This window comes from Candidatus Electronema sp. JC (assembly GCF_048287365.2).
In the GTDB taxonomy this organism is placed as follows: Bacteria; Desulfobacterota; Desulfobulbia; order Desulfobulbales; family Desulfobulbaceae; genus Electronema.
The window spans coordinates 1-55,897 of record NZ_JBLWEM020000052.1 but is presented as its reverse complement, the minus strand read 5'-3'; the positions used below and the strand labels follow the sequence as shown (position 1 = coordinate 55,897).

The following is a 55,897-nucleotide window of genomic DNA, read 5'->3' as shown; positions in this document are numbered from 1 at the left end:
GCGAGAGCCGCAGATAGGAGATGCTGCGGCTGAAGAGGTCGGCGGGCGCGGCAGCGCGTTGTTGTGCGGACATGGCTGGATCGTTCATGATTCATTTTTGCGGCGTGACACGCATGTCTGCCGGGTCGGAGCAAACAGCCCGCCTGGCCGGAAGATCATCAGCAGCACCAAGGCCGCGCCGAAGGCCAGCATCCGGTAGTCGGCCAAGGCGCGCAGGTATTCGGGCAGAAGGATCAGCGTCAGCGCGGCGATGATCACGCCGGGAATGGAACCCATGCCGCCCAGCACGACGATGCAGAGGATGATTGCCGACTCCATGAAGGTGAACGAGGCCGGGTTGACAAAGGTAGTCTTGGCCGCGAAGAGCACCCCGGCCATGCCCGCCCAGAAGGCACCAGAGGCGAAGGCGGCCAGCTTGATCCGCGTCTTGTCAATGCCCATTGCCCGGCAGGCGATTTCGTCCTCGCGCAGGGCGGCCCAGGCGCGGCCTATGCGCGAATGCCGCAGGCGGCTGGCGGCGAAGACAGTGAAGATAACCATGCCGAGCATCAGATAATACAAATAGATGACCGACTGCTGCAAGGACAGCTCCATGCCGAAAAAACCGGGCCGGGGGATGCCGGAAATGCCGCTGGGGCCTTGGGAGAACTCTGTCCAGTTTTCCAGCACAAGGCGGATGATCTCGCCGAAGCCGAGGGTGACAATGGCTAAATAATCGCCGCGCAGGCGCAGCACCGGAAAGCCGAGCAGGATGCCGAAGAGCGCGGCCAGAATTCCGCCAATCGGCAGGGCTGTCCAGAAGCCGATGCCGAAATGGAGGTTGAGCAGGGCGTAGGAGTAGGCCCCGACCGCGTAGAAAGCCACGTAGCCGAGATCCAGCAGTCCGGCCATGCCGACCACGATATTCAGGCCCAAGCCCAGCATCACGTAGAGCAGGGCCGTAATCATAATACTGACCTGATAAGAGGAGACCGAATGCGGAAAAAGGCCGAGCGCCAGCAGGAGCAGGGCCAGCGCGGGCAGGCGGACTGCCATCTTGTTCAAGAGCAGCAGCCAGTCTTTGGCAGGAGCGGCGGCCTGCGGCTTTTTTCGCGTCTTGAAGGCGGCGGCAGCCTGCACAAGCAGCGAGCCGGCAAAGGCGGCCAGCGCAACATAGAGCAAATTCTGCCAGCGCCAGACAACCGTGCGCTCGTAGGGATTGACCTTGATCACCAGCAGCGGAAAGGTGAGGAAGGCGAACCAGAGGGCGGTGCGGGCGGCCTGTTTCAGAGCGGACATGGCAGTGCCTGCCTTCACGCGGCGCAGCAGGCCAGCACCAGCTTCCGCAGCCCGCTGATGAACTGCGGATCGTCGTTCAGGCCGGGCGTGGATTCGAGCCGCATTCCCAGCCCCTGCGCCATGTCTTTGTAGAGCATGTCGATCTCGTACAGCGTCTCGATGTGATCAGAGACAAAGGCAATGGGCACCATCAGGATGTTTTTGCAGCCCTCGGCGGCAAGCTGGCGCAGCATGTCCGGCGTGGACGGCTCCAGCCACTGCACCGGGCCGCTGCGGCTTTGGAAGCAGAGCCTGCCCTGCTGGCCGGTGCGCCGCTCCACAGCGGCGATGGTCTGGCGGATTTCCTCGACATACGGGTCGCCCTCGTCAATGAACTTTTGCGGCAGGCTGTGCGCGCTGTACACCACCTGCGCGGCCCCGCCGAATTTGGCCAGCCCTGCTTGGATGCGGGCGGCCAGGCAGGCGATGTAATCCGGTTCGTCCGGCCAGGAGCGGATTTCCCTGATCGGCAGATTCAGGCCGAGCTTCTGATTTTGTTCGCGCAGATCGGCAAAGGAGGAGCCGCTGGTGGCCCGGCAGTAATGGGGATAGAGCGGCAGAGCGATCAGCTCCGTTACCCCGGCGGCGGACATTTCCATCAGCGAAGCGGCGGCGAAGGGATGCCAGTAGCGCATCGCAGGCCGGACGATGAACGCGCCGTCCGCAGCTAAAGCCTGCTCCAAGGCCGCCGCCTGGCGGGCTGTGATGGCCGAAATGGGCGAGCCGCCGCCGATTTTCTGATAATTCGCCTTGCTTTTCGGCGCGCGCCTCCAGGCGATCAGGGCGGCCAGCGGCTCTTGCAGCCAGCTCGGTCCAAGGCGGATGATCTGCCGGTCGGAAAAAAGATTGCGGAGGAAGGGAAAGACATCCTCCTGTTTTTCCGGTCCGCCCATGTTCAGCAGCAGCACTCCGATTTTTCTGCCCATTTTTTCTCCTTTGTTGTCATGCGCAGCGGTCTGGAAAAAGCGTACACGGATTCCGCGCCTCACGTCAAGGAAATGTCGTGTTTTAAGGCTTGTCTATTCGCGGCTGAATGTCTATAATAACTGTATGGTAAGACTGAATTTCACCTCAATGGCCGCGCTTGTCCGCGCAGATGCCGCGCAATTCTTTCCTGTTCCGTCCTTTCCGCAGATTCCGCGTTCCTCTGCCAAGAGATCAGGAGGGCATCGTCATGAACACGACACACTGAGGCAGCAGTCCTGCTGCACAACAAGGCAGCGGCATGGGGTCGCTGACGCTGAGAACTTGGAGGAAATATGGATCTGAAAGTTGAGACCAGAAATCTTGACATGCGCGCTGGCTGGCAGGAGAAAATCGAGGAAGAACGCGAGAAGCTGATCCGGCACTACGCCAATCTTGTTCTTCACCTGCGGGTCAGCATTGAAGCCACGCCCGGCTACAAAGAAGGCGGCTGCGAGGTCAGCCTCGTCGCATCGGTGCCTAATGACACTGTGGTGGTCAAGCGCTGGGGCGAGAAGGTGCATCCCCTGCTGGTGGAGACCTTCGATGTCCTTGGTCAGCAGCTCAAAGATATAGTCAGGAGGAAGCACGATCACAAGCACGAGGCCAGCGTCAAGGTGCTGGGCGGCGCGCCCGGCGACACGCGGGGCACGGTGCAGCGGGTCTTTGACGAGTACGGCTTCATCATGACGCTCGACAATCAGGAGGTTTTTTTCCACGCCAACGCCCTCAAGGAACTGAGCATGAACGACCTTGAGGAAGGCGCGGCAGTTTGTCTGGCTCTTGAGGAAGGCGAAAAGGGCCTCCAGGCGGCCTGGGTGAAGGCGGCCTGAGCCAATGTAGGGGCGGTTCGCGAACCGCCCCTACAGAACATAGCCCCTGCCAAACGGCAGGGGCTTTTTTTTATTGTCAGGCGGGCGGAAACTTGGTTTGATGCTGTTGTGTCAATGCCCTTCGGCTCCGCTCAGGGCACTGTCAAGCGCCCTGAGCGGAGCCGAAGGGTGACTGTGACCGCTTTCCTCCAGTCCTGCCGCAGAGAGCACAATGAACCTGTTGCATATCACATATCCTAAAGTGGATGCCGCCTGTCTTGAGCAGGCATACCGTGACGGAGCAGAGGCTTCCGCGCCCTTGCAGGCAGAGGAGAAAGCCCGGCTCTTCGCTGAGATCACCGCTCTGCTGCGCGAGAAGAACGCGGTGCTGATCGCCCATTACTACACGCCTGACGCTGTGCAGGAGCTGGCGGAAAGCACTGGCGGCTGCGTGGCCGACTCGCTGGAGATGGCCCGTTTTGGCCGCGACCACGCCGCGCAGACCTTGGCAGTCGCCGGAGTCCGTTTCATGGGCGAGACCGCAAAAATCCTCAGTCCGGCCAAGCGGGTGCTGATGCCCTCCTTGCAGGCGGAATGCTCGCTGGATCTGAACTGCCCGGCAGAGCTGTTCCGCGAGGCACGGCAGCAGCACCCGGAGCGCACGGCGGTGGTCTACGCCAACACCAGCGCGGCGGTAAAAGCCGAGGCCGACTGGGTAGTCACATCGAGCAACGCGCTCAAGATTGTCGCCCACCTGAAGCAGGAGGGGCAGAAAATTCTCTGGGCCTCAGACCGCTTCCTCGGCAGCTATATTCAGCGCGAGACCGGCGCGGACATGCTGCTCTGGCCCGGTTCCTGCATCGTTCACGAGCAGTTCAAAGCCGACGGGCTGCGGCGTCTGAAAGAGCGGCATCCAGAGGCCGAAGTGCTGGTGCATCCTGAATCGCCGCCCGATGTCATCAGTCTGGCTGATTATGTTGGCTCGACCAGCAACCTTCTCAACGCGGCCAAGCGGAGCAAGGCCCCGGCCTTCATCGTCGCCACCGAGCCGGGCATATTCTATAAAATGCGGCAGGCTATGCCGGACAAGCTCTTCTTGGAAGCCCCGAAAGCCGGAGAAGGCGCAAGCTGCGAGTCATGCAGCCGCTGCCCGTGGATGGCGATAAACGGCCTGCGCAATCTGCTCGCCGTCCTGCAAGACGGGCGCAATGAGGTGCAGGTGGAGGAAAGCGTCCGCCTCCGGGCGGCTGAATCCCTCAGCCGCATGATGGGCTTTTCCTTCGCGCCGCCTGCCCAAGCATCCTTCTGCTGATCACTCTTTTACAGGAGCAGCTTCATGCCCACCAAAACCTTCGCTGTCATCCTCTGCGGCTGCGGCCACCGCGACGGCTCGGAAATCCACGAGGCCACGCTGACCCTCTGGGCTGTGCACAAAAACGGAGCTGAATACCAGTGCTTTGCCCCGAATGTGACGCAGCATCACGTGCTGAACCATCTCACTGGCGAAGAGATGCCGGAGCAGCGCAATGTGCTGATTGAAGCGGCCCGCATCGCTCGCGGCAGGATCAAGGACTTGGCCCAGTTCAACGCCGCTGATTTTGACGGCTTGGTCATTCCCGGCGGAGTCGGCGCGGCCAAAAATCTCTGCACCTACGCCTTTGACGGCCCGGACTGCGTCGTCAACCCGGACACAGCGCGGGCGGTCAAAGCCATGCACGCGGCAGGCAAGCCCATCGGCGCGCTCTGCATCGCTCCGGTCATCCTTGCCAAAGTGCTGGGCGGCGTGACCGTCACTGCTGGGCAGGACGCGGAGACTGCCGCAAACATCGCCAAAATGGGCGGTGTTCATGCGCCGACTTTGCATGGCGAAATCACGGTTGACCGCGCCAATAAAATTGTGAGCACGCCCTGCTACATGCTTGATTCGCGGGTTGACCAGATCGGCGAGGGCGCGGACAAACTGATTCAAGCCATGCTGGCGCTGATCTGATCATGGGCAAAAAAATCATCAAACTGCTGACTTGGCTCTTCTATCTGCGCTGGCTGCTGCCGGTCGCGAACGCCAATGCCTGGCAGGGCGAGGCAGTCAAGGTGCTCGACGGCGACACCGTGCAGGTGCGGAAAGGGCGGGAGATCGTCAAGGTGCGGCTTTACGGCGTGGACTGCCCGGAATCACGCCAGAGCTTCGGCAGGCAGGCGGCGGAGTTCACCGAAAAGCAGGTGCTGGGCAAAAAGGTGAAGGTGGAGCGGGTGGACACAGACCGCTATGGCCGCGTTGTCGGTCTGATCAGCGCGGGCGGCAAGCTGCTCAACCGCGAGCTGGTGCGGGCTGGCTACGCGTGGACGTATGAAGCCTATTGCAGGAAGCAGCCGCTTTGCATTGAGCTGCGCGAGCTGGAGGAGCGGGCGCGGAAGCGGAAGGCCGGTCTCTGGCAGGAAAAACGTCCGCTGCCGCCGTGGGAATGGCGGAAGAGGAGCAGCCGATGAAGCCAGCGAGTTTGTCCGACATTTTTACCTGCGCCCGCTGCGGCTATTGCTGTCAGGGGGAAACCACTGTCTCGCTCGATCAGGACGACCAGGCGCGGATGATGACCAAGCTCGGTCTGAGCCGTGAGGAGATGGAGGCGAAATACTGGCGCGTGACCAAGGGCGTGGTGCAGATGCGGATTGTTGAGCATCACTGCATCTTCTACAGCCCGGAGCAGGGCTGCGCCGTGCATGAAGGCCGCCCGTGGCGTTGCGGTCAGTGGCCGTTGCATCCCAGCATTCTCACGGATGAGAACAACTTCCGCACCATCCGCGAGTCCTGCCCCGGCATGAACCAGCACTTGAGCTGGGAGGAGTTCTGCGCCGTCTTCCGCCAGCTGCTGGAGCAGGACAGGCGGCTGCTCTGCTGATGAAATTCCTCATCCCCTTTCTCGGCAAAACCAAGGAAAGCTATCTGGAGCAGGGCATTCGCGATTACGCCGGACGGCTGGGCCGCTATCTGCCAGTGCACATCAAGGTGCTGAAGGAGCCGGGCAGAAATGAGCCGGACGCAGTTCTGATGGTCCGCGAGGCGGATCTGCTGCTGGCGCTGGCGGCAGGCGCGTCTCTGGTCGTCGCCCTTGATCCGGCGGGCCGCGAGCAGACTTCAGAAGAAATGGCCGCCACCCTCGCCGCTTGGGAAGACCGGGGCCTGCACACCATCTGCTTTCTCATCGGCGGCCATCTCGGCCTTGATGAGCGGGTGCGGCGGCAGGCCGGGCAGCTTTGGTCGCTCTCCCGCCTCACTTTCACTCACGAGATGAGCCGCTTCATCCTGCTGGAACAGCTCTACCGCGCCTGCTCAATCAAGGCCGGGCGTAAATACCACAAATAAAAAAGCCGAGTCCAGTCAAGGACTCGGCCTGCCACGCCCGGACGTTCCGGCTTCAAAAACCGTCCGCCTCCTCGGCGCAGTCGCCCTTGGTTGTCACAGTCACACCGACCTCGCTGATCACCACATGATCGGCCACTGCGCAGCCTCTGCCCGCCGCTTCGGACGGCTCTGACGCGGTGCAGGCCATTGACTCGCCCACATTCAAAGCGTCCTGCTGGCAGCTGACCGCAGCAAAGCGGTCGTCGGTCACGCGGACATTGGTCAGCCGGACATTGCCGGTGTTGATGATTTTGTAGGTCCAGCCTGCCTGTCCGGCATCATCTGTCTTGCGGATGGCGATGCCCGGCTCTGACGCAGTTTTTTTGCCCCCAAGCTGCGGTCGCGGTCCTGCGCCGCAGGTCAGAATTTCCTCCGCCGAACCCAGTCCGGCGGCCAGCAGCAGAATGCAGCCCAGCAGCAGAGGCGCGGCAGCCCGCAATGTTGTTCGCATGTTCATGGTCGTTCTCCTTTGTTCTCCAGCAGGCGGCCTGACTGCCGCCGGAACCCTGATGCCCCGGCCTTCCGCCACGCCTGCCGAACTCTCTTTTTCATGATACGCGCTGCCGCCTTTTTTGTCAACCAGGAGAGTTTAATTTTTTTTACTTGTTCAAAAAACTGTTTAATCTGTCAGCTGGCAATCCAGCTCCCGGCGCGGAAGCGGCTGGCCGGGCAATCCCTGTTTGACTTCTGATTTCAGCCATTATACAGTGAAAATATGCGGGTCTCAAACTGCCCTCCAGGCTTCCCTGTCCTCCGCCGCAGAGTATGACTGAACAGAAAATTTCGCCCCCTGATCTCAAACAGCTCCGCTGCTGGTCCCTGACCGCCTTTGTCTTCTGGACGCTGCTGGTGAACGGCTCGCTCTGCCTCTTTGCCAGAGGCGAATGGAACAATTTGAAATTCATCGGCAAAGAGATCGGCTTGACCGCGATTCGCAAGGACTACATCTATCAGGTCTGGAATTCCGGCCACGGCGGGATTCAGACCGCCGACAGCAGAGCTGAGCTGATCAATCCGGCCCGCATGACCCGCGAGGTCTATCAGCTGGAGGAAAAGCGGTATGGCATCCGGGGCAACATCACCAGCCTCCGCCCGCTGCATCCGGAAAACAGCCCGGACAGCTGGGAGGAGGCCGCCCTCCGCCGTTTCGAGGCGGGCGAGGCGGATGCGGCGGAGCTGATCCGCAAAGACGGCGGCGCCATGATGCGGGTCATGCTGCCGACAGTGATGGATCAGTCCTGTCTCAAATGCCATGTGGAGAGCGGCTACAAGCTGGGCAGCATCCGGGGGGGCATCAGCGTCACTCTGCCGATGGACGAGCTGGTCGCCCTGTTCCGGCGGCAGTTCAAAACCGGCCTGTTCTATCATCTGCTCATCTATTTGATCGGCGTGAGCGGCATGGCGGTTTTTTACCTGCAAAGCAGCAGGCAGCTGTTCCGGCGGACAGAAATGGAGGCTCGGCTCTCGGCGCAGGAGCAGCACCTGCGCGGCATTGTCGACAACATCTCCAACGGCATCGCGGTTTATGAGACAGCGGACGGCAAGGATTTTGTCATCCGCCGGATCAATCCCGCCGGAATGCGCATCGCCCGGCTGAATGGCGGCGGCGATGCGGCAGGCCGCCGCCCGGAAGAGGTCTTTCCCGGCTTCGCCCAGTCCGGCCTGCTGGAGGTCTTCCGGCGGGTGGCGCAAAGCGGCGTGCCCGAGCATCTCTCTGTGCCGTCCTGCATCCAGCGGAAAAAAAACAGCTGGAATGATGAGACTGGCCTGCCCTGTCTGGAGCACTACATCTACAAGCTGCCCACCGGCGAGATCGTCGCGGTTTATGAGGATGTGACCTCGCGGCGGCAGGCCCGCGAGCTGCTGATCCGCAAGACCGAGGAATGGGAAAGCACCTTTGACGCGATCCCGGACATCATCACCTTGCAGGACAAGGATATGCGGATCATCCGCGCCAACCAGGCGGCCTTCGAGTTTTTCCGCCTGCCGCCGGAGGAGCTGGTCGGCAGAACCTGCCACAGCCTCTTCCGGGGCTGTGATCAGCCCTGTCAAGGCTGTCCGGGCCAGCGCGCCATGCAGGATTTTAAAAAGCACTGCGTCAGCATGGAGCACAAGGCGGTCAGCAGGCATTTTCATGTCTGCGCCGCGCCGGTGCTGAATCCGGACGGCGAATTTCTCTACTTCGTCTATATCGCCCACGACACCACGGACAAGAGGAAGCTGGAGGAGGAGCTGCTCCAAGCGCAGAAAATGGAGGCCATCGGCACCTTGGCCGGCGGCATCGCCCATGACTTCAACAACATCCTCGCCGCCATCCTTGGCTACACCGAGCTGGCGCGGATGGAGCTGCCGGAGGGCAGCGGCGCGCGCGGCGACTTGGATCAGGTCATCATCGCGGGCAACCGGGCCACTGAGCTGGTCAAGCAGATTCTCACTTTCAGCCGCAAGAGCGAGCACCGCAAGAAGCCGCTGCGGATCTACATCGTGGTCAAAGAGGCGCTGAAGATGCTGCGCTCCTCCCTGCCTTCCTCAATCGTCATGCAGACGGAGATTGACGAGCGCAGCGGCTTGGTGCTGGCGGATCCGACCAGCATTCATCAAATTGTCTTCAACCTCTGCACCAACGCCGCGCAGGCCATCGGTGAACGGCAGGGCCGGATTGAGATCATTCTCCGCGAAACCAGCCTGAGCGCCGAGCAGCGCGAAGACCGGCCTTGGCTCCAGCCGGGCCGCTTCCTCGTCCTCACGGTCCGCGACAACGGCAGCGGCATGGACGAAAAGACCAAGGCCCGCATCTTTGATCCCTATTTCACCACCAAGGAGCCGGGTGCGGGCACCGGTCTGGGGCTGGCTGTGACGCACGGGGTGGTCGAGGACTGCCAAGGCTTCATTGAGGTCGAAAGCGCGCTTGGGCAAGGCTCGGCCTTCCATGTCTATCTGCCGGTGCTGCCGGAGGAGGAGAAGGAGCAGACCGAAGCTGAGGCTGAAATTTCCCTGCCCGGCGGCGCAGAGCGCATTCTTCTGGTGGATGACGAGCCGTCCATCGTCCATATCAGCGACGCGATCCTGTCCACATTGGGCTACCACGTGACAGCGGAAATGGACAGCGTAGCCGCGCTGGAGCGTTTCAAATCCGATCCCGCCGCCTTTGACCTGCTGCTCACGGACCAGACCATGCCCGGCTTGACCGGCAGCGAGCTGGCCAAAGCCGCCTTGCAGATGCGGCCTGATCTGCCGGTGATCCTCTGCACCGGCTACACCGCCGCCCTGTCGGAAAGAGACGCGCTGGCCCTCGGCATCCGCCGCTACGCGATCAAGCCGCTGAACACGGCCAAGCTGGCCGCTTTGGTCCGGGAGGCTCTGGACGAGGCGAAACGCGGCTAATCCTGCGGCGGCGGAGCGGCAGGCAGGTCAATATGCACTGCCGTGCCGCTGCCCGGCTGGGATTCAGCCTCAATGCAGCCTTCATGCTGGCTGACAATGGAGGCGGCGATGGTCAGGCCGAGGCCCATGCCCTTGACCCGGCCTCTGGTCTTGCAGGAAAAATACGGGTCAAAGATGTTGGGCAGGTCTTCCCGGCGGATGCCCCGGCCATGATCGCGGACAGTGATGCGGACATATTCTCCTTCCCGCCGTCCGGCGGCCTGATGAGCGAGCAGGCAGACATTTTCCGCGCAGACCGTGATTGTGCCGCCGACCGGCGCCATCGCCTCGACCGCGTTGCGGAACAGCTCGCGCAGCACCTGGCCCATCTGGCCGGGATCAGCCAGCACCGGCTTCAGATCCTCAGGCAGCCGCAGCTCAGGCTCATTGCCGCCCTCCTCAAAAAAGGCCCGGCAGGCGGACTGGATCAGCAGGGCAGGGGAGACCGGCTGCCGCGCGGGCGGCGCGAAACTCGAGAAGAGCAGAAATTTGTGGGCCAGCTCCTTGGCCTCGCCTGCGGCCTCCGCCGCGTCGCGGAGAAAGCCGAGAACGCGATGGTCGTGATTGAGCTTCATCATCGCCAGCTCGACGCTGCCGGTGATGGCCATCAGCAGGTTGTTGAAGTCATGCGCGATGCCGCCCGCCATCATCGAGACTGTCTCCATCTTCCGGCTGCGGATCAGCTCCTCCTCCATCTTCTTCCGGCGGGTGATGTCGATGCAGTATTCAATCACCCGCGTCACCTGCCCCTGCCGGTCCGTCACCGGACAAAGATGAATTTCTGAAGTGTGCGCCGCTCCTGAGGAATCAGGGCAGACATGCTCGACCATCACCGGCCTCGCCTGCTCGCGCACTTGCTCCAAGGGGCATTCCAGCCCCTGCTCGGCGCAGGGGCGGCTGAAGCCGTGCATGTACTGGTAGCAGGTTTTCAGATGATCCCGGCCCGCAGCCTGGCTGCCTGCGGCGCGGTTGGCGGCAAGAATGCGGCGGGTGGTCACATCTATCACCGCGAAGGGATGCGGCAGGGAGTTGATCACTGTGCTGAGAAAGCGGTTCTGCTGGAGGATTTCCGCGCTGCGCAGCTCGATCTGCTTTTCCAAGCTGTCGCGGTGGAGGCGGATTTTCTCCTCAGCCCGCCGCCGCTCCTTGATCTCCCGTGTCAGCAGCTCGTTGGTGTGGCGCAGCTCGGAGGTCTGCTCGCGCACATGCTCCTCCAGCATGTTCCGCTGCATGACCAAGGCGGACATGGCCTGCTTGTGCTCGACAGTCAGATGCCATTTTTCGATCAGGGCGTTGGCAGACTGCCGGATCTCAATGGCCTCGAAGGGTTTTTTCAGAATCAGCAGCTTGTCGGCGGAGAGCATGGCCGAGCTGATCTCCTGCCAAGAGTGGTCGGAATAGGCGGTGATGACCACAAACTGAAGCAGCAGATCCTCCTGCTGGAGCCGTTTGATGGTCTTGAGGCCGTCCATGCCCGGCTGAAGGCGCATGTCCACATAGGCGAGGGCGTAGGGTCTGCGCGTCAGCCGCGCCTGCCGGACCATGCTCACCGCGTCCTCGCCCCGCATGGCCGAGTCAATCTCCACCTCCGGCTCCTCCTCCTGCTCCGGCAGCTGCTGGCCGATGATGTCGGCGAAGAGCGCGTCCAGCTCGCCCGACTCCCGGCGGCGGAGCAGTATTTTCTTGATGTCGCTGTGAATATCCGGATTGTCGTCCACGATCAGGATGCGGTCGATGCCGCCGCTTCGTCTCATGCTCTCCTCCTGCCCGCCTTCATCGGCAGCTCCAGCCGGAACACCGATCCTTTGCCTTCACCCGGACTGGCCGCTGTGAGGCCGCCGCCCATTTCCGCCGCCAGATTGGCCGCATTGTGCAGGCCGAAGCCATGTCCGCCCCGTTTCGCCGAAAAGCCAAAGGCGAAAATATGCTCCATGATCTCGCTGCTGATGCCTCTGCCGTTGTCTTCGATTTCGAAAACCGCCCTGTCCTGTTCCGCTCCGGCGGCCCGCAGCCGCAGACTGATTTTCCGTTCCGGCTGATCGAAGCCGTCAAAAGCGTCAGCGGCGTTGCTGAGCAGATTGCCCGCGATCTGCAAAATTTTCCGCTGCTCGCCCTGCATCATCGGCAGCCGCTCGTAGTTCCGCTCCACCTTGATCCGCCGCGCCGCAATTTTTTCCGCAAAAATTTCAAGACTTTCCTCAATCACCGAGGCCAGATCGAACTGCTCGATCAGCACCCGCCCGCCTGCCGCGTCCTGCTGGGTGCGGATGATGTCGGCGGCCCGGCGCACGTGCCGGAGCAGATGCCCGATCTCCTCCAGCAGCCGCCAGCGCTCTTTGCTCAGCTGCTCGGCCAGGCTGGCGAAGTAGAGCGGCAGCTTGCGGCCGCGCGGGTCGCGGCTGAAAAAATGGCTGAGGTCGTGCTGGTGCTCCTCGATCAGCTCAACAATGGCGGGCAAAGTGGCGCTGCTGCTTTTCTGCACCATCTCGCCGAGCCGCTCCGCCGAGACTGAAACGCTGTTCAACGTGTTGCCGACATTGTGCAGCACCTCGGTGGCCACCTCGGCCTTGCCCGCCAGCCGCGAGGTGTCGAGCAGGCTTTTCATGGCGTGCGAATGCCCGATGGCCAGCGCGCAGACACCTGAGAGATGCAGGGCGGTGTTCAGATAGGAGCCGATGTGCTGCGGAAAGGCCACCTGCTGCACCAGCGCCACAGCCAAGGTTCTCTCGCCCGCCCCGATGCGGAGGAAAAAGCCGTCGCCGCTGTCTAACAGCTGATGCTGGCGGCTGGTGTCGGCAAAAAAGCGTTCCGCCGCCTGCTGTTCGGCAGGCTCCAGCTCGGCCAGGAGGTCCGGTGCCAGTCCGCGTTTGCCTGCCGGCAGACAGCGGAGCCGCTGCGGCGCGAAAAGCATGTTGAACAGCTCGCTGATGCCGGCCAGAGCCTCCGGCTCCGAGCTGGCCCTGACCAGCATGCCCAGCATGTCGAGAATCATCGAGGTCTGGGCGGACTGCTGCCGGGCCTGCTCCCGCTGCCGCTCCAGCTCCTGCTCCCGGTGCTCCGCCGCAATTTTGGCCAGAAGCAGGCCGTGGTGCTCCAGCCCCAGCGGCAGGCTTTCGGCTGGCAGCTTGAGGAACTCCGCCAGCTCGGCCAGCTGCGCGCCCGCCTGCTTGCTCACGCCGCTGTCAAGCAGCACCAGCCGGGTGACATTCTGCCCGAACCAAGCCGCCGCCGCTTCAGCCGGGCTGCTGCCGCCGACAGGCAGCAGCTCGCGCCACCGGGCCAGCCAGCCCGGCAGCAGCAGGCCGGCTCCGCTCTGCCGGAGATGACGGACAAAGGTCGGGCTGCACAGGAGATGCGCGCACTGCTCGGTCCGCCGGATTCTGCCGCCGGAAATTTTCAAATCCTGCGGCAGGCAGCGGCAGCCGATGATCTCCGCTCCTGCCGCGCCGTTTTCCCGCACCAGCGCGGCCAGCTCCTCGCGGCTGACCGGTCTGGCCGCGCAGCAGGCGGCGAAGCTCCGCACCGCGACACCGGCCAGCCCCTGCAGCTGGAGCGCCGCCTGCGTCTCCGGCAGCAGCTGATCGCAGACAAAAAAACAGAGGGACAGCGGTCTCACGAATAACGGCCCCATTTCCGCACGGCGGCGGCCACGGCGGCCAGCGTCTCCTCCTGCACCTGCCAAGGAATTTCGCCGTGGTTGTCAGCAAGAATGAAACCGCCTCCGGGAGCGGCGGCAGCCACCGCTTTTTTCACTTCCGCCTCGGCCTGCTCCTCTGTCCAGCGGCGCATGGCGATGCCGTTGAGATTGCCCGCCACTGTGATTCTGCCTTTGCAGGCCGCCTTGACCGCCGCCATGTCCTCCAGCACGCTGATGCCGACAGCGGCGGCTCCGGCGGCGGCCAGCTCTTCGATCACCGGCAGGCAGCGGCCTGAGGCAAGATGAATCACCGCCGGGCCGCTGAAGCGGCTCAAGCAATGGCGGGCGGGCGGCAGGCCGCAGCGGCGGTACATGTCCGGCGGAATGATGTCCGGCGAGGCGAGCGGATCAAAATAGCAGACCGCTGTCGCTCCTGCCCGGAACTGCGCGTTGGCCCAGGCGACGCAGAAGGTCTGATTGACGGCCATCAGGCGGCTGAACAGTTCCGGCTGGCGGTACAGCAGCTCAATGTAGGCGGGAAAGCCCATCTGCATCACCGGCAGGGAGAAAGGGGCGATGGCCACGCCGATGACCGGCGCCTCGCCGCAGGCCCGCTCCTTCAGTCCGGCGATCACCTCCAGCATCCGGCGCAGGCAGGGGGTCTCCTCCGGCAGCGGCGGCTCCAGACGGAGTATGTCTTCCGGCCTGCTGATCACCGGACAGCCGCTGTTCGGGGGGCCGTCGTCGTACCAGATCACCTCGCCGCCAAAGGCTTCCGCCTCCGCCGCGCCGTAGAGCAGGCCGTAAAGGCAGTCATGGCCGTATTTCGCCCTCATGCGCAGCTGCCCTTCAACCACCTGCTCCGCCTTGGAAAAATACTCGCGGATGCTTAGGCCCAGCTCTCTGGCCCCGTGCATGGTCAGCAGGAGGAAAAACGGCACCCGGTCCGGCTCTCGGCAGCTGAGGGAGGTCAGCACCCGCTCCATCGAAGTCATGGCCGCGCTCATCGGGACAGCTCCTTGACGCAGCGGGCCACGGCCCGCACCGCCTCGGCGGCATTGCCGCCGGTCGCGTCCGCGCCCACTTCCCGCCACAGCTCCTGATCAAAGCGGAAGGGCGCGCCGCCGACAATAATTTTCACCGGAGAACCGGCGGCGGAAAGCCGCTCCCGGAGGATTTTCACCTGCAAGGCGGAGCGGAGCATGAGGGTGGAGACCAGCAGGATGCCGAACTGCTCGCGCAGGGTCCGCTCGGCCAGCTCTCCGGCTGTCAGCCGCCCGCAGTCGCAGACCTCGTAGCCGCTGGCCCGCAGGGCGGCGCAGACGATCATCTTGCCCAAGGCATGGTAGTCGTCCAGCAGGGCGATGGCGATTTTCGGGCGGCTGATCCGCTCCGGGCTGGAGGGCGGCAGCAGCTGGTCCACCAGCTCCTCGCAGATCCGGCTGCTCATATACACTTCGGCCAGAGCAGCCTCGCCCCGCTCCCAGCGGCGGCCAATCTCCTCCAAGGCAGGCACGACCAGACCTTCCACCGCCCTCAGGGGCCTGTCCTGCGCCTCCTTTCTCAGCAGCCGCTCCGCCCCGAGACGGTCAAGGGCGAGCAGCCTGCCGACAAAAATACTGCTTCGTTCCGCTGCGGTCATGGCAAAATTCCTGAAGAAAAGATACAATGCACTGCCCTGTCTCTGCACGGGCCTATTTTACCGCCTGAAGAGGGTCTGGTCAATTGATCGGTGAATTTACTTCTTTTTTCCTGCGGCTGAGAAATGCTGATAAAAATCAGGAGCCGAAGGCCGGAGCAATGACGGCGCGGCGCTGATCTTTCCCGCCGCAGGACAAAGCAAGAGGGAACGCATGAGCCTGAACAGCACCTTCCGCACCGCCGAATGCGGCATCCGGCGCGCCGCCAGCGCAGTCGCCCGGCATGTCTTCTGCTGCCTCCTCACCGGGATGCTGCTGCTGGGCGCGGTCTATCTGCTCACTGTCCTCTGGATGTACCAGCAGCAGGACGCGCTCCGCCAGCGCGAATGGCGGGAGATGATCAGCGACCTCCACGCCCGCAGGATCGCCGAGACCGGCCAGACTTTGCAAACCCTGCTCCTCGCCCTGAGCGAAAACCCGGAGCTGCTGCGGCCTTTTCTCGCCAGAGACCGGGCCGCCCTCCTGCAGGCCGCCCTGCCGCTCAACCGGCATCTCAGCCGCCAAAGCCAGATCACCCATTTTTATTTTCATGACGTGGACAAAACCTGCTTTCTGCGGGTGCATCAGCCGGACCGCCACGGCGACCGGATCAGCCGCGTCATCTTGGAGCAGGCGGCGGCCTCCGGCCAGGCGGCGGCAGGCGTTGAGATCGGCCCGCTCGGCACGCTGACGCTGCGGGCGGTCGCGCCTTGGCACGACAGCGGCGGGCGGCTGACCGGCTACATCGAGCTGGGCCGGGAGCTGGCGACGCTCCTGCCTTTCTTCACCGAACTGAAGAGCATCCACGGCTACCAGCTCACCGTGGCCAAAGCCTATGTGGACCGGCAGGGCTGGGAGCAGGGCATGGCCATGCTGGGCCGGACAGCGGACTGGGCCGCCCTGCCTGATCAGGTGATCATGACCGACACCCTGCCGCACGGCGCGGACTGCGCGGCCAGAGGCCATCAGCACAGCTGGCCCAGCGAGCTGCTGCGCCGGGTCATGCCGGATTCGATGTTCTGCATCAGGCACACCGTGCCGCTTCTGGACGCGGGCGGACGGGAGGTCGGCAGGCTGCTCTTTGTCCGCGACGAGCTGGACAAGCTCTTCGCCGTCCGCCGGATCAACACCTTTTTTCTGCTCGCCCTGCTGACCGCGACCGCTGTCCTGCTGCTCCTGTATTATATTTTTCTGCACCGGATGCAGAACCGGCTGGCTGAGTCTGACTCGGTGCTGGAGGAGAGCCGCCGACAGCTCGCGCTGGCCTTGGAGGTGGCCGGGCTGGGCATGTGGGACTGGCGGCCCGGCTGCGGCGAGCTGCACACCAACGACATCTTTTTCACCATGCTTGGCTGGCCGCCGGATGCTTTTCCCCGCAGCGGCGGTCTCTGGCAGAAGCTGATGCACCCGGAGGATTTTGCCAGCTCCGACGCGACGCTGCGGCCTTTTCTGGAGCATGAAGACGGCTGCTGCCGCGCCGAATACCGCCTGCGGACCGCCGAAGGCCAGTGGCGTTGGATTCAGGCCATAGGCCGGGTGGTCGAGCGCGACAGCGGAGGCCAGGCCAAGCGGCTGATGGGCGTGCATATCGACATCACCCGCAGCAAGGCGGTCGAGGCCGAGCTGCTGGAGAATTATCAGCGGCTGACGACCTTCATGGAAACCCTGCCTGATCCGGCCTTTCTCAAGGACGGCCAAGGCCGCTGGCTGCTGACCAACGGCGCGGCCCGGCAGCTGTTCCGGGTGGAAGATATCCCGTGGCAGGGCAGAACCGACTTGGAGATCGGCGGGCAGCAGCCGCTGCTGGCCAATGTTTTGGCGGACTGCACCGCCAGCGACGAGCGGGCTTGGCGGAAGGGAGAAATGCTGATTGAGGACGAGACCGGCGTTGACCTCAGCGGCCAGCCTCGCCTTTTCGAGGTGCGCAAGATGCCGCTCTTTTTCCCGGACGGCAGGCGCAAGGCGCTGGTGGTCATTGGTCGGGATGTCACCGCGCGGCGGCAGATGGAGGAGCAGCTCATCGAAGCCCGGCGCGGGGCCGAGGCAGCCAGTCAGGCCAAATCTGAATTTCTCGCCAACATGAGCCATGAAATCCGCACGCCCATGAACGCGGTGATTGGCATGGCCCGGCTGGCCTTGGCCACCGAGCTGACCGCCAAGCAGAGAAATTATCTGGAGAAAATCAGCAGCGCCGCCGAGATGCTGCTCGGCATCCTCAATGACATCCTTGATTTTTCTAAAATTGAGGCCGGGCGGATGGAGATCGAGCGGACGGATTTCAGCCTGCGCTCGGTGCTGGACAGCCTGCACAGCCTGCTGGCTTTCAAGGCGGCGGAGAAGGGCTTGGAGCTGACAGTCAGCATGGCCGGGGAGGTGCCGGACAGCCTCCGGGGCGATTCGCTCCGCCTTGGTCAGGTGCTGATCAATCTCGGCAACAACGCGGTGAAATTCACCCAGAAAGGCCGGGTGGACATCCGGGCCGAGCTGCTGGAGCGCAAGGGGCGCGACGTGCGGCTGCGTTTTACAGTCACAGACACCGGCATCGGCATGAGCGAGGAGGAGCAGTGCAAACTCTTCCAGCTCTTCAGCCAGGCGGACAGCTCGATCACCCGGCAGTACGGCGGCACCGGTCTGGGGCTGTCGATCAGCAAAAAATTGGTTGAAATGATGGGCGGCTCCATTCAGGCGGAGAGCGCGGCGGGGCAAGGCTCGACCTTCACTGTCACCTTGCCGCTGGAGACCGGACATAGCCGGGAGGAAACCTCAGCTGTCCGGCCTGAGCAGCCGTCGCTGGACTTCGGACGGCTGCGCGGCGCGAAAATTTTGCTCGCCGAGGACAACGCTTTCAATCAGGAGCTGACCGTGGCCCTGCTCCAGCGCCGAGGCATCGAAGTGACCGTGGCGAACAACGGCGCGGAGGCAGTGGAGCTGCTCCGGCGGGAGCGGTTCGACTGCGTGCTGATGGACTTGCAGATGCCGGTGATGGACGGCTGCACCGCCTGCCGCGAGCTGCGCCAGCTGCCGAATGGCCGCGACCTGCCGGTCATCGCCCTGACCGCCAACGTCATGACCGGCGACAAGGAGAAAAGCCAGGCGGCGGGCATGAACGGCCACATCGGCAAGCCCTTCCGCGAAGAGGAGCTGCTGGCCGCGCTCTGCCGCCTTCTGCCGCAGGGCCGCCCGCCTGCTGCCCCGGAACCGGCGGAGCTGCTGCCGCAGCAAGAAGCTGCCGCCGGTTTTGCCGCGCTGCGCGGCGTTGATGCAGGCAAAGGGCTGGAAAACACTATGAACGATCCGGGATTTTATCGGAAAATTCTGCGGCTCTTTCAGCAGGATCAGGGGGATTTTATCGAAAAATTCATGGCGGCGCAGCAGAGAGGCGATCTGGAGGGCGCAGCCCGTCTGGCCCACACCTTGAAAGGCGTGGCTGCCACCATCGGGGCGACCGGCCTGCATGAAGCCGCGCTTCAGCTGGAGCAGAACTGCCGTCAGCAGCACGACGACTGCGCTGAACTGCTCCGGCAGACCGCAGCCGAGCTGGAGCAGGTGCTGCGGGGGATTGACACCCTGCTGACTGAAGAAGGACGACGCTGATCAGCCGAAAGCCAACCGCTGCGCATGACAGACAGCCACGGCCAGCGCATCAGCAGCATCGCTGCTCGGCGGGCCGCTGAGTTCGAGCAGCACTTGAATCATGTGCTGCACTTGGGCTTTTTCCGCGCCGCCGCAGCCGGTCACAGCCTGCTTGACCAAACGCGGCGGGTAGCCATGCACCGGCAGTCCCTGCCGCAGGAGCGCGACCACCGCCGCGCCCCGCGCTTGGCCGAGCTTGAGGGCGGAGCGGGCGTTGTGGGCGACGAACACATCTTCGACCGCTGCGGCCTCCGGTCTGTGCCGCTCAATCACCTCGGACAGGCCGTCAAAAATGACTAACAGCCGCCGGGTGAAGTCCTTCTCACGCTCGGCGCGGATGGTGCCGCAGGCGACAAAGCCGAGGTTCGGCCCCAGCTTGTCAATGATGCCGTAGCCGGTGATCCGCGAACCGGGATCAATGCCGATGATCCGCAGCGGCAGGGCTATGACAGCTTCTCCATCAGCTCTTCGGAGATGTCGAAGTTGGCGTGCACCTTCTGCACGTCGTCGTGATCCTCAAGGCTTTCCAGCAGCTTGAGCAGGTTGGCGGCGGTCTTCTCCTCGGTCACTTCAATGGTGTTTTTCGGCACCATCAAAATGCCCGCCTCGCTCATCTTGACCTTGCTCTTTTCGAGCTGCTCAACCACTGCGTTGAAATCCTCCGGCGCAGTGTAAATCTGGAAGCTGCCGTCCTCGTTGACCACGTCCTCGGCCCCGGCCTCCAAGGCCAGCTCCATCAGCTGCTCTTCGTTCACGCCCGCCGCCTCGACGCTGATCACGCCGCGCTTGTCGAACATCCAGCCCACGCAGCCGTTTTCGCCGAGATTGCCGTTGTTCTTGGCGAAGTAATGACGGATGTCCGCGACGGTGCGGTTCTTATTGTCGGTCATGGTCTCAACTAAAACCGCCACGCCGCCCGGCCCGTAGCCCTCATAGAGGATTTCGTCATAAATCGCGTCGCCCAGCTCGCCGGAACCTTTCTTGATCGCCCGCTCAATGTTTTCCTTTGGCATGTTCTCGGCCTTGGCCGCGTTCACCGCGCTGCGCAGGCGGGGATTGCCGTCAATGTCGCCGCCGCCCATCCGGGCCGCCACCATGATCTCTTTGATCAGCTTGGTGAAAATCTTGCCCCGCTTCGCATCAAGAGCACCTTTCTTCCTTTTGATGGTGCTCCATTTAGAATGTCCTGACATTACTTGTTCTCCGTCGTTATTGCGCTAAAACCGGCGATGCCGGCACTATATTTTTCATCCGCCGAAACCCCTTTCCCAGCACAAACACCTCCCGGCTTTCGACGCGGGAGCTTTGCGGCTTGATCACCTTGACCTCAACGAAATGCGCTTTGCATTCCTCGACAAAGGCAGGGAAATCCTCGCCCTGAAAGACCTTGCAGTAGAAGCTGCCGTTTTCGTGCAGAAGCAGCCCGGCGATTTCCAAAGCCCGGCGCACTAAGCGCAGCGACTGCTGATGGTCGGCGAAGCGGCTGCCGGTGGTGGAAGGGGCCATGTCGCTGATCAGGACATGAAAGCCGGGCCACTGCTTGCGCAGCTCGGCAATCAGCTCGTCGGAATAAACATCATAACAAAGCCAGTGAATTTCGGCATGGTCTTTCTGCGCCGGAATGTCCGTGTGCTGGATGTCAACCCCGGCCACCACGCCGCCTTCGCCGATGATCTTGGCCGTGTACAGGCTCCAGCTGCCCGGATGACAGCCCAAGTCCAGCACCCGCTGCTTGCGCTTGAGGAACTTGTGCTTGCTCTGCGCTTCCTCCAGCTTATAAACGGAACGGGCCGGATAATTATCCTTCTTCGCCTTATGAAAATAAAAATCTTGTTCTTTGCGCATGAGATGGCTTCAGAAGGATTGTTTGATGGTTAATTCGTATAACAACCAAAGCTGTGACCTGTAAAATTTTGAAAAATCCATACTTCCCCGCATGTGATATATTTTTTCTGTTCAGCATAAATATAACTGCATACAGAGAAAGTCATGGAACGCAATGTTGTCACATTTTTGTAAATTCATTTACGGCAGAATGTCGCGCAGATTCAGCAACTCCGCATCCTCATCCGAGCGCAGCACTGTCCTTTTCAGGAGGACAATGTTGTCCTCCTGCCGAGCATAAACTTAGGCTCTTGCTGAGGACAACATTATGTTTTTACCTGAGACAGATGCGCTGCCTGCGGCAAACGAGCAGCGTGGCCATGCGGTCAAATTCCGGCTTCAAGGTCAGCAGCCTTGGGATACGAGCCGAGCCATTCATAATAGGAGCAGATCTGCTTCAAGGCTTCGCAGCCGTCCTGAATCACCGCGTCTTCAATGTGGCCAATCAGGTCCATGAAGAAGAGGTATTGCCAGTGCTTGCCCTTCATCGGCCTTGATTCAATCTTGGCCAGATTGATGCCCTTGTCGGACAGGATGGTCAATGCCTCCTTGAGCGCGCCGGGCTTGTCCGCCAGGCCGAGCAGGAGCGAGGTCTTGTCGCTGCCGCTGCGCGAGTGCGAGTGATTGCTGATGATGAGAAAGCGCGTGGTGTTGCCTTGATAGTCCTCAATCCCCGGCACTGCGATCTGCACGGCATAGAGCTTCACTGCCAAGTCGCTGACAATTGCGCCGATGTTCGGATTCTCCGCCGCCATCTGCGCCGCTGCGGCAGTGGAAGACATGGTCAGCGTGGAAACGCCGGGCAGGTGCTTGCGCAGCCACTCCCGGCATTGCGCCAGCGGCTGGGCGTGCGAGGCAACAGCTTGAATGTCCTCAATCCTGCCGGAGCTGCACACTAAATTATGGCGGATGGGCAGCTGCAGCTCACCGCAAATCTTGACCTTGTACTTCATGAACGAGTCCAGCGTCCAGAAGACCGAGCCTTCGGTGGAGTTTTCCACAGGCACCACACCGTGCTGCACTCTGCCCTTCTCCACTTCGTTGAAGACATCTTCGATGGACTCCGCAGGACGGTAGAGAGCGGACGCACCGAAATGCCGCACCCCGGCAAGGTGGGTGAACGTGCCCTCCGGCCCCAGAAAGGCGACTTCGTCCTGTTTCTGCGCCAAACGGCAGGCCGTGATGATTTCATGGAAGATGCCGCGCACAGCACCGTCCGGGAAGATGCCGCTGTTCTCCTCCAGAAGGCGGGCGTAAATAGCGCGTTCGCGCTGCGGATCCCAAGTCAGCAGATTGGACTGCGCCTTGAGCCTGCCGATTTCCTTGGCGCAGCTCAGTCGCTCTTGCAGCAGGCGGAGAATGCTGCTGTCTATCTCGTCAATCCGCTGGCGGACGTGGGGGATGCTTGTCTTTTGCTCGTTCATCAGTGCGCTGCGCAGCCGAGGCTGCTGTTGTTGAAATTGATCTCCGGTTTCACAGCTCCGCCCGCAGGCGTTCAACCGTCTCTTTGCTCAATGCGGTGTATTTGCAAACCATCTCGGCAGGGAGGCCATCACGAAGCATGTTTCTAGCGGCTTCAAGTTTGCCCTCCAACTGGCCTTCCTCTTTGCCACGCGCAATGCCCTGCTCAATTCCTTGCTCCATGCCGATGGCAATGCCCTGCGCGAGTCCATCTTTCACCGCTTTATCCAGTGCGCCGCGCTGAAGCCAGATGAAATCTCTGCGCTTGAACTGCACTTCCAGCTCTTCCTCACTGAGGGCGGCGGTGTTGGCGATGTCAAAGGCTTCCAGCAGCGGCGGCTCAGTGAAGGAGCGCGGAATGAAGTCCAGCTCACCGGCATGTTTGATGAAATATATCCACTTGTCGGTGATGCTCTCCAGCTCATGCTCCTGCTTGGTGAACTTAGGCAGCTCAACAAAAATTAGCTGGATGTCGTCGCTGTATTTCAGCAGAACTTCACGTTCCCGCAAGTCCCAATAGGAAACCGTCTTGGGCAGCTCAGGGAACATCTCGAAATCGGTGATGGTCAGGGCGATGATTGGTTCCAGCGTCGCATACTGCTCAGATTTTTTGAGCTGCGTGGAATAGAGTTTGGCTGCGTTGTAGAGAACGCGCTTTTCAAAGCCCTCCACGTTCAGCACCTGCATCTCGATAATCACTCGACTTTGATTGGACAGCACAGCTTTGACATCCACATAGCTGTCCTTCATGCCTTTGAGCAGGGGAATCTGATACGGATCAACGATGGTGAGATCGGTGATGGACGTGTCTTCACCAAAATCAATGATCGCGTTGAGAAAGTCTATCAGGACAGCTTTTGACTGCTCGCTGCCGAAGACTCTCTTGAAGGCGAAGTCGGTTTTAACGTCTAAGAATTGCATGATTGCTTATTTATGCTGGCGGATAAATCCACAAACCGCCTACAGGCAGGCCAGCGATGGATGAGCCATTGCCTTACCAGTGATTCTTGACCCATGACAGCACCCCGTGCGTGGCGGCAATTTTCGCGGAGAGCAGCTTGCCGCCTTTCCGAGAGTCCTGAAATGAATTAGTCTGGTATAGTTGTTTATTGTTGGTTTCAAGATGTCTGCAAGGGCAGGTCTCCGTAGTTGCTTTAAGGTATCAATCCTACCTCATTGATATCTTCACCATCTGGCCAGCGTGTGCATGTGTTCGTACCTTTTATTGCAACGCTTTTTTTGAGAGCGTAAGCCAAGATCAAAGCAGCATACTGTTTCGCTCCCATTGAAGAATTTTCGTTTTTTATGATCCAATAACTATTGGTAGCACAAGCTGGCTTGCCTGTTGGCGTTCCATCAAGAAATACATATATCAATCCATCTGATTGACGAACATTCAATGCTTTTACAGCACCAGATTGCTCTCCAGCAAATACAAAGGAAGAAGCCATACAAGTACAGATGCTAAAAACTATAGCGAATTTCATTTCCTTTCTCCTCATAAAAACTATTTAAGCAGAAAATCCAGCACCGCTGGAAGAAACGCCTTCTTCGGACAATTGCCCACCACCGAAAGATCACCGTACATGCAGTTGTTATCGGTGTTGGATTCAGCATTTGCGCCGGGATTGACGCAGACCTTGAGTTGATACGTCCCTTCGCTGCATGGTGCCCTCAGCGTTGCGGTGCGTGAATCGGTTTGATTGACCGTCAACGCCGGAACCTGCATCTGGCAAACTGCGCCGGATACCTCTTGCGTCGCTTTGTTGATGTAATAACAAGCGGCTGTGGTCGCAACAGAAGCCGCTGTCCCTTGATTGGTGAATTCGGCGGTTGCGTCCTTGGACACTCCTGCGTCAACCAGCCAGAAATGCCTCAAACTCGACACAATCAAGTCCGGTTTGCCAGCGGTCACGGTGATCTGCACACCTGAAGAGCAGTTGTTGCCGGTGTTCGTCTCGCCGCTGACCGCGTCTATGCAGGCTCCGAGCCAGTACGTTCCGGCTGTAGACGGCGCGGCGAGCGTCGCGCTTTGGGAGGAAGTTTGGCCTGCGCTCAACGCGCCCACAGCTTGGCTGCCGAGCTGCGTGTCCGCCGTGGTTATGGTCGAATCCGTTGAGCGGTACCAGCGCAAAGTTGTGGCGGCGGAAGAAGCTGCTCCGCCGTTCTTCGCTGTGGCCGAGAAGGTCAGGCTCTCGCCCGGCGCGAGGCTGGTCTTACTCGCAGAAGGATTGATCACGCTCAGGTCGGGCGCGGCAGGCGGCGCGGTTACAGTGATCTGCACGCCTGAAGAGCAGTTGTTGCCGGTGGTTGTCTCGCCGCTGACCGCGTCTATGCAGGCTCCGAGCCAGTACGTTCCGGCTGCGGACGGCGCAGTGAGCGTCGCGCTCTGGGCGGAAGTCTGACCTGCGCTCAAAGTGCTAACGGACTGACTGCCGAGCTGCGTGTCCGCCGTGGTTATAGTCGCGTCCGTTGAGCGGTACCAGCGCAAAGTTGTGGCTGCGGACGAAGCCGCGCCGCCGTTCTTCGCTGTGGCCGAGAACGTCAGGCTCTCGCCCGGCGCGAGGCTGGTCTTGCTCGCGGAAGGATTGATCACGCTCAGGTCGGGCGCGGCAGGCGGCGCGGTCACAGTGATCTGCACGCCTGAAGAGCAATTGTTGCCGGTGTTGGTCTCGCCGCTGACCGCATCTATGCAGGCTCCGAGCCAGTACGTTCCGGCTGCGGACGGCGCAGTGAGCGTCGCGCTCTGTGCGGAAGTCTGGCCTGCGCTCAACGCGCCAACGGACTGACTGCCGAGCTGCGTGTCCGCCGTGGTTATAGTCGCATCCGTTGAGCGGTACCAGCGCAAAGTTGTGGCTGCGGACGAGGCCGTGCCGCCGTTCTTCGCTGTGGCCGAGAAGGTCAGGCTTTCGCCCGGCGCGAGGCTGGTCTTGCTCGCGGAAGGATTGATCACGCTCAGGTCGGGCGCGGTGCTGGGCACGTCTTCCAGAAGCAGCTCGTTGATCACGGACATGACGGCGGCAGCTTGGTCTGGTGTTAGGCCGCACTGCACTGTTTTCGGTGAATTGGTTAGGAGCGGATTGGTGCCGCCTGCGTCGTCAATGGCGTAAGCATAGATTTGATGCGCTGCGCCGTCGTTTAATGAATCTGGCAGGGACAAAGAAAATCCATGATCTTTATCAGTGTAAGAAAGATCATCCCGGTAGATGTCGGCTGTAGCATTGCCAAGATAAGTGCCAGTGCCCGCCGGACCGTCTTTGTAAAAATGAACAGAGATGGGAGCTGTGGTATCCGGGTCTTTCGCCCAGCCAGAAAGAGAAGAGCAATCTGCGCTGTCGAAAGAGCCGACAGGTGGCAACGGAGGACGGATGCCAATGACTGCGCCTTGATAAGATGTGTAATTATCGCTCCCTGGGGTCAGATCATTCAAATAAAAATAATCGTCATCTTGGCCGCTCCATCCCCAGTTGAAATGAAAATAATCGGATCCGGAATAACCATCGCAGACAAAAGCATGTCCTCCTTCTGCATCTTGATCGTATCCTCTATATAATAGAGGTCTTTTACTATCTATCTCAGCCTTGAGAAGGGCTATCCATTCTTCTGTTGAAAAATTAGCTTTCCAAGCAAAATAGAGCGTGTCGCTATATTTAAAATATGTTTTAAGAGCATAAGCCGACTCACTCAGAGATGCCCCAGAACCATCAGGAGCATAATCCATATTCACAGAAATACCGACATGATACAGCAGCTTTGCTACGTCTGAGTCGTAATCTGATAAAGAATTAGGCATGGAAGCCCAATTGTAGGTGGTAGAACCAAAGTTAGCGGACAGCGTTCCATAGGCAGGGTGGGAGTAGGAATGCGAACCGGAACCTGTTGTTGGGTAGCTATGATACTTCATTATCTGCGCCATAGCAGTTGCAACGCATCCAGCCCATACATGACCATCTGGGCCTGCGGCATCATCAGGACAATCTTCGTTATAGTATGTTCCCTGATCCCATTCCGTTGACAAAAGAGGCCCTGCGCTTGCCGCTTCCACAGAACTTGCTTCAGCAGGCGCGAAAGAAGATTTCGCCGCAAATTCTTCTGCGCTGACATTAAATTTCTTCCAAGCAGCGGCAGCTTTTGGCAGCGGCGCATGTTTTGCTTTAATCGCGCCGGTTATCTCCTTTTTCACGTTTTCCATCCAATCTTCAAACTGAATTGGACGGTTTTGCGCAGAATATGTTCCTGTTGGCGAAAAAGCGATGACCGGATAAGCCACGTCGTCGCCAGAAATAATCATCCATCCGCCTTGAGGAAACGACAGAACATAATACAGGCTTTCCTCAGAACTTATTTGCTGAACAGAAGACTTTGCTTTTTCTTTCGTGCTGATACTGTCAACCTTCCTGCCCCATTTTTCCCGTGCCCAGTTCTTGGCAAACTGCTTTGCCTCGTCTTCTTTGACGGGTTTCGCCGCTGCATTTTGAATGCAAAGGACTGACAGGAGAAGAAATGCTGCTATTAGTTTCTTCATAATCGCACAAGAAAAAAATTATCGATCAGCGCAGCTGTTTTATGCGCCCACCTGCCTGCCCGCAAACTGAAACGCCGCAGTCACCGGCAGTTCAAACAGCTCGCTCCGCAACAACCTTGCTGAAAAAAAACAGCACCTCTAAATTTTCAATCTCGTTGGTCTGCGGATTCAATCTTGCCACAATATCATCTCCTATCTCCTCAGATTCCTGTCCAGAATACGGCGGACATTTGTCAATATGGAGAATATCAGTCCCGTGGTCATATTTAAACATCAGCTTCCCTGCCATTTGCTTCGGCAAAATATCACGATGCAGTTTTGCAATATGCAGCTAATATTCTTCTGTTATTTCCACATCGCTGTCAAGATGGTTGCACGGAAACAACATACTGTTTTTTGATAACTAATTGATAGAAAGATGTTTGATTCTCGGCAAATCCTGAAGGCAATCTCCATCTGCAACAGTAATATTCACTGTTTTTCCTGCAATTTTTGCACCTAACAGCATCGCGTAATCTTGCGCCGCATACTGATGATTCAACGGAAGAATATAAAACTCATTCCGTTGGCATAAGCCAGATGTCTGCGTCATGTCGTTTAATACCACTAACGGGCCGTCATGGCCTTCATAATTTTGAATAGTAACGATATTCCCGGTGACTGTCACATCTGCCGCTAAAGCAGCGGTTGCATTTATAACAACAAGTGCTGTGAACATCAATTGCTTGATCATTTTTACCCTCGTCAACATGTTGAACGCCGCCCGCCCGGGAAAACGGCTGGCAGGCGGCGGCCAGTTCCAGTATAGTGAATCGTTTGCGTATGCTGACTCATTTGTCAGCGGCTGCAAGCGAATCGATAATGACTCTCCACATACTCCTCAATCATCCTTTTGAACTCCGCAATCCTGCCGCTGCCCGACAAGGTGGCGACTCTTTCGCCATCCACATATACGGGTGAGACAGGATCATCGCCCGTTCCAGGCAGACATAAGCCGATATTTGCATCTTTGCTCTCCCCAGGCCCGTTGACAATACAGCCCATGACCGCCACAGTCATCATTTCAAAGCCTTTGCAGCCTTTCTTCTTCCAAACAGGAGTCTGCCGCAGGATATATTCATTGATCTCCTTGGCAATCTCTTGAAAAACAGCAGAAGTCGTCCTGCCGCAGCCGGGGCAGCTCGTCACTGTGGGCAGCAGATGACGCAGGCCAAGGAATTGCAGCACCTGCTGACAGACAAGCACCTCTTCGGTGCGGGAACTTCCCGGCGATGGAGTCAAAGATGTGCGGATGGTGTCGCCGATGCCTTCAGCCAGCAGCACGCTCAGTCCGGCTGTTGACGCAACTGCGCCTTTTATTCCCATGCCTGCTTCGGTGACTCCCAAATGCAACGGCAAATCTGTCAGCGCGGAGAGCTGCCGGTTTGCCGCAATCATCTCCGGCACCTTGCTGACTTTGACGGACAGCACCATTTTGTTGTGAGGCAGGCCGATCAGCTCCGCCATTTTTACGGATTCCAAGGCGCTGACAACCATCGCCGCCACGACAAGCTGCTGGCTTGTCTTCTGCTCAGAACTCGGCTTTGCGGCATTCTCCTGAAGAAGCCGCTCAAAGATGCTTTCATCTTTGCTGCCCGCATTAACTCCTATGCGGACAGGTTTCTCATATTTGAGAGCCTGCTCAACAAACGTGGCGAAGTTCCGGTCGTGACGGCCTCCAGATCCGACATTGCCTGGATTTATCCTGAATTTATCGAGCGAACTGGCGCAGTCTGGATATTTGGTCAGCAATATATGACCGTTGTAATGAAAATCACCGACAAGAGGAACATCGCAGCTTTTTTTGAGCAATTTTTCTTTGATATGCGGAACAGCCTGCGCATCGTCCTCATCTTTGACCGTGAATCTGACAATCTCGCTGCCTGCCTCATGCAGTTCAACAATCTGCCGCACGGTAGCTGCAACATCAGATGTGGGCGTGTTGGTCATAGACTGAATCCTGACAGGATTTTCTCCGCCTATGCCAACGTTGCCAACCATGACTGCAACAGTCTTTTTCCTCATCTGCACACTCTCCTGCGCATGACACAATAGTTCAGCATCCAGCCGCCGCAAGCTGCCCGGCAGGCCCTCTGCCATCAAGCCGGAGGCAAAGGGCATCGCCTGCATTTCCCTGCAATGTCAGGATACTTCCGACGGATACCAGAGCGTCACGGTGGCGTAACCGTTCTTGCAGGCCGTGGCGGCGATCTCGCTCCGGGCCGCCTGCGCGTCGCTGAGGGAACTGAGCAGCTCGGCGATGCCCTCGTACATCTCTTCTTTGTACCGCTCGGTGTCCGGCGCGTCGGCCCTGGTGTTGACATCGCCTTTGATCCAGCCGGAGAGAGTCCGCGCCGGCAGCAGGCTGATGACCGTTTCAGGATAATAGACAACTGCCCGCGCCGCGCCTTCGACCATGTTGGTCATGGCGATTTTCGCGTGTTCGGCCCGCAGGCCCAGCTCTTCCAGCTTTTTCCGCACCCTGTGCTCCAGCTCCGTGATGCCCGCCCGGCCTGGGCTGGCGGATTCAAAGGCTTCGTAGCTCCATCTGGTCATTATCTCTCATGTTCGGTTGAAGTGAACTGGCTGGCCGGGAAGAGGCCGGAATGCTTGACCTCTTCCCCGGGCGCGGATCAGAAATTGCCGCCCATCGCAAAATCCCACTGGGCCTCCTCGTCGCCCGGCTGCGAATCCAGATTATAGCCCCAGACCAAGCGCAGCGGCCCGACCGGCGAAAGCCAGTTGATGCCCAATCCGGCAGATTTTTTCATCGTGCCGAGATCCCAGTCGTCATCCTGCGCATAGACGTTGCCGAAGTCGCTGAAAACCACGCCGCGCAGGCCCGCGTCGCTCACTAACGGGAAATGCAGCTCCAAGTTGGCGAACCACATCTTGTCGCCGCCGTATTTCTCGTCATTGACCGTATTGATCGGGCTGACTGTGGAGGACTTGAAGCCCCGGATGGAATTCATGCCGCCGAGGTAGAAGTTGTCATAGACCGGCAGCTTGCCGTCCTCGTTCTCAAACGCCTTGCCTGCGGAGAGCCTGCCGCGCACAACCGTGGACAAGGGCAGCGGATGATACCAGTCGGTGGAGCCCTCCAGTTTGGTGTACTCGGCCTCGCCGCCAAAGGGGCCGCCCGCGAACTGAACGCTCACGCTGTTGCGGGATCCGGAATTGGTGTTGAACATTTTATCACGGGTGTCGCGCACCAGCGAGAGCTTGACCGCGCTGGTGATGTTGATCTTGGCCGATTCCAGAATGTAGTCGGAAGCGTCCTCGGAGATGTCCTCCAAGGTGGTGTCGGTCCAGCTGTAGCCGTAGTAGATCCGCCACTCCTCGAAGAGATGATGGCCGAGCCGGAGGCCCGCGCCTTTCGAGGCTTTGGTGTAGTCGGTGTACTCGCGCTCCCAGTTGAAGGCATCCACGCCTGCTGAGACTCTGGAGTCAAAAATGCGCGGATCGGTGTAGGAAAGGTTGAATTTGGTCGTCACCGAACTCATGTTGGCCGAGAAGGAAAGCCGGGTGCCGAGGCCGAGGAAGTTGTCCTCGGAAATTTCGCCCATGAACATCAGCTTGTCTGAGGAGGAGTAGCCCGCGCCGATGCTGAACTGGCCCGTGGCCCGCTCCTTCACCGCTACGAGGATGTCCATCTGGTCTTCCTCCAGCGTCGGCTGCGGGGTGACGGCGACATCTTCAAAAAAGCCCAGCCGCTGGAGCTTTTTGACCGAGTCGCGCACGGCCTTGGAGTTGTAGGTGCCGCCTTCCTCCACTTGCAGGTCGCGGCGGATGACGTTGTCGCGGGTGCGGGTGTTGCCCTGCACTTCGACCCGGTTGAATTTGACCAATTCGCCCTTGCTCACCGCAAGGATGACATCCACGGTCTGCGTTTCGCTGACTTTCCGCATTTTGGGATCCACTTCAGCAAAGGCGTAGCCCTGCTCGGCATAGAGGTCGGTCAGCTTGAGAATGTCCTCCTGCATGACCTTACGGCTGAAAAACTCCTCCTTGCGGATGGCCAGCAGCTCCAGCAGCTCCTCCCGGCTTTTGCCGAGCATGTCGCCCTGCACATCCACCTCGCCGACCTTGTAGCGCGGGCCTTCCTCGATGGTGAAGGTGACTGCAATGTCCTCGCCTTCCTCCTGCACCTCCGGCTCGCTGACTTTGGCATCAATGTAGCCGTGATTGGCGTAGAAGGCGGTGATCCGGTCCGCATCCTGCCGCAGCACATCCGTCTTCAGGGTTCCTGAGCCGGTGATCCACGAGGAGTACCATTTCCACGTGCCGGTCTGAATCTCGCTCTTCAGGTCGCCTTCATCAAATGCGTTGTTGCCGACAAAGTGGATTTCGGCAATGGACATCTTCGCGCCCTCCTTGATCTCGAAGGTCACTTCAGTGTTCTTCGGGTCGGCCTCGTTGATTTTGAAGCTGCTTTTGGCGGAGGAGTAGCCCTTGCTCCGGTACAGCTCCTCAATTTTCTTCACCGCCTCGTTGAGCGCGGCAGGATTGAGAATGCTGTTGGCTTTGATGCCCGCCGCGTCCTGCACATCCTTTTCATCCAGCTTGTCAATGCCGGTGAAGGTGACTTTGCTGATCAGCGGCTTTTCCTGCACCCGGAAAACCACCTTCTTGCCTTTGGGCGAGTCGGCGACCTCGATGGTCACGTTGTCGAAATAGCCCATTTTGAAGATGGATTTCAAATCCCGGCGCAGGCTGTCCGGGCTGTAGAGGTCGCCAGCCTTGACGCTGATTTTACCGAGAATCGCGCCGGAGTCAATGCGCTGATTGCCCGCCGGAGCCACCGAGGCGATGACCAGTTCCTTGCTGGTCCGGCCCAAAATTTCGGCCAGAATGCCGTCCAAGGCCAGCGGCAGCTCCTCGATGGACGAGCCTTCGCGGAAAGCGGGCTGCGATTTGCCCGGCTCCAGCAGGTCGATGATCTGCATGTCCACGGAAATCCGCCTGCCGATCACGGTCAGGCTGCCTGCGGCGGCGTAGTCCATGCCGCTCTGCTCCAAGGCTTTGGTCAGCGCGGCGGCGGACGGCGGCCATGCGCCGCTGTAGCTGATCAGCTGCGCCGCCTCGAAGCGAGGGAGCAGGGTGAAATTTTTGTCCGCCAACGCCGCCTGCAAGGCCGCGTCCGCCTGCTGTTCGAGCGGGCCGCTGTCTTCCGCGTTGATTTTCAAAGGCAGGAAGACGGTGTTCTGCTTGGCCAAGGCGGTTCCGGCGGTAAGGCAGGAGAGCAGCAGCGCGAGCAGAAAAAGGGGGATCAGGAGGGGGATCGGACGGTTCATGGAATCCTCTGTATCTGGTGTTGAAAATCACGCTGAACGGCAGCGCGCCGGTCAATCAAGAATCCGGGGGATGAAACGCATTATGCCACGCAGCGGCCCTGTTTGGCAAAAAAATAAGAAGGGGAGCGCAGTTCAACAGGCTCCCCCTGAGGCCAAGCTGTAGAATGTCGGCAGCGGGGCGAAGAGATTGGGAACGAACCTCAGTTTTATTAAATTGACAGTGTTGAAATATCCGTCACTTATATGCCATTACGTTATATAAATCAAAGTCGGTGCGTCGATTAACATAGCGGCAATTGTCAATACAACTGCGATGAAAACGTTTATTACCAATATCCGCAAATCAAGCCAACGTTTTTTAAAAAGGAGATATAACGCTAAAAAAGGCTGCAATACCAACATTATGAATGTAGCCAATAAAAGCAAAAGCTCAACATCGATCAATGGACTTTCCCTGTATTCTTCGAGAGAAGAAAGTTGATTGCTATGAAACCATGCGATGCAGACAAATACAAAGCTGAGAAAAGCAAGATGCCAGCGGCAAATTCGGAACATTCCTTAGTTCTCCGTCAAGTCCTGTCAGCCAGCGGCAGATGACATTCATCCAGCAGTGCGGCCACCCGCTGCTGCAACAGCGCGGCCAGCTCCTGCTTGTCCTTTGCCTTGAAGCCTGCTGTCGGCATGGGCTTGCCGATGCGCAGCACCACCTCGCCGCCCCGCGAGAGCAACTTTCCCTTAGGCAGTGCCTGATGGGTGCCGTTGAAGCCTACTGGCACCAGCTCCACTCCGGCCTTGATTGCCAGCATCACTGCGCCGGTTTTGAACGGCTGAAGATGCCCGTCTGTGCTGCGGGTGCCTTCCGGGAAGAGAATGACCGAGCTGCCTTCAGCGATGCGCTGGGCCGCGTCGTTGAGACTCTGTACCGCCTCCCTGCCGTGCGAGCGGTCAATGGGGATATAGTCCACCGCTTTCATGCCCGTGCCGAAGACAGGTATCTTGAACAGCTCCTTCTTGGCGATCCAGCGGTAGTCGTGCCTGATATAGCCGGAAAAAGCCATGATGTCAGCCATGCTGCAATGGTTGCCGATGAAGATGTACGGCTTGGCCGGATCCAAATCCTCGCCGCCCTCCACCCGCACACGGATGTTAGCGATCCAGCAGAGCAGCCGTCCCCAAGCACGGGGAAACTGCTGCGCCTTGGCTTTGGATTGGCGGAACCAGCGCACGTCGGCCATCACGCTGAGGCAGACGGCAATGGTCAGGGGCGGGATAGTGAGCAGGGCCAGCAGGCCGCGCAGGAATTGTATTGGCGACATACGTCAGATTCAGGAGTCAGCCTCGCCGTCGTCGGCAGGCTCGGAAACCACGTCGGCCAGCTCGTCTGTTTGCAGCAGGGCGGGCCACGGCGCGGTGGAGTCGGCATGAACGCTGCCAAGCAGCGCGTCAGGATGCCGCAGGAAATCGTTGGCCAGCTCATTGCCGATGAACTGGTCGCGGAAACGGGTGATCAAGTTGAGATGCGCCCAGCGGGTCAGATAGTAAATGACCAGCCTTGGCAGGCGGGTGTATATGTTTTCCTCCGGGGCCGGATCAACAAAGCTGGAGCGGCGCAGCTTCTCGACGGAAAGGGTCTGCGAAAGATAGACATTCTTGAGGAACATGTACTCCGGCGGCAGGCGGGCAGTGATGCCGAACCCGTTCAGCAGACCCGCTATCCGCTCCAAGAAGAACTTGCCAGCGATGACCACGGGATACGGCACATAAATCTCACGCGGCAGCTTGACCTCCAAATACGCCCGTATGGTCAGGATCAGGTCATCTAAGGGCACCGGTTCCGGGTCGGCAAAATGATAGGTCTGGCCGGAGAACTCCTCGCGGTGCAGCAGGGCATGGTGAACAAAATAAGGAATCTTGGCCGCGCTGGTGTAGGAGTGCTGTACACCCCGCTTAGTGAAGAGACAAGGCACGGCCTCATCAGCAATAGCAAAGAGCAGCCGATGAAAGCCCTGAATCTTGTGGTCGTGCTCGCCATAGACAATCGACACCCGGATGATGGTGCAGTCCAGCCCCTGATGCCGCATCATGTGCTCCAGGGTCTTCTCGGCCATCAGCTTGGATTTGGCGTAGTTGCTCAGGCCGGGTGTCAATGGCAGCTGATCCTCCTCAGCCAAGTTTTCGCCGTGCGGCAGGACAGCTGCGGAGCTGAAATGAATATAGGGAATCTTCAGGGCACAACATGCCCGCGCCAGATTAACGCAGCCAAGATAGTTGACCTCAAAGGCTAACTGCGCGTCTGAATCCAGCGAGGCCATAGCCGCGTTAATGACAAAGTCCGGCCTGGCCCTCTTGAGATACACAATGATGTCCTGCGCATTGCGCACAGAGAGCTTCTTTGAGCTGGGCGCGCGGATGTCGAAATCATCCGGGGCCTGCGTCTTGAAATAATAGGCAAGGGTGCCGCCGATCAGGCCGGAGCCGCCGATCAGCACACCGAGACTGCGTTTCTTTTGTGAGAGCGCCTGAGCCATGTTGTCGTGGAGAAAGCTGCGGTGTCGAATCTTCCGCCTTCTCCTTTAGCATGTTTGGCCGTAAAAATCACCCTTTTTTCCAAGCGGCAGCACGGTGCCGCGCATTGACGGGCGGCGGCGGATCGGCTATGCTGTCCAAACTTCCAAGGCAGCATCCGTGCAGGATGCTGCCGAATATCCATCACGCATCTGCCGCCGAAACCATCTGGCATGTATTGGCGGTACAATACTGCATGTATTGGGGATACATACCAGTATGTTTTCTCCTGCCATCCAGAATGGGTGCTGGGCGCATATGACAGGTCTGCGATCCGATGAGCTTTCTTGAAATCGTCATCATTGCCTGCGGGCTGGCGATGGACGCAGCGGCAGTCTCCTTGGCCGCCGCTGCCGCTGGTTTTGTTCAAGATGCCCGTTCCTCCTGCCGTCTTGCTTTCCATTTCGGCCTCTTCCAAGCCCTGATGCCAGTGCTCGGCTGGCTGGCTGGAGTCCGCTTCGCCGCCTCGTTCGCCGCCTTTGACCATTGGATCGCCTTTGCCCTGCTCGCCTTTGTCGGCGGCAAGATGCTTTACAATGGCCTCAGCGCTGGGCACGAGGAAAGCCTTGCCAGCGATCCCACGCGCGGCCTGACGCTGGTGCTGCTCAGTCTCGCCACCAGTATTGACGCGCTCGCCATTGGCCTCAGCCTTTCCATGTTGGAAGTAACTATATGGTATCCGGCGGCGATGATCGGCATCATCACCGCTCTGCTCTCCACGCTCGCCATCATGATTGGCAAGAAAGTCGGCACGCAGGTTGGCAAGCGCATGGAGGTGGTCGGCGGGTTGATTTTAGTTGGCATAGGAGCAAGAATTTTGCTGTCTCATCTTTCTTAACCATCAAACTGGAGATGAAAAATGTCTGAGAAAATGTATGACTTGGTCTTTGAAGGCGGCGGAGCTAAAGGCGCAGTTTTCGTTGGAGCAATGCAGGCGTTTAATCAAAGAGGCTGCACGTACCGCCGTTTAATTGGAACTTCCGCTGGAGCGATCACAGCCACGCTGCTGGCTGCTGGCTTCACGCCGGATGAATTATCTGAAGCAGTCAATGAGAAGAAAGGCAGCAAGAGCATCTTTGCATCCTTTTTAGATGTCCCTGAGAAAAATTTCTTCAGCGATGAGAGCATTCAGGCCAGCGACACATTAGGCATGTTCAACAGCATGAATTTAGACAGCTTGCTCTTTATTGTTTCTTCTTGGATCAAAAAGAACCTGCTGGACACGCTGCTGCATATCCCTGCGTATCGTCAGTTATTCAACTTTGTTGAATACGGCGGTGTGTTTGCCGGAGAAGAATTCCGTCGTTGGATGCAAGGGAAGATACAGAGAAAAGGATATGATCCAGAAATAACCCTGTCCGAGCTTTACAGCAGAACAAAAGTTGACCTCTCCCTGGTCGCATCAGATACAACAGACTACAATATGCTGGTGCTGAATCATCGCACCGCGCCAGACTGCCCCGTTGCATGGGCAGTGCGGATGTCAATGAGCATTCCTTTCATATGGAGCGAAGTTCTCTGGCGGAAAGAATGGGGAACATATCTTGGCAGCTCGATTGCAAGTCATCGCATTGTTGACGGCGGCTTGCTGTCAAACTTTCCCATTGCCCTGATTGACAAGCAGCCTAGTGCAGGAAGTGAAGAAGAGAAGATAATGGGCGACGAATCAGCTCATGCAGCAGGAACTGTTGGTCTTCTGATTGACGAAACCCTTCGCGTGCTTGGCCAGCCTGAGACAAGGAAAGCAGGATTCTCCGACAAGTTGAAAACAATTCAACGGATAGACCGGCTGGTTGACACCATGCGCACCTCGCGTGACAACGAGGAAGTAAGAAACAACGAACAGCTTATCTGTCATTTGCCTGCGAAAGGCTACGGCACCACCGAATTTGATATGAATGACGAACGCCGCAATGCGCTAATTGCTGCCGGTCAGAAGGCTATGGACGCGTATCTGGATCGTCGCAAGGTGACTGAGTGACCACCCTCGGCATCGAAGAACTCATTGCCGCGCCACCGCGTTCCTTTATCGGCAAGCGGCTGGCTCTGCTCTGCAATCAGGCTTCCACCGACAGCCGCTTCCGGCACAGTCGTGATCTGATCATGCAGGCATTTCCCGGCCAGTTAGTCTGCCTCTTCTCACCGCAGCACGGCTTCTTCAGTGAAAAGCAGGACAACATGATTGAGTCCGGGCATGGCCGCGATTTGACCACGGGCCTGCCGGTCTTTTCGCTCTACGGCGAGACGCGCGAGCCAAGCGCAGCGATGTTCGAGTGCTTTGACATCCTGCTGATCGACCTGCAAGACGTGGGCACGCGGGTTTATACGTTTATCTGGACGGTGGTCTATTGTCTGCGGCAAGCAGCGGCAAGCGGCAAGAAGGTTGTTGTTCTTGACCGCCCGAATCCCATCGGCGGGCGGCTGGAGGGCAATCTGCTCAGGACGGAGCTGCGCTCCTTTGTTGGTCTGCATGAGATACCCATGCGCCACGGCCTGACTATGGGCGAGCTGGCTCTGCTCTGCAACCGCGACGGCATTCACGCCGATCTTGATGTGATCAAGATGCAGGGCTGGACGCGCTCGATGTTCTTTGCTGAGACCGGCCTGCCTTGGGTTTTCCCTTCACCCAACATGCCCACGCCGCTGACCGCGCTGGTTTATCCCGGCCAAGTGCTTTGGGAGGGAACTAATGTCTCTGAGGGGCGCGGCACCACGCTGCCGTTCGAGCTGGTCGGTGCGCCGTTCATCAGGCCGCAGGATGTGCTGGAGCGGCTCTGCCGGACCGAGCTGCCCGGCTGTGTTCTACGCCCGATCATCTTCGAGCCGACTTCCGGCAAGTGGGCAGGCCAGTCCTGCGCAGGCTTCCATATTCATGTCACGGAGCCAAGCTGCTTCCTTTCGTACCGGCTCAGTCTTGCTTTGCTGGAGGCACTGCTGCATGTATGTCCGCAGGACTTTGCTTGGAAGCAGCCTCCCTATGAGTACGAATACGAGAAGCTGCCAATAGACTTGATCTTGGGCGACCGTGCCGTGCGCGAGGCTGTGGAGAACGGCGCGGACATGATCGGACTGGAGCGGTCATGGCAGGAGGAACTGGCCGCCTTCGATGCAAGGCGGCGCGCTGTTTTCCTTTACCCTGAGCGATAAATACGCTATTCTGCTGGGCAGTGCATCCCGCAAGGGCGGTCGTGGCCGCCCTTTTCGCTATATAAGAGGAACACCATGAAAACAGCGCGTCTTGCGGAGCTGGCCGAACTGGTCGGCGGAACAGTCGAAGGCGGCGGCGACACCGTCATCACCGCCATGAACAGCCTCGATCTGGCGGAGCCGGGCCAGCTGACCTTCATCAACAGCAGCAAGCTGGCGGACAAGCTGGCCGCGAGCCGTGCTTCGGCCTGCATCGCGCCGCTGGATTTCAGCGGCAACGGGCTGCCTTTGCTCAAAGTCAGCAACGTGGACTTGGCGGCGGCCCGCATTCACTGCTGGCTGCTGGAAGAGCCGTTCAAAGCGGCTGGCATTCACGAGCGGGCGGTGATCGGTCAGGACTGCGTGATCAGCAGTCAGGTCAGCATCGGTGCCTTGGCCTGCATCGGCGACCGCGTGCGCATCGGCGAGCGGGTGAGCATTGCGCCGGGCGTGGTCATTGGCGACGATGTCCAGATCGGCGACGACTGCGTTCTTCATGCCAATGCGGTGGTGGCGCGCGGCTGCATTCTCGGCAAGCGGGTGGTGCTGCATCACGGCGCAATCATTGGCAGCGACGGCTTCGGCTTCGCCACAGACCCGGCCACAGGCGCGCATGTCAGCAAGCCGCAGGTCGGAACCGTGCGCCTTGACGACGACGTGCAGATCGGCGCGAACAGCTGCGTGGACCGGGCCGCCTTCGGCGTGACTTGGGTCAAGCGCGGCGTGCGGATGGACAACCAAGTCATGGTCGGCCATAACTGCGTGATCGGGGAGAATTCCATCCTTGTTGGCCAGTCAGGCGTGGCGGGCAGCTCCGTGCTGGGTCGCAACGTGGTGCTGGCGGCGCGGGCCGCTGTCTCCGGCCATCTCCATCTGGAAGACGGGGTGATGGTCGCGGGCCTGGCCGGGGTGCACAACAATCAGAAAAAGGGCGCGGTGGTCGGCGGCGTGCCCGCCATTGACATCAAGCTCTGGGGAAAAGCCTCCGCTGTGTTCAGCCGTCTGCCGGAGATGCTCAAGGAGCTGCGGCAGCTGCGCAAGAAGGTGGAGGAACTGAGCGGCCAGCAGTGAGGCCGCCAGAATTTGTCGCCCGACAAATTTTGAAAACGTCGAGCGAGACAATCAGAGAGCATCGAGCGAGTCTCTTCGGTTCCCTCGAGCGAGGGAAGGCGGGAGACTCGCCCGACACTCTTGCAAAGCCTCGCCCGATGCTCTCCGGCGCTGCCGGGCGGGCGCATTGAACAGCAACAGACTTCTCAAGATCATTATGACCGAACCAACCGCAGAAGCGGCAGCCCTGTCCTCCTTGGACATCAAAGCGATACTCGACCTGCTGCCGCACCGCTACCCTTTCATCATGATTGACCGGGTGCTGGACTTTGAGCGCGGCAAGACCATCACTGGCCTGAAGAATGTGTCCATGGGCGAGCCGTTCTTTCAGGGGCATTTCCCCGGCGAGCCGGTCATGCCCGGCGTGCTGATGCTGGAAGGGCTGGCGCAGACCGGGGCGGTGCTGGCCTATCTCTCCGCCGGGGATGCCAAGGGCAAGCTCTTCTATTTCGCCGGGCTGGAAGGGGTGCGCTTCCGCCGCATGGTGCGTCCGGGCGACCAGATCGTCTACAAGCTGGAGATGCTCAAGCAGAAGGGGAAAATAACGAAGATGGCTGGCAAAGCCTATGTTGACAACGAGCTGGCGGTTGAAGCCGAACTGATGGCCGCCTTCGCCTGAGATCCGCAAAGGACAGAACCATGCCCATTCATCCCGCCGCCGTGATTGATCCCAAGGCGGAGCTGCACCCCAGCGCGTCTGTCGGCGCGTATGCCGTGATCGGCCCGGACGTGACCATCGGCGCGGACACCGTGATCGATCCCCATGCGGTGATCGGCGGCCCCACGCGCATCGGCCAAGGCAACCACATCGGCTCCTTCTCCTCCATCGGCTCGCCGCCGCAGGACATGCGCTACCAAGGCGAGCCGACCGAGCTGCTCATCGGCGACGGCAACACCATCCGGGAGTATGTCTCCATCCACCGGGGAACCGCAGGCGGACGCGGCAGAACGGTGATCGGCAGCGGCTGCATGTTGATGTCCTACTGCCACGTGGCCCATGACTGCATTCTCCACGACCATGTGATCATGTCCAATGTGGCGACGCTGGCCGGGCATGTCGAGGTCGGCAGCCATGCCAACTTGGGCGGGCTGGTGGCTGTGCATCAGTTCTGCCGCATCGGCGCGCACACCTACATTGGCGGCATGTCCGGCATCTCGCTCGACGTGCCGCCCTATGTGATCCTCGCCGGCACCCGCAATCAGATGCGGATCACCGGCGTGAACAAGATCGGCCTGCGCCGCAGCGGCATGAGCCGCGAGGCCATCGACCGCATCGAGCAGGCCTTCAAGATCATCTTCCGCGCCGCCCCGGACGTGGTGCTGCAAGACGCGCTCACGCAGGCCGAACAGGAGCTGGCCGACTCGCCGGAAGCCCTGCATCTGGTGGACTTCTTCCGCTCCAGCAAGCGCGGCGTGGTCAAGCGCACGGAAGAGGGGTGATGACGGCACCTGTCGGCCTGATCGCGGGCGGCGGCCAGTTTCCGCTGCTCTTCGCCGAGGCGGCCCGGCAGCGCGGACGCAGTGTGGCCGCTGTCTGCCATCAGCATGAGACCGCGCCGGAGCTGGAGCAGCGGGCCGATGTCTGCTGCTGGGTCAAGCTCGGCCAGCTTGGCAGGATCATCAAGTTCTTCCAATCGCAGGGCGTGAGCGAGACCGTGTTCTGCGGCACGATCACCAAGACCCGCATTTTCCGCGACATCCTCCCTGATCTGAAGGGCCTCAGCCTTTGGAATAAAATAGACAGCAAGCTGGACGACGGCATCCTGCGGGCTGTGGCCGGTGCTTTAGAAGAGGAGGGGATTCACGTGCTGCCCTCCACCTGCTATCTGGAGCATCTCCTTTTTCCTAAAGGCATACTTGGCAGGCGCAACCCGACCAGCGAGCAGTGGGCGGATATCCGCTTCGGCTGGCGGATCGCGCGGGAGATCGGCAGGCTGGACATCGGCCAGTGCGTGGTGGTGCGCGGCGGCAGCGTGCTCGCGGTCGAGGCTATTGAAGGCACGGACGCGGCCATCCGCCGGGGTGGGGAATTGGCAGGCTCCGGGGCGGTGGTGATCAAGCTGAAGAAGCCGGGGCAGGACTTCCGCTTCGATCTGCCTGCCACCGGCGTGCAGACCATTGAGACGCTGGCCTCAGTCAAAGGGGCGGTGCTGGCCGCCGAAGCGGGGCAGTCCCTGATCTTTGACCGCAAGGCAATGATCGCCGCTGCGGACAAGGCGGGCATCGCCTTGGTCGGGCTGGAGGAGCAGGAGAACGGGGAGCTGCTGTACCGCTGAAACAGCCCGCTTCCCGCGCAGTCTGCTTTTCCCTTTGCAATCTTGCTATGAATATGGCACTATTCGCACGATAAATTGCAATTTTGCTGTGCGAAACGACAGTTGCGGCCTGCGGAGTCTGGCCGCATTTCTGTCAGCGAAAATTACGAAAAAAACCTTATCTTTTTCACAACATCACATTGGAGGCTGCAATGGGAAAAGCGCTGCAACACAAGGCCGGATCAGTTTTGGTGGTCGGCGGCGGCATCGCCGGCATACAGGCCGCACTGGACCTGACTGAGCTGGGATATTACGTCTATCTGCTCGACAAAGCCCCGGTGATCGGCGGGGTGATGTCGCAGTTGGACAAGACATTTCCGACCAACGACTGCTCGCTTTGAATTCTCGCGCCAAAATTGGTGGAGGCCGGTCGGTCTCCAAACATTGAGATGGTCACCAATGCCGATCTGCTGGCATTGGATGGAAAACCAGGCGAGTTCACAGTCAAGGTGCGGCAGCGTCCGCGCTACATTGACGCAGGCAAATGCACGGCCTGCGGTTTATGCACCCAGTATTGCCCCAAACATCTTGAGGATGCCTACAACGAAGGGCTGGCTCTAACCCGCCCGATTCACATTGACTACGCGCAGGCTGTGCCTGCCACCTATTACATTGATCCGGCTGCCTGTCTGCATGTGCAGCACGGCACCTGCCAAATCTGCGTGCCAGTCTGCCAGAGTCACGCCATTGACTTCAGCCAGCAGGCGGAGGAGTTTGAGCTGCATGTCGGCGCAGTGGTGCTGTCGCCGGGTTTCGGCAGGATCAATGAGGAGACGCTGGCCAAATTTGCCTACGGCCAGCATCCTGATGTCGTCACCTCGGTGGAGTTCGAGCGGATGACCACCGCCTCTGGGCCGTTCCTCGGCGAGATGAAATGCTTCTCCGACGGACGGCATCCGCACTCCATCGCTTTCATCCAGTGCGTGGGGTCAAGGGATTTGGGCTGCGACAACGGCTACTGCTCCTCGGTCTGCTGCATGTATGCGATCAAAGAGGCGATGGTGGCCAAGGAGCACGATCCCTCGGTGGAGATCAGCATTTATTACATGGACATCCGCACCCAGGGCAAGGAGTTCGACAAGGCCCGGCAGCGGGCGGAGAGCATGGGGATCAAGTTCATCCGGGCCAAGGTCGCCGGGGTCACGCCGTGGGAGAACCGCCTCCAGCTCACCTATTCCACCTTGGACGGCGGCCATCAATTCAAGGCATTTGATCTGGTTGTGCTCTCGGTGGGTCTGGAAGCTCCAAAAGACGGACAGAAGATTGCTGACATCACTGGCATCGCCCTCAATCAGTACGGTTTTGCCCGGACTGAGACACTGGCTCCGCTCAAGACCCAGGTTGAGGGAGTGATAGTCGCTGGAGCCTTCCAAGGGCCGAAGGATATTCCCGAATCCGTCACTCAGGCTTCCGCAGCCGCAGGCATTGCTGCCGGGATGCTGGAGCAGCAGCGCGGCATGGGCATTGTTCACAAGTCCTATCCTGAAGAAAAGCCGATGGATGAGGAAGTGCGCATCGGCGTGTTCGTCTGCCGCTGCGGCATCAATATCGCCTCGGTGGTGGATGTCAACAAGGTCGAGAACTCGGTCGAGGGCATGGAGGGCGTGGTCTATCATACCGACTCGCTCTACTCCTGCTCGGCAGACGCAGTGCAGACCCTCAAGGAGCAGATCATCGAGCACCGCCTGAACCGGGTGGTGATCGCCGCCTGCTCGCCGCGCACGCATGAGCCGCTTTTCCAGGAGACCCTGCGCGATGCGGGCCTCAACCGCTGCCTGATCGAGATGGTCAACATCCGCGATCAATGCTCTTGGGTCCATGCTGGCGAGCCTGCGGCAGCCACCGACAAGTCGAAAGACTTGGTGCGGATGGCTGTTGCCAAGGCCAGAGGAATGCGGCCTCTGCCGGAGCAGCGGGTGCCGGTCACGCGCCGCGCCTTGATCATCGGCGGCGGCATTGCGGGAATGACAGCGGCCCTGACCTTGGCCCAGCAGGGCTTCCCCTCGACACTGGTGGAGAAAGGGCCGGTCTTGGGCGGCGGCTCATCGCATCTGGAGCAGATGGCCGCTGAGGTCAAGGGCAACGCGCTGGTTGATGTTCTGACCAACGCCGAGCTGACCGAGTTCTCCGGCTTCATCGGCAACTTCTCCTCGGTGATCAGCGAAGGCGGGGAGACGAAACACACAGTTGATCACGGGGTCATGCTCATCGCCACCGGCGGCCATGAGAACCGGCCAGCCGGGTATCTGCTCGGCGAACACAGCAGTGTCCTCACACAGAGCGAGCTGGGCCAGCGGCTGGCCGCAGGTGAGGCCCCGGCCTCGGTGGTGATGATTCAGTGCGCCGGTTCACGCGGCGACGGCCTGAATTACTGCTCGAAAACCTGCTGCACGCAGGCGGTGCGCAACGCCTTGCGCATCAAGGAGCTGAATCCGGCCAGCCAGGTGGTCGTCCTTTACCGCGACATGCGCACCTACGGCTATGCCGAGGATGCCTACCGCGAGGCCCGGCTCAAGGGCGTGCTCTTCATCCCCTACGAGCTGGAGCGCAAGCCGCAGGTCTTCGAGCAGGACGGTGCAGCCCACGTCCGCTTCTTTGATCCGCTGTTGCAAGAGGAGCTGGAAATGGCCCCGGAGCTGGTCGCCCTGTCGGTCGGCCTTGTCCCGGACGGCACCGAGGAACTGAGCAAACTGCTCAAGGTGCCGCTGACCGCTGACCGCTTCTTCTTGGAGGCCCACGTCAAGCTGCGGCCTGTGGAGCTGCCGGTTGCCGGCATCTATGTTTGCGGCGCGGCGCACGGCCCCAAGCCGGTGGACGAGACCATCGCCCAAGCCCAGGCGGCGGCGGCTAAAGCGGCTATTCCCTTGGTCAAAGGCTCGGTCACGGTTGATCCCATCGTTTCTGTGGTCGAGCAGGACAAGTGCATCGGCTGTGGCCTCTGCGCCAGCCTCTGCCCCTTCGGCTCCATCGAGATGATCAAGGGCGAGGACGGCAAGCGCAAGGCGCGCACCATCGCCGCCTCGTGCAAAGCCTGCGGCATCTGCTCCAGTCATTGCCCAACCTTCGCCATCGCGATGGGCGGTTTCACCAACGAGCAGATCATGGATCAGATCGCGGCCTTTGGCGGCACGGCGGTCAAGGCGAAGGAGCCGGTTGCGGCGTGAATATTGCAGGGGCGGTTCGCGAACCGCCCTTACGGCGAATCAACCCTTTCGAGGTATATATACCATGAGCGAATTCAATCCCAAGATTCTGGGCTTCCTCTGCAACTGGTGCTGCTATGCGGCAGCCGACGCGGCAGGCGTGTCCCGCTTCCAGTATCCGCCCAACCTGCGCACCATCCGGGTGATGTGCACAGGCCGCGTTGATCCGGCTTTCATCCTGCGCGGCTTCATCGAGGGCGCGGACGGCATCTTTACCGGCGGGTGACAACCCGGAGAATGCCATTACCAGGTTGGTAATTACGACGCGATGGGTGTGGATGCGCTGGTCAGAAAGGTGCTGGAGGATGTCGGCATCAGGAAGGAGCGCTATGATTTGGAATGGGCCTCAGCTGCCGAGGCGCCGCGTTTTGTCAAGCTGATCACCCGCTTCACCGAGCAGATTCGGGATTTGGGGCCGTTAGGCAAGGCGGAGGGCTTGTCTCAGGACGAGCTGCGGCAGCGGCTGGAAAAGGCCCTGGCTGCGGTGTCTGACCAGAAAGTGCGGGTCAGCTTCGGCAATGCCAGCAAGGCGGTGCGCAAAGATGCCGTTTGGACGCGCGAGCACATTGACGGGCTGATCACGGACAAGGTGGCCAAGACCTTGGACAAGGCTTTGGCGGCCTGATTCAGAAAGTTGCAGCGCGATGACAAAGCGTCGGCACCGTCTATCTGGACGATGCCGACGCTTTTTTGATTTTTCGAGACACAGCCTTCAAGTCAGCCGCGCCGCTTGCCTGTCCGCTGCCGCAGCAGCTCCCGCCATTTGAGCAGCCGCTCTTTGACCACCGCCTCATAGCCGCGCTCTGTGGGCTGATAGAAGGTTTTGCCTGCAAGCTGCTCCGGCAGATGCTCCTGCGCAGTCAATGCGTCCTGCTGATCATGCGCATACTGATAGCCCTTGCCATAGCCGAAGTCCTGCATCAGCTTGGTCGGCGCATTGCGCAGATGCAGCGGCACCGGCAGCGAGCCGCTCTGCCTGATTTCCGCCCGCACCTTTTTTTCTGTCATATACAAGGCGTTGCTCTTCGGCGCGGTGGCAAGATACACCACAGCCTGATACAAGGCAAGTTCTCCTTCCGGCGAACCAAGCAGATGATACGCTTGGCGACAACTCAGAGCCACTTCCAAAGCCCTCGGATCGCTGATGCCGACATCCTCGCTGGCAAAGCGGATCAGCCTGCGGGCGATGTAGAGCGGATCCTCACCGCCAGCCAGCATCCGGCCCAGCCAGTAGCAGGCCCCGTCCGGGTCGCTGTCGCGCAGACTCTTGTGTAGGGCCGAGATCAGATTGTAATGCTCCTCGCCGCTCTTGTCGTAGCGCAGCGTCCGCTCTTGCAGTACCTCGCCAACAATCTCAGTGCTGATGCGTCCTGTGCTATTCTTCATGGCTAAAGCCGCCGCTGTTTCAAGGCAGTTGAGGGCGCGGCGGCAGTCGCCCTCGGCAAACTGGGCAATCAGCTCAAGAGCCTGCTCGTCAGCAGTCAGTCCTTGCCCGCCAAGCCCTTGTTCAGCATCGTCCAAAGCTCTGCGCAGGATCTGGGCAATGTGCTCAGGAGTCAACGGCTTGAGCAGCAGTACCTGACAGCGGGACAGCAGCGGGGCGATGACTTCAAAGGAGGGATTCTCGGTGGTTGCGCCGATCAGGGTGAGCAGGCCGCTCTCCACATGTGGGAGAAAGGCATCCTGCTGGCTCTTGCTGAAGCGGTGGATTTCATCGACAAAGAGAACCGTGGCCGCCTCCTGCCGTCGTGCTTCAGCCTGCTGCACGATCTGGCGGATTTCCTTCACCCCGGAGAGCACTGCGGAGAAGAAGACAAAATCAGCCCGCACGCTGCTGGCAAGAATGTTGGCCAGCGTGGTCTTGCCAGAGCCGGGCGGCCCCCACAAAAGCAGTGACGGCAGCCTGCCGCCGCTGATCAGATCATGCAGCAGTCTGCCCTTGCCGACTAAGTGCTCCTGTCCGGCGAAGTCAGCCAAAGAGCGTGGCCGCATCCGCTCGGCAAGGGGACGATTTCGGAGGCTCTCCGTCATATATGTGTTTCTTTCCGAATACAGCGTACTTGCTCACGCAAGAACTCAGGGGCAAAATCTGCGCCGTTGCTCCATGACAGGGTATGCCCGTCCAAGGTGAATGACTTGAAAAACGACACATCTTTCAGCGGTTCAAATATCTCGCCATGTAATTCAGACGACAAGTCTATTTCACCTTCTGCGCCATCATTGAAGGCCAGCCATACTTTGTAGCCATCAAGATATTTTGCCTGCTCAACATGTATGAACATTGCTGCTACGACACTTATCTAAGGCTCTATTGTCGATCTATCTCTTGAGACCAGTCTGTATTTTTCCACCACGTGATAGTGCCTCGCCTTTTTGAAGGCCATGCATCTTGGAATATACCAGTCATTGTAACTGCGTAATTTTTTTCATCTCGATCTATAGTGACAGTCAATATTCCTTCTTTTTGAACACTTGTGTCTACTGGATTCCTTTGGTCAGATCGGCGAGCTTCATACGCAATCACGAGTCGTCCATCGTCCTCAAGCGTGACCGCAGTGCTTTTCCACATAGTTCGTGACAACGGATTCAAATCTACATCATAGTTTTTGCCATTAAAGCTAATATGCCAAACCCCTTGACTAATATTTGTAATGCCTCTGCGAATATATGACGCATCTGCCGGAGAACGATATTCGTGGTACCATTTACCGCTAATATTGTACTCTTTAAGGAGGAGCTTCCAACCTTTTCTCTCGTAGAACCAGATCAACAAGTTGTATAAAAGCATATAAGTAGTAGTAGCTGCAAGAAATGGTATTGCGTAGGCAAGCCACTTAGGTAATTGCAAGGCTGTAAGATTTTTAATAGTAAAACTTTGTACAGTTATAGCAAATAATGCTGAAAAATTACATGCTCGTGCATACCATTTTACGAAAGGACGCATTAAATTATTCTCCCGACAGGTTCAATAAATCACATGCCACATCTATAAGGATGTTGTTTGGTCCAAACCCATCAAATGGGTCTGAATCCATGCTGATATCAACTTGTAATCGAAAATTGCACTCTATCCATGACGAAAAAGATCGGAGCGGCACCCTCACCTTGTTGGGGAGAACTCCCGCCCTCCCCAACGTCCACCCCTTCCAGCCCCCTATTCTACCCCTCCACATCCAAAATATCCACCAGTCTGCCGTCATAGTCGTTGCGGATCATCGTTCTGAGCGCGGCATATCATTGCTCCTGCTTGTCAGACGGTTATGATACCGCTCTATGCGGCCCTAACATGCGGTGATGCAAACAGTTTCGCTGATTAGGCCAACATACGGCAGCGCCTGCCTTTTGTCAACAAAATTAGGGCGCGGAAGGGCGGCGGCATACATGTGGCATGTTTGCGCCCTAAAGAACCGCTGCCGCGCCGATTTTGAATTCTTCCTGCCGCGTTGCCATTGCCTTTCCGCCCGGTTTGCTGCTACAATCTGTTCTGAAGACCGGTCTTCCTTCTGCACCGGCCCGGAACCGTTCCGTCAACGAAAACAGCCAGCCCAAGAGACTCCCATGCTTCTCGCAGTCAATGTCGGCAATTCGCACACCGTGACCGGCGTTTTTTATGATCAGGCCCTTATTCACCAGTGGCAGCTCAAGTCAGACGCTGGCAAGACCGCCGACGAGCTGGCCATCCGCTACCATTCGCTCTTCCAGATTGACGGCATCCAGAAGGAGGACATCACCGCCTTTGCTGTCAGCTCAGTGGTGCCTGCCTTGGAAAGCTCCTGGCTGCTCTTCGCCAGCAAATATCTGACCAGCTGCGTCAGCCCGCCCTTGGCTGTTTCGCACCGCACAGACACCGGCCTGAGCATCCTCACCGCCAATCCGGCGGAGCTGGGCGCGGACCGCATCGCCAACGCTGTGGCCGCTTGGGAGAGTTTCGGCGCGGCGGCGATTGTTGTTGATCTTGGCACGGCCATCACTTTCGACTGCGTGAGCAACAAGGCGGAACACCTTGGCGGCGCGATTTGCCCCGGCATCGGCATCGCCTTGGACGCGCTGGCCGAGCGCACGGCCAAGCTGCCCCGCGTCGAGCTGAACGGGCGGCCAGAGGCGGTGATCGGCGGCTGCACGGTCGATGCCATCCGCTCCGGCGTGCTGCACGGCTCCGGCGGGATGATCGACCGGATGGCGGAGCTGCTGGGCAAGGAGATGCGGGAGCGCGGCGCGGCAGGGCCGGAAGAGAAAATCAATGTCATCGCCACCGGCGGCATGGCCGAGCTGATCACGCCTTACAGCGCGGCGGTGGAGTTTGTTGATCCGATGCTGACCCTGACCGGTCTGCGCCTGATCCACGAGCGGAGCCTGCGGGAGGCGGAAAATTGATGCGCCAGCCGCTGCTGCCCCCGCGCCTTCAGCCCGGCGACACGGTCGGCATTATTCATCCGGCCGGGCCGGTGCGCGACGAAGAAGGTTTTGCGCAGGGCCTGCAAGTTCTGCGTGATTTCGGCCTGCATGTCCGCTGCGAGCCGCCGGACGGCTCCGGGCCGGATTATCTCGCCGCTGACGACCGGCAGCGGCTGGCCGAACTGCACCGGCTTTGGGCGGACGAGGAGATCAAGGCGTTGATTGCAGCGCGGGGCGGCTACGGCTGCCTGCGGCTCATCAGCAGACTGGACTGGGATTTTCTCCGCGCCAAGCCGAAATGGCTGATCGGCTTCAGCGACTTGACGGTTCTGCTCAACGGAGTCTTCGCGCAGACCGGCGTGGTCACGCTGCATGGGCCGATGATCAGCACCCTTGCCCGCGCTGAACGGGACACCGTGCTCCGGTTCCAAGAGTGCCTGCGCGGCGAATTTCAGCCCTGCGTCCGGCCTGCGGGCTTGGAAATCCTGCGCGGCGGCTTCAGCCAAGGACGGCTGGCCGGCGGCAATCTGACCACGCTGACCCATCTGCTCGGCACGCCGTGGCAGCCGCAGACCGAAGGCCGCATCCTCTTCCTCGAGGACACCGCCGAGCCGCTCTACAAAATAGACCGGATGCTGACCCATCTCGCCTGCGCCGGTCTGTTCGACAAGCTCTCCGGCCTGATTCTCGGCCTCTTTGATCCCGGCCACGACGACCGGCTGGAAATTCTCCGCCTCAACGAGCAGGTCTGGCAGCGGGCGCTGGAGCTGACAGCGGCGGTCAAATGCCCGGTCTGGGGCGGCTTTCCTGCCGGGCATCAGCGGGACAACTACGCTCTGCCCGTGGGCATGGAGGCGGTGATGGACAGCTTCAGCGGCAGCCTCGACTTTCTGCCCCAGTCCTGCCGCCAGCCCTGATGCTCTGCCGCCCCTGCGCCAAGACTGTGGGCCTGCTCCTGCTCCTGCCGCTCGGCTGGGGCCTGAGCCTGCTGCCGCTGCTCATCGTCGCGCCGCATGTGGAGCTGCGTTTCCTCCTGCCCGCGCTGGCCGCTTGGGCCGCGCTCTATCTGCTCCCCTGTCCTTTCTTTTTCCGTTGGATTATCCATTCCGCCTGGTTTTTCCCCGGCGAAGGCGAGCCTACGCTGCAAGAAGTGCTGGAGTTCATGCTCCTCGGCGTGAACGAGCTGCCCAACCCGGTGCGGGCGGAAAGGAAAGGGCGGAACATCCGCCTGAGCTGGCAAATTGACGACCCGGTCTGGTGCCAGCGGATGGCCTTGGCCCGGCTGCGCCAGCAGTACGAGCTGACATTGACTTTTGATGCCGCTTCCCGCACCGTCACCATGCGCGACCGAGTGCGGCCTGCGGACTTCTCCCTCTGCCCGGTCAAAGTCCGCACCGGACTGCTCTCCGCGCCGCGCTTCTTCTGCTGCGTGCGCAGCGGCCCGGAATTCGGCATCAGCAACTTCGAGCAGACCGCGCCGGAAGACTGGCGCTTCAGGCCGCAGGAGCTGAAAAGCCCGGTCTGCAACACCATCCTCCGCAACGGCTGGAACGTGCGCTTTGAGCTGTCCTGATTGCAACATTCAATGCGCAGGCCGGTAGTCCATCAGCCGCTGCTGCGGCGTGAACCCGGCATCGCTGATCAGCCGCCTGATCTCCTGCTCCGAGAGGCGGAAGCTGACTCCGGCGGCGGCGACCACGTTCTCCTCAATCATGGTCGAGCCGAAGTCGTTCGCGCCGAAGAAGAGCGAGACCTGCGCGATCTTCGGCCCCTGCGTCACCCAGGAAGCCTGAATGTTGGCGAAGTTGTCCAAGTAGATGCGGCAGAGGGCCAGCATCCGCAGGTAGGCAAGGCCGGAGGTCTTCTCGACATCGGCCAGCGCGGTGTTGTCCGGCTGGAAGGGCCAGGGGATGAAGGCCGTGAAGCCGCCTGTGCGGTCTTGCAGGCTGCGCAGCCGCTCCAGATGCTCCAGCCGCTCCTCCCAGGTCTCGATGTGGCCGAACATCATCGTCGCCGTGGTGCGCATTCCCAGATGGTGCGCCTCCTCCATCACCGCAAGCCATTCGTCCGCCGAGCACTTGCGCGGCGCGATCTGTCGCCGCACCCGGTCTGAGAGTATCTCCGCGCCGCCGCCGGGCATGGAGTCCAGCCCCGCCGCCATCAGCCGCTCCAGCACGGTCCGCGTCGGCAGGCCGGAGAGCTGGCTGAAGTGGCAGATCTCCGGCGGCGAGAAGCCGTGGATGTGAATGCCGGTCGCCTTCATGCAGCGCAGCATGTCCTCGTAGAACGCCAGCGGCAGCTCAGGATGCAGCCCGCCTTGCAGCAGTATCTGCGTCCCGCCCAGCTCCTGCGTCTCCCTGATTTTCGTCAGCAGCTCCTCTTTGCTCAGGACACTGCCCTGCGGGTCGTCCGGCGCCTTGAAGAAGGCGCAGAACTTGCAGGCGGACACGCAGATGTCGGTGTAGTTGATGTTCCGGTCAATCACGTAGGTGACGACGCGCTCCGGGTGGAGCCGTTTCCGCACCGCGTCGGCAAGAAAGCCGAGCTGGTGCAGGTCGGCCTCCGCCGCGAGCCGGAGGAAGTCTTCTCCGCTGAGACGTGCTCCGGCAAGGATTAGGCCGATGAGTGCTTGCATGGTCATGGTGTTGAATTTTCAGTGTCGTTATAGCTGCGTCGCCGCCGCCAGCCGGCTGATGCTGTCCCAGTCGCCCTGCTCAATCAGTTCTGGCGGGGCAAGCCAAGAGCCGCCGACGCAGGCCACATTGGCAAGGGCCAGATAGTCCTGATAATTGCCCTCCCCGATGCCGCCGGTGGGACAGAAGGTGATTTTTGGAAACGGTCCGTGCAGCGATTTAAGCATCCGCACGCCGCCTGCCGCTTCCGCCGGAAAAAATTTCAACGCGGTGAAGCCTCGCTCTTGCGCCAGCATCAGTTCGGACGGAGTGGCGACACCCGGAATAAGAGGGATCGGGCCGTTGTGGGCGGCGGCGAACAGGGCAGGGGTCAGACCTGGACTGATGGTGAAGCGTCCGCCCGCCTGCGCCACAGAGCGCAGATCGTCCGGGTTCAGCACAGTGCCGGCGCCGACAAGCATCTCCGGTAGTTCCTGAGCGATGCGGCGGATGCCCTCCAGCGCGGCCCCGCTGCGCAGGGTGATCTCCATCACCCGGATGCCGCCGGCCAGCAAGGCTCTTGCCAGCGGCGCAGCCTGCTCCGGCTTGCCCAGCTCCACCACCGGAATTACCGGACCTGTGCGGAGAACGTCCAGCGCAGACAGCTTCTTGTCGTTTTTTCCCATGCCTCAGCTCCTTTGTCCGCCCGCTTGGCCGACGCGCTCGCGGCAGCGGCGAGGAACAGAACAGCGGGCAATCAGTTGAAATTTTATTCCGCCAGCAAAACCGCCGCTGTCAGTTGCCGCAGGACATGCAAGCTCTTTCAGCGCAGCGTCCAAAGCCAGTTTAACCTTTGACGAAGCGGCTGGCAAAACTAAACGCAGGATGCTGGCCGCCAATTTCAGAAACGTTTTTGTGCGGCTCAGACAAGATCTTCCGCCGGGTCAGCAGTCATTGTTATAGCCATTGACAATTTGTCAATTTAAATTTAGCATGTTGCGCTGGGTGTCAAAAGTCAGTCCGGCGGCTGATTGGCATGTGCCTGAGGATGAGCCGGAACGCATAAATCTTTTTTATCAGTTTCAATAGATTGCCACAACTGCGGAGCGATTGTTTTTCCCGCTTTTCATCAGCTCATTGCATCCGCCGCGCTCCGTGGCTGCTGCCGGTCTCCAGCCCGCCTGTGGCCGACGGCGGCATTGCGGTTCAGGCAGGCATCATCGCAGCGGCCGGCCCTTTCCGTGAAGTCCGGCGAAGCTGGCCCGGCGCGCAGGTGATTGATCACCCGGACTGCGTGCTGCTGCCCGGCCTGATCAACGCGCACGCGCACCTTGAGCTGTCGCATCTCAGCCAGCTTGGTCGGCAGCCTGCGCCGCCATCCTTTCCCGCTTGGATAGAAAGGCTGCTGGCAGCGCGCAGCCAAGCCGCAGCGGATGAGGCGACAATTCTTCAAGCCGCACGGCAGGTGCTGGCGGCACAACAGGCGGAAGGCGTTGTCGTCCTTGCCGACATCTCCAACAGCGGCCTGACCAGTCAGCTTGCAGCGGATTACAGCGGCAGGCTGTTGGTCTTCAAGGAATATCTCGGCCTGCGGGCAGACAGCGCGACGGCGGCCCTGCTCCGCCTTCAGCAGGAAAGCGAAGAGCAGCCCTGCACCGGCCATGCGCCGTATTCAACCCATCCTGCCTTGCTGCGCGGCCTGAAAGCGCGGGCAAACCGGCTCGGCCACGTCTTTCCGATCCATACGGCAGAGTCTTTTGCGGAGATCGAGCTGCTGCGCACCGGCGGCGGCCCCTTCCGCGCTTTCCTGACAGAGCGCGGCCTTTGGGACGGCGCCTTCCAGCCGCTCGGCAAAACAGGAGGGGCTGTTCATTATCTGCGTCAGCACGGCCTCTTGGACAGCCGAACGCTCTGCGTCCACTGCGTGCATATTGACGCGGAAGAAATCGCCCTGCTGGCTGAAAGCGGCGCGAAGGTCTGCCTTTGTCCGGGCAGCAACCGCAGCCTGGGCGTGGGCGCCGCGCCGCTGGCCAGCCTGCTGCGGCACGGCATCCTGCCCGCCATCGGCACAGACAGCCTGGCCAGCAATCCGGAGCTGTCTGTATGGCGGGAACTGCGCCTGCTGGCGGAGGAGCAGCCAGGCGTTCCGCCGAATATTTTGTTGGCCATGGCCACGCTGGGCGGGGCAGCAGCTTTGGGCTTGAACAAGCTTGGCAGCTTGGAGACAGGGAAGGAAGCCGTCATCTTGGCGGCGCGGCTGGAGCGTGTTCCAGCCAGCGCGGCGGCGGCGCAGGAAGAGATGCTGCTGGGGCCGTCTGCTGTCCAGCGGTTATGACACAATTTGAAGGAGCCTGACAGGCAATGGAACTGATCCTCATCGCCGCTGTGGCGGCCAACGGAGTCATCGGCAGGGGCAACCGCATCCCATGGCAGATTCCCGGCGAGCTGACCCGCTTCAAGGAAATCACCATGGGCCATGTGCTGATCATGGGCCGCAAGACGTGGGACTCGCTTGCCCGTCCTCTGCCGGGACGGCGCAACATCGTGGTGACGCGGGACATCGCGTTCACCGCTCCTGGCGCGGAGGTCGCGCATTCCCTGCAAGAGGCGATTGCCGCCGCCGGACCAAAGGCGGAAAAAATTTTTGTCATTGGCGGCGAGCAGATCTACAGCGTGGCCTTGGACAAAGCGGACGCGCTGCTTCTCAGCCGCCTCGACCAGCCTTTTGACGGCGACGCGTTCTTTCCGCCCTTCCCGTCGCCGCCTTTCCTGCTGATCCATTCTGAGCGCGTCGCCGGGCCGCTTCCCTACACCGTGGAGACGTGGCGGCGGACAGGCCGGTGATATTTTTTACCCGACCGCCTTGACAAAAAGCCACCTGGTGGGATATCAGTTAACATTCGTCCGGCAAAACAGCTTTGCCGGCAACTGAGCAAACCCCAAAAGGAGGATGGAAAGAGATGATTGTCAAGGTGACGATGAAAACAGCCCTGCTGATCAGCGTGCTGGCGCTGGCATTCAGTCAGGCCGCAGCTGCGGGCGGAGTCAAAACAGCTGCCGCAGCCGATTCGGCGGCAGGCTCCTCAGCGGGCGGCAAAGTCACGCCCATTGCCGAGGCCGGGGCAAAGAAAGTCGAGGTCACAGAAGCCTCGTTCCGCTGCCTGCATCAGATGACCAAAGTCGGCGATGTCTATGTTGACAATCTGCTCGGCCAGCTCGACGCGACCAAGGCGGTGGCCAGCTCAGCGGCGGGCGGCATCTATCCTCCCGGCTCTGTGTTGCAGCTCATTCCCGGCGAGGCGATGGTGAAATTAGACAAAGGCGCGCGCCCGGAAACCAGCGACTGGGAATTCTTCGACTTGGATGTGCAGCCGGAAGGCGTGAAGATCAAGCAGCGCGGCGGCAAGGAAGTGAGCAACATGTTCGGCTCCTGCTTTGGCTGCCATACCAATGCGGCGCCGCAGCGGGATCTGGTCTGCGGCAAAGGCAACGGCTGCCCGCCGGTGGTGTTCCCCGACGGCATTGACAATGTGAAACTGACCGCCGCCCTGCAAAAGACCGACAAACGCTGCCCGTCTCCTGAGCCGCTGACAGAGATTGAGCTGGCGGAGCTGAAGAAGTTGCTGAAATGGCTGACCTCTCAAGCCGGACAGCAGTAAGCTCTCCGGGCGGATTCCGCCGCTGACCACAGGCCGTTTTCCTCCGGGAAAGCGGCCTTTTCCACTGTAGGGGCACGGCATGCCGTGCCCCTACAGCTGGGCGCGAAGTGCTGCCAATGCCGCGCGGTCTTTCTCCAAATCAGGGTGGCCTATCTCCTCTTCAAGCTGCGCAGCGCGGCTCATGTATGGCTCCGCCTTGGCAAGGTCGCCCTGCTCTTTGTAGATCATACCAATATTCCAGCTCGTCACCGCTTCGCCTGCCTTGTCGCCAATCTCCTGCCTGATGCGGAGGCTTTGCTCCAGATAGGTCAGGGCAGCGGGGTAGTCGCCCTTGGCATGGTGAAGCGCACCGATGTTACTCAGCGTCGCGCCTTCGCCTGCCTTGTCGCCAATCTCCCGGCGGATGCTCAGGCTTTGCTCCAGATACTTCAGGGCCGTAGGGTAGTCGCCCTGATCATGGTAAATCCCGCTGATGTTGTTCAGCGTCGCGCCTTCGCCTGCCTTGTCGCCAATCTCTGCATGATGCGGAGGCTTTGCTCCAGATAGGTCAGGGCAGCGGGGTAGTCGCCCCGCGCATCGTAAATCTGGCTGATGTTGTTCAGCGTCCTGCCTTCGCCTGCCTTGTCGCCCAGCTCCTTATAGCCATAACCCAAGTTGTGACCTATAACATCGTTTTTTCGATGCCATAGGCCAATATGAACAAGAACACCTTCAATTCAAATCCATGCGACGTGACAGCATGAATATGCGCTGGAAATTTTTGGGCGATGACGCTGAATGCCGAT

General features: G+C 59.9%; 52 protein-coding genes and 2 pseudogenes (1 of these 54 cut by a window edge). 23 read left to right on the top strand and 31 right to left on the bottom strand.

The window, feature by feature from the left end; genetic code table 11:
* The 3 genes in view from moaA to hemH are tightly spaced (at most 14 nt apart) and all read right to left on the bottom strand, a layout consistent with a single transcriptional unit that may run on beyond the window.
* Positions 1-73, bottom strand: partial view of a GTP 3',8-cyclase MoaA gene (gene moaA, locus ACNKH3_RS08400; RefSeq protein WP_420208904.1) — the 5' portion only. 950 nt of this gene lie to the left of the window's left edge; 73 of the gene's 1,023 nt are visible here — the first part of the coding sequence; the start codon lies at positions 71-73; the stop codon falls past the left edge of the window.
* 11 nt (positions 74-84) lie between these two features.
* Entirely contained in the window at positions 85-1,278 is a 1,194-nt protein-coding gene (locus ACNKH3_RS08395) for an ABC transporter permease subunit (RefSeq protein ID WP_420208903.1), read from the bottom strand.
* Positions 1,279-1,292: 14 nt separating this feature from the next.
* Entirely contained in the window at positions 1,293-2,243 is a 951-nt protein-coding gene (gene hemH / locus ACNKH3_RS08390; RefSeq protein ID WP_420208902.1) for a ferrochelatase, read from the bottom strand.
* Positions 2,244-2,576: 333 nt separating this feature from the next.
* Here hemH and ACNKH3_RS08385 point away from each other — a divergent pair, with 333 nt between their 5' ends.
* The 6 genes from ACNKH3_RS08385 (at position 2,577) to ACNKH3_RS08360 (ending at position 6,453) form a co-directional block, all read left to right on the top strand.
* On the top strand, positions 2,577-3,113 hold the full coding sequence (locus tag ACNKH3_RS08385; protein WP_420208901.1) for a cold shock domain-containing protein: 537 nt from the start codon (positions 2,577-2,579) through the stop codon (positions 3,111-3,113).
* Positions 3,114-3,324: 211 nt separating this feature from the next.
* Positions 3,325-4,404, top strand: coding sequence for a quinolinate synthase NadA (gene nadA / locus ACNKH3_RS08380; protein ID WP_417915786.1), 1,080 nt, complete (start codon positions 3,325-3,327; stop codon positions 4,402-4,404).
* 24 nt (positions 4,405-4,428) lie between these two features.
* Positions 4,429-5,082: an isoprenoid biosynthesis glyoxalase ElbB gene (gene elbB, locus ACNKH3_RS08375; RefSeq protein ID WP_417915787.1), complete on the top strand. Its 654-nt coding sequence runs from the start codon at positions 4,429-4,431 to the stop codon at positions 5,080-5,082.
* Between the two features lie 2 nt (positions 5,083-5,084).
* Positions 5,085-5,579: a thermonuclease family protein gene (locus ACNKH3_RS08370; protein WP_417915788.1), complete on the top strand. Its 495-nt coding sequence runs from the start codon at positions 5,085-5,087 to the stop codon at positions 5,577-5,579.
* Entirely contained in the window at positions 5,576-5,989 is a 414-nt protein-coding gene (locus ACNKH3_RS08365) for a YkgJ family cysteine cluster protein (protein WP_417915789.1), read from the top strand. The genes ACNKH3_RS08370 and ACNKH3_RS08365 overlap by 4 nt, the downstream gene beginning before the upstream one ends.
* The gene (locus tag ACNKH3_RS08360) at positions 5,989-6,453 is read left to right on the top strand and encodes a 23S rRNA (pseudouridine(1915)-N(3))-methyltransferase RlmH (protein ID WP_417915790.1); all 465 of its coding nucleotides are present in this window, start codon (positions 5,989-5,991) and stop codon (positions 6,451-6,453) included. Before ACNKH3_RS08365 ends, ACNKH3_RS08360 begins: the two co-directional genes overlap by 1 nt.
* A gap of 52 nt (positions 6,454-6,505) precedes the next feature.
* Here the strand turns inward: ACNKH3_RS08360 and ACNKH3_RS08355 are convergent, their stop codons facing one another.
* Positions 6,506-6,949, bottom strand: a complete 444-nt coding sequence (locus ACNKH3_RS08355; protein ID WP_417915791.1) for a hypothetical protein — start codon at positions 6,947-6,949, stop codon at positions 6,506-6,508.
* A gap of 308 nt (positions 6,950-7,257) precedes the next feature.
* Here ACNKH3_RS08355 and ACNKH3_RS08350 point away from each other — a divergent pair, with 308 nt between their 5' ends.
* Positions 7,258-9,876, top strand: coding sequence for a PAS domain-containing protein (locus tag ACNKH3_RS08350; RefSeq protein WP_417915792.1), 2,619 nt, complete (start codon positions 7,258-7,260; stop codon positions 9,874-9,876).
* Here ACNKH3_RS08350 and ACNKH3_RS08345 read toward each other — a convergent pair.
* From ACNKH3_RS08345 to ACNKH3_RS08330, 4 genes are read right to left on the bottom strand one after another with little or no spacing between them, the layout of a single operon-like run.
* Positions 9,873-11,669 (bottom strand): ATP-binding protein, encoded by a 1,797-nt coding sequence (locus ACNKH3_RS08345; RefSeq protein ID WP_417915793.1) that lies wholly within the window; start codon positions 11,667-11,669, stop codon positions 9,873-9,875. The genes ACNKH3_RS08350 and ACNKH3_RS08345 overlap by 4 nt on opposite strands.
* Positions 11,666-13,531 carry an ATP-binding protein gene (locus ACNKH3_RS08340; RefSeq protein ID WP_420208900.1) on the bottom strand — a complete coding sequence of 622 codons (1,866 nt, stop codon included), beginning with the start codon at positions 13,529-13,531 and terminating at the stop codon, positions 11,666-11,668. Before ACNKH3_RS08340 ends, ACNKH3_RS08345 begins: the two co-directional genes overlap by 4 nt.
* Complete coding sequence (locus ACNKH3_RS08335; protein WP_417915795.1) at positions 13,528-14,559, bottom strand: uroporphyrinogen decarboxylase family protein; 1,032 nt, start codon at positions 14,557-14,559, stop codon at positions 13,528-13,530. Before ACNKH3_RS08335 ends, ACNKH3_RS08340 begins: the two co-directional genes overlap by 4 nt.
* Complete coding sequence (locus ACNKH3_RS08330; RefSeq protein ID WP_417915796.1) at positions 14,556-15,194, bottom strand: cobalamin B12-binding domain-containing protein; 639 nt, start codon at positions 15,192-15,194, stop codon at positions 14,556-14,558. Before ACNKH3_RS08330 ends, ACNKH3_RS08335 begins: the two co-directional genes overlap by 4 nt.
* A 211-nt stretch (positions 15,195-15,405) precedes the next feature.
* On the opposite strand from ACNKH3_RS08330, the gene ACNKH3_RS08325 reads away from it, so the two are divergent.
* On the top strand, positions 15,406-18,825 hold the full coding sequence (locus ACNKH3_RS08325; protein ID WP_420208899.1) for an ATP-binding protein: 3,420 nt from the start codon (positions 15,406-15,408) through the stop codon (positions 18,823-18,825).
* On the opposite strand, the gene ruvC is transcribed toward ACNKH3_RS08325, so the two are convergent.
* From ruvC to ACNKH3_RS08250, 15 genes and pseudogenes are all read right to left on the bottom strand, one after another.
* The gene (gene ruvC / locus ACNKH3_RS08320) at positions 18,826-19,299 is read right to left on the bottom strand and encodes a crossover junction endodeoxyribonuclease RuvC (RefSeq protein WP_417916995.1); all 474 of its coding nucleotides are present in this window, start codon (positions 19,297-19,299) and stop codon (positions 18,826-18,828) included.
* Between the two features lie 8 nt (positions 19,300-19,307).
* Positions 19,308-20,057, bottom strand: coding sequence for a YebC/PmpR family DNA-binding transcriptional regulator (locus tag ACNKH3_RS08315; RefSeq protein WP_417916993.1), 750 nt, complete (start codon positions 20,055-20,057; stop codon positions 19,308-19,310).
* A gap of 16 nt (positions 20,058-20,073) precedes the next feature.
* Entirely contained in the window at positions 20,074-20,709 is a 636-nt protein-coding gene (locus ACNKH3_RS08310) for an SAM-dependent methyltransferase (protein WP_420208898.1), read from the bottom strand.
* A 365-nt stretch (positions 20,710-21,074) separates the two neighbouring features.
* Positions 21,075-22,172, bottom strand: coding sequence for a prephenate dehydratase (gene pheA / locus ACNKH3_RS08305; RefSeq protein WP_420208897.1), 1,098 nt, complete (start codon positions 22,170-22,172; stop codon positions 21,075-21,077).
* 49 nt (positions 22,173-22,221) lie between these two features.
* On the bottom strand, positions 22,222-23,130 hold the full coding sequence (locus ACNKH3_RS08300) for an Rpn family recombination-promoting nuclease/putative transposase (RefSeq protein WP_420208896.1): 909 nt from the start codon (positions 23,128-23,130) through the stop codon (positions 22,222-22,224).
* A 233-nt stretch (positions 23,131-23,363) separates the two neighbouring features.
* Positions 23,364-23,696 carry a hypothetical protein gene (locus ACNKH3_RS08295; RefSeq protein ID WP_420208895.1) on the bottom strand — a complete coding sequence of 111 codons (333 nt, stop codon included), beginning with the start codon at positions 23,694-23,696 and terminating at the stop codon, positions 23,364-23,366.
* Between the two features lie 20 nt (positions 23,697-23,716).
* On the bottom strand, positions 23,717-25,369 hold the full coding sequence (locus tag ACNKH3_RS08290) for a CARDB domain-containing protein (RefSeq protein ID WP_420208919.1): 1,653 nt from the start codon (positions 25,367-25,369) through the stop codon (positions 23,717-23,719).
* A 285-nt stretch (positions 25,370-25,654) separates the two neighbouring features.
* Positions 25,655-26,734, bottom strand: a pseudogene (locus tag ACNKH3_RS08285) (C10 family peptidase); the annotation flags it as partial.
* A gap of 91 nt (positions 26,735-26,825) precedes the next feature.
* Positions 26,826-27,023 (bottom strand): DUF2283 domain-containing protein, encoded by a 198-nt coding sequence (locus ACNKH3_RS08280; RefSeq protein WP_420208894.1) that lies wholly within the window; start codon positions 27,021-27,023, stop codon positions 26,826-26,828.
* Between the two features lie 114 nt (positions 27,024-27,137).
* Positions 27,138-27,467 carry a hypothetical protein gene (locus tag ACNKH3_RS08275; RefSeq protein WP_420208893.1) on the bottom strand — a complete coding sequence of 110 codons (330 nt, stop codon included), beginning with the start codon at positions 27,465-27,467 and terminating at the stop codon, positions 27,138-27,140.
* 104 nt (positions 27,468-27,571) lie between these two features.
* Entirely contained in the window at positions 27,572-28,873 is a 1,302-nt protein-coding gene (gene ispG / locus ACNKH3_RS08270; RefSeq protein ID WP_420208918.1) for a flavodoxin-dependent (E)-4-hydroxy-3-methylbut-2-enyl-diphosphate synthase, read from the bottom strand.
* Positions 28,874-28,915: 42 nt separating this feature from the next.
* Positions 28,916-29,329, bottom strand: a complete 414-nt coding sequence (locus ACNKH3_RS08265; protein ID WP_420208892.1) for a hypothetical protein — start codon at positions 29,327-29,329, stop codon at positions 28,916-28,918.
* Positions 29,330-29,406: 77 nt separating this feature from the next.
* Positions 29,407-32,067 (bottom strand): outer membrane protein assembly factor BamA, encoded by a 2,661-nt coding sequence (bamA, locus tag ACNKH3_RS08260; protein ID WP_420208891.1) that lies wholly within the window; start codon positions 32,065-32,067, stop codon positions 29,407-29,409.
* 569 nt (positions 32,068-32,636) lie between these two features.
* Positions 32,637-33,383 carry a lysophospholipid acyltransferase family protein gene (locus ACNKH3_RS08255; protein WP_417917225.1) on the bottom strand — a complete coding sequence of 249 codons (747 nt, stop codon included), beginning with the start codon at positions 33,381-33,383 and terminating at the stop codon, positions 32,637-32,639.
* 9 nt (positions 33,384-33,392) lie between these two features.
* The gene (locus ACNKH3_RS08250; protein ID WP_420208890.1) at positions 33,393-34,595 is read right to left on the bottom strand and encodes an NAD-dependent epimerase/dehydratase family protein; all 1,203 of its coding nucleotides are present in this window, start codon (positions 34,593-34,595) and stop codon (positions 33,393-33,395) included.
* Between the two features lie 314 nt (positions 34,596-34,909).
* Here ACNKH3_RS08250 and ACNKH3_RS08245 point away from each other — a divergent pair, with 314 nt between their 5' ends.
* The 9 genes from ACNKH3_RS08245 to ACNKH3_RS08205 all read left to right on the top strand — a co-directional run bounded on the left by ACNKH3_RS08245 (position 34,910) and on the right by ACNKH3_RS08205 (position 45,071).
* On the top strand, positions 34,910-35,470 hold the full coding sequence (locus ACNKH3_RS08245; protein WP_420208889.1) for a manganese efflux pump MntP family protein: 561 nt from the start codon (positions 34,910-34,912) through the stop codon (positions 35,468-35,470).
* A 21-nt stretch (positions 35,471-35,491) separates the two neighbouring features.
* A complete protein-coding gene (locus ACNKH3_RS08240; RefSeq protein ID WP_417916662.1) occupies positions 35,492-36,613 on the top strand; it encodes a patatin-like phospholipase family protein in 1,122 nt (373 codons plus the stop codon).
* The gene (locus ACNKH3_RS08235; protein WP_417916661.1) at positions 36,610-37,779 is read left to right on the top strand and encodes an exo-beta-N-acetylmuramidase NamZ domain-containing protein; all 1,170 of its coding nucleotides are present in this window, start codon (positions 36,610-36,612) and stop codon (positions 37,777-37,779) included. Before ACNKH3_RS08240 ends, ACNKH3_RS08235 begins: the two co-directional genes overlap by 4 nt.
* Before the next feature lie 75 nt (positions 37,780-37,854).
* Positions 37,855-38,889 carry a UDP-3-O-(3-hydroxymyristoyl)glucosamine N-acyltransferase gene (gene lpxD, locus ACNKH3_RS08230; RefSeq protein WP_417916660.1) on the top strand — a complete coding sequence of 345 codons (1,035 nt, stop codon included), beginning with the start codon at positions 37,855-37,857 and terminating at the stop codon, positions 38,887-38,889.
* Between the two features lie 196 nt (positions 38,890-39,085).
* The gene (gene fabZ, locus ACNKH3_RS08225) at positions 39,086-39,547 is read left to right on the top strand and encodes a 3-hydroxyacyl-ACP dehydratase FabZ (protein ID WP_417916659.1); all 462 of its coding nucleotides are present in this window, start codon (positions 39,086-39,088) and stop codon (positions 39,545-39,547) included.
* Positions 39,548-39,567: 20 nt separating this feature from the next.
* Positions 39,568-40,368: an acyl-ACP--UDP-N-acetylglucosamine O-acyltransferase gene (gene lpxA, locus ACNKH3_RS08220; protein ID WP_417916658.1), complete on the top strand. Its 801-nt coding sequence runs from the start codon at positions 39,568-39,570 to the stop codon at positions 40,366-40,368.
* Positions 40,368-41,204 carry an LpxI family protein gene (locus ACNKH3_RS08215; RefSeq protein WP_417916657.1) on the top strand — a complete coding sequence of 279 codons (837 nt, stop codon included), beginning with the start codon at positions 40,368-40,370 and terminating at the stop codon, positions 41,202-41,204. Before lpxA ends, ACNKH3_RS08215 begins: the two co-directional genes overlap by 1 nt.
* An 83-nt stretch (positions 41,205-41,287) precedes the next feature.
* Entirely contained in the window at positions 41,288-44,407 is a 3,120-nt protein-coding gene (locus ACNKH3_RS08210; RefSeq protein WP_420208888.1) for an FAD-dependent oxidoreductase, read from the top strand.
* A gap of 64 nt (positions 44,408-44,471) precedes the next feature.
* The gene (locus ACNKH3_RS08205; RefSeq protein ID WP_417917094.1) at positions 44,472-45,071 is read left to right on the top strand and encodes a hydrogenase iron-sulfur subunit; all 600 of its coding nucleotides are present in this window, start codon (positions 44,472-44,474) and stop codon (positions 45,069-45,071) included.
* 92 nt (positions 45,072-45,163) lie between these two features.
* On the opposite strand, the gene ACNKH3_RS08200 is transcribed toward ACNKH3_RS08205, so the two are convergent.
* Genes ACNKH3_RS08200 through ACNKH3_RS08190 form a run of 3 tightly spaced genes read right to left on the bottom strand, consistent with a single transcriptional unit; the run spans position 45,164 to position 47,390 of the window.
* A complete protein-coding gene (locus tag ACNKH3_RS08200; protein WP_420208887.1) occupies positions 45,164-46,477 on the bottom strand; it encodes a replication-associated recombination protein A in 1,314 nt (437 codons plus the stop codon).
* The gene (locus ACNKH3_RS08195; RefSeq protein WP_417917096.1) at positions 46,474-46,728 is read right to left on the bottom strand and encodes a DUF2442 domain-containing protein; all 255 of its coding nucleotides are present in this window, start codon (positions 46,726-46,728) and stop codon (positions 46,474-46,476) included. Before ACNKH3_RS08195 ends, ACNKH3_RS08200 begins: the two co-directional genes overlap by 4 nt.
* A 26-nt stretch (positions 46,729-46,754) precedes the next feature.
* The gene (locus ACNKH3_RS08190; RefSeq protein ID WP_417917097.1) at positions 46,755-47,390 is read right to left on the bottom strand and encodes a hypothetical protein; all 636 of its coding nucleotides are present in this window, start codon (positions 47,388-47,390) and stop codon (positions 46,755-46,757) included.
* 614 nt (positions 47,391-48,004) lie between these two features.
* On the opposite strand from ACNKH3_RS08190, the gene ACNKH3_RS08185 reads away from it, so the two are divergent.
* From ACNKH3_RS08185 to ACNKH3_RS08175, 3 genes are read left to right on the top strand one after another with little or no spacing between them, the layout of a single operon-like run.
* Positions 48,005-48,820, top strand: coding sequence for a type III pantothenate kinase (locus tag ACNKH3_RS08185; protein WP_420208886.1), 816 nt, complete (start codon positions 48,005-48,007; stop codon positions 48,818-48,820).
* Positions 48,820-49,758 carry a S66 peptidase family protein gene (locus tag ACNKH3_RS08180; protein WP_420208885.1) on the top strand — a complete coding sequence of 313 codons (939 nt, stop codon included), beginning with the start codon at positions 48,820-48,822 and terminating at the stop codon, positions 49,756-49,758. The genes ACNKH3_RS08185 and ACNKH3_RS08180 overlap by 1 nt, the downstream gene beginning before the upstream one ends.
* A complete protein-coding gene (locus ACNKH3_RS08175) occupies positions 49,758-50,414 on the top strand; it encodes a hypothetical protein (protein WP_420208884.1) in 657 nt (218 codons plus the stop codon). Before ACNKH3_RS08180 ends, ACNKH3_RS08175 begins: the two co-directional genes overlap by 1 nt.
* 9 nt (positions 50,415-50,423) lie before the next feature.
* Here ACNKH3_RS08175 and mqnC read toward each other — a convergent pair whose 3' ends face one another.
* Together mqnC and ACNKH3_RS08165 are read right to left on the bottom strand one after the other, a co-directional pair.
* Positions 50,424-51,476, bottom strand: coding sequence for a cyclic dehypoxanthinyl futalosine synthase (mqnC, locus tag ACNKH3_RS08170; protein ID WP_420208917.1), 1,053 nt, complete (start codon positions 51,474-51,476; stop codon positions 50,424-50,426).
* A 27-nt stretch (positions 51,477-51,503) separates the two neighbouring features.
* A complete protein-coding gene (locus ACNKH3_RS08165; protein WP_420208883.1) occupies positions 51,504-52,139 on the bottom strand; it encodes a bifunctional 4-hydroxy-2-oxoglutarate aldolase/2-dehydro-3-deoxy-phosphogluconate aldolase in 636 nt (211 codons plus the stop codon).
* A 404-nt stretch (positions 52,140-52,543) separates the two neighbouring features.
* Between ACNKH3_RS08165 and ACNKH3_RS08160 the strand changes: the two genes are divergently transcribed.
* The 3 genes from ACNKH3_RS08160 to ACNKH3_RS08150 all read left to right on the top strand — a co-directional run bounded on the left by ACNKH3_RS08160 (position 52,544) and on the right by ACNKH3_RS08150 (position 55,112).
* A complete protein-coding gene (locus ACNKH3_RS08160; protein WP_420208882.1) occupies positions 52,544-53,788 on the top strand; it encodes an amidohydrolase family protein in 1,245 nt (414 codons plus the stop codon).
* 26 nt (positions 53,789-53,814) lie between these two features.
* Positions 53,815-54,297: a dihydrofolate reductase gene (locus ACNKH3_RS08155; RefSeq protein WP_420208881.1), complete on the top strand. Its 483-nt coding sequence runs from the start codon at positions 53,815-53,817 to the stop codon at positions 54,295-54,297.
* 116 nt (positions 54,298-54,413) lie between these two features.
* Entirely contained in the window at positions 54,414-55,112 is a 699-nt protein-coding gene (locus ACNKH3_RS08150) for a hypothetical protein (protein WP_420208880.1), read from the top strand.
* A gap of 90 nt (positions 55,113-55,202) precedes the next feature.
* Here the strand turns inward: ACNKH3_RS08150 and ACNKH3_RS08145 are convergent, their stop codons facing one another.
* The 3 genes and pseudogenes from ACNKH3_RS08145 to ACNKH3_RS08135 all read right to left on the bottom strand — a co-directional run bounded on the left by ACNKH3_RS08145 (position 55,203) and on the right by ACNKH3_RS08135 (position 55,765).
* Positions 55,203-55,361: a tetratricopeptide repeat protein gene (locus ACNKH3_RS08145; protein WP_420208879.1), complete on the bottom strand. Its 159-nt coding sequence runs from the start codon at positions 55,359-55,361 to the stop codon at positions 55,203-55,205.
* A gap of 60 nt (positions 55,362-55,421) precedes the next feature.
* Positions 55,422-55,577: pseudogene (locus ACNKH3_RS08140) on the bottom strand (tetratricopeptide repeat protein); the annotation flags it as partial.
* A 14-nt stretch (positions 55,578-55,591) separates the two neighbouring features.
* Positions 55,592-55,765 (bottom strand): tetratricopeptide repeat protein, encoded by a 174-nt coding sequence (locus ACNKH3_RS08135; RefSeq protein WP_420208878.1) that lies wholly within the window; start codon positions 55,763-55,765, stop codon positions 55,592-55,594.
* Between the last annotated feature and the right edge of the window lie 132 nt (positions 55,766-55,897).

Excerpts from the sequence above, each read along its gene's own strand:
- ACNKH3_RS08265 (WP_420208892.1), bottom strand. The coding sequence starts at position 29,329 with ATGACCAGATGGAGCTACGAAGCCTTTGAATCCGCCAGCCCAGGCCGG.
- ACNKH3_RS08315 (WP_417916993.1), bottom strand. The coding sequence starts at position 20,057 with ATGTCAGGACATTCTAAATGGAGCACCATCAAAAGGAAGAAAGGTGCT.
- ACNKH3_RS08165 (WP_420208883.1), bottom strand. The coding sequence starts at position 52,139 with ATGGGAAAAAACGACAAGAAGCTGTCTGCGCTGGACGTTCTCCGCACA.
- ACNKH3_RS08200 (WP_420208887.1), bottom strand. The coding sequence starts at position 46,477 with ATGACGGAGAGCCTCCGAAATCGTCCCCTTGCCGAGCGGATGCGGCCA.
- ACNKH3_RS08360 (WP_417915790.1), top strand. The coding sequence starts at position 5,989 with ATGAAATTCCTCATCCCCTTTCTCGGCAAAACCAAGGAAAGCTATCTG.
- ACNKH3_RS08345 (WP_417915793.1), bottom strand. The coding sequence starts at position 11,669 with ATGAGACGAAGCGGCGGCATCGACCGCATCCTGATCGTGGACGACAAT.
- ACNKH3_RS08295 (WP_420208895.1), bottom strand. The coding sequence starts at position 23,696 with ATGAAATTCGCTATAGTTTTTAGCATCTGTACTTGTATGGCTTCTTCC.
- ACNKH3_RS08310 (WP_420208898.1), bottom strand. The coding sequence starts at position 20,709 with ATGCGCAAAGAACAAGATTTTTATTTTCATAAGGCGAAGAAGGATAAT.
- ACNKH3_RS08330 (WP_417915796.1), bottom strand. The coding sequence starts at position 15,194 with ATGACCGCAGCGGAACGAAGCAGTATTTTTGTCGGCAGGCTGCTCGCC.
- ACNKH3_RS08275 (WP_420208893.1), bottom strand. The coding sequence starts at position 27,467 with ATGATCAAGCAATTGATGTTCACAGCACTTGTTGTTATAAATGCAACC.
- ACNKH3_RS08250 (WP_420208890.1), bottom strand. The coding sequence starts at position 34,595 with ATGGCTCAGGCGCTCTCACAAAAGAAACGCAGTCTCGGTGTGCTGATC.
- lpxD (WP_417916660.1), top strand. The coding sequence starts at position 37,855 with ATGAAAACAGCGCGTCTTGCGGAGCTGGCCGAACTGGTCGGCGGAACA.
- ACNKH3_RS08355 (WP_417915791.1), bottom strand. The coding sequence starts at position 6,949 with ATGAACATGCGAACAACATTGCGGGCTGCCGCGCCTCTGCTGCTGGGC.
- ACNKH3_RS08175 (WP_420208884.1), top strand. The coding sequence starts at position 49,758 with ATGCTCTGCCGCCCCTGCGCCAAGACTGTGGGCCTGCTCCTGCTCCTG.
- ACNKH3_RS08335 (WP_417915795.1), bottom strand. The coding sequence starts at position 14,559 with ATGAGCGCGGCCATGACTTCGATGGAGCGGGTGCTGACCTCCCTCAGC.
- ACNKH3_RS08395 (WP_420208903.1), bottom strand. The coding sequence starts at position 1,278 with ATGTCCGCTCTGAAACAGGCCGCCCGCACCGCCCTCTGGTTCGCCTTC.
- ACNKH3_RS08300 (WP_420208896.1), bottom strand. The coding sequence starts at position 23,130 with ATGCAATTCTTAGACGTTAAAACCGACTTCGCCTTCAAGAGAGTCTTC.
- ispG (WP_420208918.1), bottom strand. The coding sequence starts at position 28,873 with ATGGCAGAGGGCCTGCCGGGCAGCTTGCGGCGGCTGGATGCTGAACTA.
- ACNKH3_RS08370 (WP_417915788.1), top strand. The coding sequence starts at position 5,085 with ATGGGCAAAAAAATCATCAAACTGCTGACTTGGCTCTTCTATCTGCGC.
- ACNKH3_RS08180 (WP_420208885.1), top strand. The coding sequence starts at position 48,820 with ATGCGCCAGCCGCTGCTGCCCCCGCGCCTTCAGCCCGGCGACACGGTC.
- ACNKH3_RS08365 (WP_417915789.1), top strand. The coding sequence starts at position 5,576 with ATGAAGCCAGCGAGTTTGTCCGACATTTTTACCTGCGCCCGCTGCGGC.
- pheA (WP_420208897.1), bottom strand. The coding sequence starts at position 22,172 with ATGAACGAGCAAAAGACAAGCATCCCCCACGTCCGCCAGCGGATTGAC.
- ACNKH3_RS08385 (WP_420208901.1), top strand. The coding sequence starts at position 2,577 with ATGGATCTGAAAGTTGAGACCAGAAATCTTGACATGCGCGCTGGCTGG.
- bamA (WP_420208891.1), bottom strand. The coding sequence starts at position 32,067 with ATGAACCGTCCGATCCCCCTCCTGATCCCCCTTTTTCTGCTCGCGCTG.
- ACNKH3_RS08255 (WP_417917225.1), bottom strand. The coding sequence starts at position 33,383 with ATGTCGCCAATACAATTCCTGCGCGGCCTGCTGGCCCTGCTCACTATC.
- nadA (WP_417915786.1), top strand. The coding sequence starts at position 3,325 with ATGAACCTGTTGCATATCACATATCCTAAAGTGGATGCCGCCTGTCTT.
- ACNKH3_RS08150 (WP_420208880.1), top strand. The coding sequence starts at position 54,414 with ATGATTGTCAAGGTGACGATGAAAACAGCCCTGCTGATCAGCGTGCTG.
- ACNKH3_RS08190 (WP_417917097.1), bottom strand. The coding sequence starts at position 47,390 with ATGCGTCCTTTCGTAAAATGGTATGCACGAGCATGTAATTTTTCAGCA.
- ACNKH3_RS08280 (WP_420208894.1), bottom strand. The coding sequence starts at position 27,023 with ATGGCAGGGAAGCTGATGTTTAAATATGACCACGGGACTGATATTCTC.
- ACNKH3_RS08350 (WP_417915792.1), top strand. The coding sequence starts at position 7,258 with ATGACTGAACAGAAAATTTCGCCCCCTGATCTCAAACAGCTCCGCTGC.
- ACNKH3_RS08325 (WP_420208899.1), top strand. The coding sequence starts at position 15,406 with ATGAGCCTGAACAGCACCTTCCGCACCGCCGAATGCGGCATCCGGCGC.
- ACNKH3_RS08185 (WP_420208886.1), top strand. The coding sequence starts at position 48,005 with ATGCTTCTCGCAGTCAATGTCGGCAATTCGCACACCGTGACCGGCGTT.
- ACNKH3_RS08240 (WP_417916662.1), top strand. The coding sequence starts at position 35,492 with ATGTCTGAGAAAATGTATGACTTGGTCTTTGAAGGCGGCGGAGCTAAA.
- ACNKH3_RS08245 (WP_420208889.1), top strand. The coding sequence starts at position 34,910 with ATGAGCTTTCTTGAAATCGTCATCATTGCCTGCGGGCTGGCGATGGAC.
- lpxA (WP_417916658.1), top strand. The coding sequence starts at position 39,568 with ATGCCCATTCATCCCGCCGCCGTGATTGATCCCAAGGCGGAGCTGCAC.
- fabZ (WP_417916659.1), top strand. The coding sequence starts at position 39,086 with ATGACCGAACCAACCGCAGAAGCGGCAGCCCTGTCCTCCTTGGACATC.
- elbB (WP_417915787.1), top strand. The coding sequence starts at position 4,429 with ATGCCCACCAAAACCTTCGCTGTCATCCTCTGCGGCTGCGGCCACCGC.
- mqnC (WP_420208917.1), bottom strand. The coding sequence starts at position 51,476 with ATGCAAGCACTCATCGGCCTAATCCTTGCCGGAGCACGTCTCAGCGGA.
- hemH (WP_420208902.1), bottom strand. The coding sequence starts at position 2,243 with ATGGGCAGAAAAATCGGAGTGCTGCTGCTGAACATGGGCGGACCGGAA.
- ACNKH3_RS08215 (WP_417916657.1), top strand. The coding sequence starts at position 40,368 with ATGACGGCACCTGTCGGCCTGATCGCGGGCGGCGGCCAGTTTCCGCTG.
- ACNKH3_RS08195 (WP_417917096.1), bottom strand. The coding sequence starts at position 46,728 with ATGTTCATACATGTTGAGCAGGCAAAATATCTTGATGGCTACAAAGTA.
- ACNKH3_RS08155 (WP_420208881.1), top strand. The coding sequence starts at position 53,815 with ATGGAACTGATCCTCATCGCCGCTGTGGCGGCCAACGGAGTCATCGGC.